This window comes from Modestobacter sp. SSW1-42 (assembly GCF_046635825.1).
GTDB lineage: Bacteria > Actinomycetota > Actinomycetes > Mycobacteriales > Geodermatophilaceae > Modestobacter.
Map to the genome: position 1 here is coordinate 927,574 of NZ_JBISCA010000002.1, position 54,399 is coordinate 981,972.

A 54,399-nucleotide genomic window follows, 5' to 3' on the forward strand; every position below is an offset into this window, starting at 1 on the left:
GGGCCGCGCTGACCGAGCAGGGCGCCTCGGCCGACGCGCTGCCCGCGGTGTTCTCCCGCACCCTGGCGACCGGCTTCGCCGGCGCAGCCCTGGGCAGCTGGTTCCCGTTCCGGGCCGCCTTCGAGTCCTCCGTGGCCCAGGTGACCGGGCTGCCGGCGGCCGCCTGCTCCGCCGTCGCGGACTCGTTCATGGAGCTCTCGCCGCACCCCGACGTCGAGCCCGCGCTGCGCCGGCTCGTGGACGCCGGCGTGCGGGTCGTGACGCTGAGCCACGGGGCGCCCGGCGTCGCCGAGGCCGGCCTGACCCGCGGCGGCGTCGCCGTCCTGGTCGAGCGGATGCTCACGTCGGAGTCGATCCGGGCATGGAAGCCCGCCCCCCAGGCCTACCTGTGGGCCGTCGGCGTCTGCGGGGTCGACCCGGCGCAGACGGCGCTCGTGGCCGCGCACTCCTGGGACGTCGCGGGCGCCCGGCGCGCCGGGCTGACCACGGGCTTCACCTCCGGCCGGTCGGAGAAGGTGTTCGCCGAGGTCCTCGGCGCCCCCGACGTGCAGGGCTCCACGCTGGTCGAGGTCGTCGACGCCCTGCTCGCGCTCCCTCCCCGGTGAGGGAGGTCGCCACCCCGCTCGGCCCCGCGCACGTGCACGACCACGAGCCGGACGGCGCCGTGCGCGGCACCCTGGTGCTCGGCGGTGGCGCGGGCGGTGGGGTGGACGCCGCCGACCTGGTCGCGGTGGCCGGCGCCGGGTGCGCGGCCGGCTGGCGGGTGCTGCGGGTCGACCAGCCCTGGCGGGTGGCCGGGAAGCGGATCGCCCCGGCCCCGGCCCGGCTCGACGAGGGATGGACGGCGGTGCTCACCACCCTGGCCGGCGACGGCGTGCTGACCGGGCCGCTGGTGCTCGGCGGCCGCAGCGCCGGGGCCCGGGTGGCCTGCCGGACGGCGTCGTCCGCGGGGGCCGCCGGGGTGCTGGCGCTGGCGTTCCCGCTGCACCCGCCGGGGCGGCCGGAGAAGAGCCGCGCCGGGGAGCTCGCGCTGGCCGGCGTCCCGCTGCTGGTCGTGCAGGGCGCCACCGACGCGTTCGGCGGTCCGGACGAGGTCGCAGCGGTGCTGCCCGCGGGCGGCCGGGTGCACGCCGTCCCCGGCGACCACGCGTTGAAGAAGGACGTCGCCGCCGTCGCCACCGCCGCCGCGGACTGGCTCGGCAACGAGATAGCTCAACGCCACCGCTGAGGGACGTCAGGTTGCGGAAGTGCTCACCGCGCTCGAGTGGCCAGCCGATACGACCTGTCGCCGCTTGAGCCTGAGTTCGAGCCAATCAACTAGCGCAGTGCCCACGAGCCCGGTCAAGATCGCCCCGTAGGTCGGCAAACTCAAACCTATCTCTCGCGACAGGGGAACCACCAAGTCCGCACGGAAAGCTCCGGTGGGCCAGAAGAGGAGGTACGCGAACAGGGCGGCGACGAAGGTCCCCAAGATGGCCCGCAGCCCCATCACAGGCAGGATCATCACGACGGCCCGAGAGGCAATTGCCAGAGCGACAATTTCAGCCCCCAGAGCATCCTGCTGCTCGGCGACGATCAGTCCCACGACTGCCGATGCGAGTACGACGCCAGCACGACCGCGTCTACCGAACGCCTGCGCCTGGGTTTCCTGCACGGTCAGGTAGCTCTTCATTCGGGTCCAGAGGGTCATACCTCTGTCATCGACCGGTGCCGCGCCAGTTGTACGCGTCGCCGGAAAATTGGCACCAGCGAGCTACTCGCCCAATCAACGGATCGCTCCAGCTGTTCACAGCTACTGGGTGTTACACGATCGCCGGCACGGAACGGTTCATGGCTGGACCGACTGACTGCATCGTTACGGATGACGACGCCTCGGTACCTGTCGGACGCCATGCCCTTCGGAGCGCGAAGGAGCGGCCGCTTCGACGGAGTCCCAGCGCTACAGGAACCGAGCGCTGGGACTCCGTCAGCGGGTCAGCGCCGGCGGCGGTGGACGACCAGGGCGATCAGCAGCGCCAGCAGCCCGGCCCCGGCGGCCGGGGCGGCGAACCGGGACAGCGCCGAGCCGTCGGTGACCTGCAGCCGGTCGATCGGCTTGGGGTCGACCGAGGCCAGCGGCCGGCGCGGGGAGTCGGGCGTGCCCTTGCCCGGGCCGCCACCGGCGGGCCGGTTCGGCGGAGCGGTGGTGCCGGTCGGCGGCTTGCTCGGCGCCTTGCGGGGCGTGACCGGCGCGCTCACCGGCGCGTCGCCGCCCGCGGCCGGGACGGTGACACCGGACGACGGCGCCGTGTCCGCGGCCGCCGGGGCCGTGTCCGCGGCCGCCGGGGCGCTGTCCGCGGGGGTCGTGTCCGCGGGTGCGGGGCTCTCGGCCGGCAGCGTGATGGCCTGGGTCGCCGGGTCGTCGGCCGCGGCGGCCTCGACGGCCGGGGAGTCGGCCGGCGGCACGCTGGCTGCGATCGGCGTCGTGGCCGGGCCGGCCGCCGCCGCCGGGGTCACCGGCTGGGTCCCCGTGCTGGTCGGGGCGGCGGCCGGGCTCTTGCGCGGCGGGGCGAGCGGGTCGGGCAGCGTGCCACCGGCCTTGGCGGGCGCGGCCTTCTTCGCCGGCGCGGCCTTGGCGGGGGCGCTCTTCTTCGCCGGCGCGGCCTTCTTCGCCGGCGTCGCGTTCTGCTCCGCGTCCGCGGCCCGGTCGGCCGCGGCGCCCGCGGCCTTCTTCGCGGCGGCCCCGGCCTTCTTCGCGGCCCCGCCGGCCGGGGTGTCGCCTGCGCTTCCCTCGATGGACATCGCTGCCTCCTCCACCACTCCTGCGGTCGTCGCCGCCGCCTTCGCCACCGCTGCGGTGGCCTTCTCCACGACGGTGGGCTCCGGCGCGGCTGCGGTCTCCACCGTGCCACCGTCGCCGGCGGCCAGCTGGGCGGCGAGCTTGTCGGCGAACTGGGTGAGCATCTTCCCGGCGACGTCGGTCATCACCCCGCGGCCGAACTGCGCCGGGCGGCCGGTGATCGTCAGGTCGCTGGAGACGTCGGCGCGGGTACCGCTGCCCTCGGCGGTCAGCGTCACGGTGACCACGGCGGACGCCGTGCCGTTGCCGCGCTGGTCCTTGCCGCGCGCGTCCAGGACGACGCGGCGCGCGGCCGGGTCGCTCTCGGTGACGCTCACCCGGCCCTGGTAGGTCAGGTTGATCGGGCCGAGCTTGACCTTGATCCGGCCGGTGGCCGCACGGCCCTCGACGGAGTCGACGTCGGCCCCGGGCAGGCACGGCAGGCTGCGCTCGGCGTCGCTCAGCACCCGCCAGGCCTCGTCGACCGGCACCGGCAGGGTGAAGGCGTTCTCGAGCTGCACTGCGGGACCTCCGGGGACGGACGGCGACGGGCCGAACTGCCTGACCCCCTACATCCGACCATGCCCGCGACGGCGGCGCAGGCGCGGGCCCGGCGGCGCGCCGCAGCACCCGGTCCGCCTCCGTGACGGACCGGTCCGGATCGCGCGTCAGCGCGCGGCGAGCGACCGGCGCCGCAGCCGCGCCGAGGCCGCCAGGAAGACCAGCCCCAGGACGGCGAGCCCGACCCCGACCGCGCTCGGCGCCCGGTAGCCCAGCCCGGCGGCGATCACCAGCCCACCGAGCCAGGCGCCCAGGGCGTTGGCGGCGTTGAGCGCCGAGTGGTTCAGCGCGGCGCCCAGCATCTGCGCGTCACCGGCGACCTCCATCAGCCGCAGCTGGAGCAGCACCACCATCGTCGAGGCGGCCGCGGCGACGGCGAACACGGTCGCCGTCAGCGCCACGATCTGCCCGGCGGCGACCACCATCACCCCGAGCAGCAGGCCGACGGCGATCGTGGCGCCCACCAGCGACCGGAAGAGCGCCCGGTCGGCGAGCCGGCCACCCAACGCCGTCCCGAGGACGCCGCCCAGGCCGAAGGCGAGCAGCACCACCGGCACGAACCCCGCCGAGGTGTGCGCCTCGTCGGTGACGGTCGGGGCGATGTAGCTGTACATGGCGAACATGCCGCCGAAGCCGACGGTGGCCACCAGCAGCGTCAGCACGACCTGCGGACGGCGCAGCGCGCCCAGCTCCGAGCGCAGCGTGGCCTCCGACCGCCCGGGGATCGACGGGACGACGGCGAGCACCGCGACCACCGCGAGCGCGCCCACGACCACGACGGCCCAGTACGCCGACCGCCAGCCCAGGTGCTGCCCCAGCCAGGTCGCCGCGGGCACGCCGGCCACGTTGGCCGACGCCAGGCCCAGCATCACCGAGCTCACGGCCCGGCCGCGCTGGTGCGCGGGCACGAGCGCGGCGGCGATCAGCGAGGCGACGCCGAAGTAGGCGCCGTGCGGCAGGCCGGCGACGAAGCGGGCCAGCACCAGGCTGGTGTAGCCGGGGGCCACGGCGCTGAGGGTGTTGCCGGCGATGAAGGCCACCAGCAGGCCGAGGGCCAGCGACCGGCGGGGCAGCCGGGCGCCCAGCGCAGCGATCGTGGGGGCGCCGACGACCACGCCGAGGGCGTAGGCGGAGATGAAGTGCCCGGCCGAGGGGATGCTCGCCTGGACGCCGCCGGCGATGTCGGGCAGCAGGCCCATCGTCACGAACTCGGTGGTGCCGATCGCGAACCCGCCGAGGGCGAGCGCGACGATCGCCAGCACCGCCGTCCGGGTCGAGGGGTGGGTCGGGGCCTGCGTCGTCGCGACGGGAGGGGCTGCACTCACAGCAGGGGCCAAGACGCCCACCGGGAGGGGCATTCCCCCGAACGGGTCACACCGCGGGAGTTCCGGCGTTCGGCGACAGCTCCGGCCCCGACGTGCCGATCATCCCCGGAGGACCAGGGACGGGAGATCTCCATGGCGGCACAGCGGCGCCCGGCACCGAGGACGGGCACGCGCCCGGCAGCAGGCAGGACCGCACGCCCGGCGGCGCGCCGCCGGCCGCGGCGCCGTCCGCACGCCCGGCTGGGCTGGCTGACCCCGGTCCTCCTGGTGGGCGCCCTGGCCGTCGTCGCCGGCGTCCAGGTGGCCCCGGTGGTCGTCGAGCTGACCGCCTCGGGCACCGAGGTGACCAACGGCATCGCCCGGGAGGCCCTGCTGGACACCCCGCTGCCGGACACGGCGGTCGGGATGGCGGGCACCGGGCAGGCCGGGCTGGGCGGGGAGGAGATCACCGCGGTGTCCGCGCAGGGCGCCCGCAGCGGCGGGTTCGCCGTCCCGCAGCCGCCCCGGCCGGTGGGCATCACGCTCCCGGTCGACACCTCCTACGGCGTCGTGCCGGAGTACACGCCGCGGCCGGACCCCTGCGGCAGCTCCACGGCCCCGCGGCGGATCACACCGAACGCGGTGGCGGGCGCGGGGTCGGCGACGGTGACCTGGCTGGCCGACTCCCGCGAGGAGGTGCTGTCCTACCGCGTCTCGGCGGTGAGCCAGGAGCTGGTCCTGGGCGAGCAGGCCGGCCCGGTGCCCGTGGTGGTCGCCAAGCCGGCCACCTGCTCGGAGCTCACCGCGACGGTCACCGGGCTGGTGCCGGGAGCCGCCTACGTGCTCTGGATGGAGGAGGAGGTGCGCTCCCCCTCCACCGGGGTGGCCCGGATGGTGCACGTGGGCACTTCCGACCCGGTCGTCATCGGCTGACGACTGGGCCGGGGAGGTCAGTGCGCGACGGCCGCGGCGTTCTCCGGGTCGGGGTCGTCGAGCTGCCACGGCCGCACGACGACGACCAGGACGGCGATCGCCAGCACCAACGAGCCGACGATCACGGTGCCCATGGCGACCGCGTCGTTGCCGAGCAGGCCGACCAGCGGGGAGACCGCCGCGCCGACACCGAACTGGACCGCGCCGAGCAGCGCGGCCGCGGTGCCGGCCTTCTCGCCGTGCCGGGACAGCGCCAGCGCCGGGGCGTTGGGCAGGGCCAGGCCGACGGCGAACAGCACCGCCCACAGCGGGACGGCGACCCCGAACAGACCGCCGGTGTCGGTGAGGGCGAGCACGAGCAGCGCAGCGCCGGCGAGGGCACCGGCGATCGTGCCGGCGACGAGGATCTTCGCGGTGGAGAACCAGCGCAGCAGCACCGGGTTGAGCTGGGTCGCGGCGATCAGCCAGACCGCGCCGGCACCGAAGAGCAGGCCGAACTGCTGCTCGTCGAGGCCGAACTCGTCCTGGTAGACGAACGAGGAGCCCGACACGTAGGCGAACAGCCCGGCCATGGTCAGGCCGGCGACGACGACCAGGCCGACGTAGGCGCGGTCGCGGAACAGCGAGCCGTAGCTGCGCAGCGTGCCGGCGACCCCGCTGCTGCTGCGGCGCTCGGGCGACAGCGTCTCGCGGACGGCGAAGAAGCCCATCGCGACCAGCAGCACGCCGTAGACGGCCAGCAGCGCGAAGACCCCGCGCCAGGAGGTGAAGCGCAGGATCTCGCCGCCGATGGTGGGCGCGAGGACCGGCGCGACGCCGAGCACGAGGAACAGCCGGGACAGCATGGTGGCCGCGGCCCGGCCGTCGAACAGGTCCCGGACGACGGCGATGGCGATGACCGCACCGGCCGCCGCACCCGCGCCCTGCAGCACGCGCAGCAGGCCCAGGACGGCGACGTTCGGGGCGACGAGCACCAGCAGCGAGGCCAGGACGTGCAGCGTGGTGCCGATCAGCAGCGGGGTGCGGCGGCCGTAGCGGTCCGACAGCGGGCCGAGCACGAGCTGGCCGAGCGCGAGCCCGACCAGGGTGCCGGTGAGCGTGAGCTGGACCGCCGAGGAGGTCGTCTCCAGCTCGTCGGTGATCGTCGGCAGCGCCGGCAGGTACATGTCGATCGTCAGCGGCCCGAGCGCGACGAACGCGCCCAGCGTCAGCGCCGTCCGGGCGGTCTTCGGCTTGTCGGCCTTCGGCGACGGCAGCCCGTCGAGCTCGGCCTTCGTGACCGGCCGGCCGGCTGATCGCGTGCGGTGGTCCTGGGTGGCGGTCATGGGTCCCTCCATCGGCGCGGTGCTCACGCTGGACCGACGTTGGCCACGCTCGCAGTACAGGTCGTCACAAGCGTGCACGAGGCAACGACATTCCCGCACGCCGGCGGGGCGCTTCGGTCAGCGTGTCGCGAGCACCTCGTCGGTGGTCGTCAGCGTGATCAGCGGCGCGTAGAGGGCCATCGCGGCGAGCGCGCGCTCGTGGTCGGCGTCGGTGGCCCCGGCGCAGGCGTCGGTGACCACCTGCACCGACACGCCGGCGTCGGCGGCCGGCAGCGCGGTGGACAGCACGCAGCAGTCGGTGGAGACCCCGGCGAGCACGAGCGGGCCGTCGCCGGCCAGCGCGGCCAGCTCGGGACCCCACTTGCCGAAGGTGGTGGCGTCGAGCACCGGGGCGCCCGCCGGGTCGTCGAGGAGGGCGTACAGCGGCGCGTCGGGCGGCTGGAGGGCGAAGGCGAACTGCGCGTAGTACGGCACCCACGCGCCCGTCGGCTCGGCCGGCGCCACGAAGCGGGTGTGCACGACCCGGCCGGCGAAGGCCGCGGTGAGCCGGCGGATGGCGGGGTGCACGGCGGCGAACCCGGGCGCGCCCCACGGCGAGCCCGGGTCGGCGAAGACGTGCTGGACGTCGATCACCGCCAGCAGCGGCGTCACGCGGCCTCCTGCCGGCGGACCGCACCCCGGCGCAGCAGCAGCGTGCCGAGGAAGCCGACGGCCAGGGCGGCCAGGACGCCGAGGTTGGCGAAGGCCCAGGTGCCGTCCCTGCCGCCGAGCCCCACCGGGCCGAGCAGGTAACCCTGCCAGTCGAGCCAGCCGGCGTAGGTGTTGGTGACCAGCCCCCAGCCCAGCGCCGTGCCGAGCGCCAGCAGCAGCAGCGGCACCGGCTGGGCGGCGCCGTAGCGGCCGCGCGGGTCGTAGAGGTCGGCCTCGGCGTAGTCGCGGCGGCGCAGCAGGAGGTCGGCCAGGAAGATGCCGCACCACGCCGCGATCGGGACGCCGAGGGTGATCAGGAAGCCCTGGAACTGGGTGGAGAAGGTGCCCTCGGCGAGGAAGACCACCCAGACCGCGCCGAGCACCATGAGCACGCCGTCGATGGAGGCCGCGACCGGGCGGGGCACCCGGGCGCCGGCGGCCAGCAGCGCCAGGCCGGAGGAGTAGATGTCCAGCAGCGCGCCGCCGACCAGGCCGAGCACGGCCACCACGGCGAAGGGCACGAGGAACCAGGTGGGCAGCAGGGTGGCCAGCGCGCCGATCGGGTCGGCGGTGATCGCCTCGGAGAGGTCGCCCGACGAGCCGGCCAGCAGCAGGCCGAAGACGAGCAGCAGCACCGGGGCCAGCGCCGAGCCGAACGTCGTCCAGCCCACGACGCCGCGGGTGGACGCCGAGCGCGGCAGGTAGCGGGAGTAGTCGGCGGCGGCGTTGACCCAGCCGAAGCCGTACCCGGTCATCACCAGCACGAGCGCGCCGATGAACAGCTCCGCCGAGCCGCTGGGCAGCGCGGTGACGGCCGCCCAGTCGACGTCGTCGAGCACCAGAGCCAGGTAGACGACGGTGAGCACGCCGGTGACCACGGTGATGACCGCCTGCATGCGCATGATCAGGTCGAAGCCGAGCACGCCGCCGACCACCACGAGCGCGGCGACCACGAGCAGCGCGACCACCTTCGTCGCCGTCCCGCCGCCCCAGCCGAGCTCGGTGAGCACGGTGGCGGTCGCCAGCGTCGCCAGCGACGTCAGCACGGTCTCCCAGCCGACCGTCAGCACCCAGGACAGGACGGCGGGGACGCGGCCACCGGTGACGCCGAAGGCCGCGCGGCTGAGCACCAGGGTGGGCGCCGACCCCCGCTTGCCGGCGATGGCGACCAGGCCGCAGAGGGCGAAGCTGGCCACGATGCCCACGACGCCGGCGACCACGGCCTGCCAGAAGCCGATGCCGAAGCCGAGGGTGAACGCGCCGTAGGACAGGCCCAGCACGCTGACGTTGGCCCCGAACCACGGCCAGAACAGCTGCCGCGGCGTGCCCTTGCGCTCGGCCTCGGCGATCACGTTGATGCCGTTCGTCTCCACCGTCAGCCGCGGTGTCGGCGCCTCGTGGGGCGCGCGCCCACCGCTCACCTGGTGCGCCATCTCGTCTGCTCCGTCCTGACCGGCGGGCCCGGGTCCTCGCGGCACGGTAGCGACCCGCGACCGGGACCGGCTCCCGACACCACCCGCGTGCCGATGCATCGACAGCCGAGGCATCCAGTCGCTAGCATCCCGCCATGGACGCCAGACCGCTCACCGAGGCGACGTTCCTCGTGCTCGCCGCCCTCGCCGACCGGCCGCGGCACGGCTACGGCGTGATCGGTGAGGTGGCCGGGCTCTCGGAGGGCCGGGTGACACTGCGGGTCGGCACGCTCTACGGCGTCCTGGACCGGCTGGTCACCGAGGAGCGGGTCGAGCTCGACCGCGAGGAGGTGCACTCGGGCCGGGTACGGCGCTACTACCGCCTCACCACGGGCGGGCGCCAGGCCCTGGAGGCCGAGCTCGCCCGCCAGGAGGCCAACGCCCGCGCGGTGCGGACCCGGCTCGCGGTGCGGCCGGCATGAGCCCGCTGGAGGAGCGCTACCGGCGGCTGCTGACCTGGCTCCCCGAGCCGGCCCGGTCCCGGTGGGCCGACGACATGACCGACACCTGGCTCGAGGCGACGACGGCCGACGACCCCGAGTACGCCGAGTTCGGGAGCCCGTCGGCCGCCGACCGGCTGGACGTCGCCCGGCTGGCCCTGCGCCTGCGGCTGGGCGCACCGGGGGCCTCGGTGCGCGCGGTGGCCACGGGGCGCACCGTCCGGCTGGTCGCGCTGGCCGGCACGGCGGCGCTGGCCTCGATGGCCCTGGTCGGGCTCGTGTCGACGGCCTGGCTGTACGGCGTGCTCCCGGTGGCCGACGCCCCGGACGTCGGCGGGGTGGTGCACTGGGACCCGGGCGGCGCGCTCTCGACGCTGGTCGGCGTACTGACGGTCGCGCTGGCGGCCTGCACGGCGCGCGGTCTGCCGGCGACCCGTGCGCTGGCGCTCGCCGTCCTCGTCGGCCAGGCCGCCGAGGCGGTGCTGCTGGTCGGCGGCGCACGCTCGCTGCTGACCCAGCTCACGCTCGCCGTCCCGGTGGTGGCGGCCGCCCTGGTCCCGACCGGACGTCCGCTGGGCCGGCCGTGGTGGCCGGTCGTCCTGGGGTCGGTGGTCCTCGGACCCTGGGCGGTGGGCCTGTCGGCGCGGGTGCTGCCCGACGAGCCGACGGGCTGGCTGCTGGCGCTGTTCGACCCCTTCGTCCAGTTTGGCGTCGGGACGGTGGTGGCCGGCGCGGTGCTGCTCGCCCGGCGCCCGTCGGCCCGCGGGTCGGCAGAGCTGGCCGTCGCCGTCCTCTCGGCCGCACTGCTGCCCGCACTGGCGGGCCGCCTGCCGTTCGGCACCCCCACCGGCTACGCCGCGACGGTGCTCACGGTGACCGTCGCCGTGGCCGCCACCGCCGCGGTCACCGGGGCGGTGGGGCTGCGCTCGGTCCGGGCACTGCCGCTGGACCCGGCCGCGGTCTCCCGGCACCCGGACTGAGCGGCACCCCCTCTCATCGGGTGACTGTGCAACTACTTTGCGTGCAACTAGTTGCAGGAAGGCGCACTGTCAGCCCATGAGCTCGTCCGCGCCCTCCCGCTGGCTCCCCCACGCGCCCCGGGCTGCGCTGGTCGTCGTCCCGGCGGCCGCGGTCGCCGCCCTGTCGGCCACCGGCCGGCCGGGGCCCGCCGGACTGGTCCTGGCGGTGCTCTTGCTGGCGGCGACGGGCCTGCTGCTGGGCTGGCGGACCGCCGGCGGGCAGCTCGAGCAGGACATGTGGTCCCGGCTGCTGCTGTCCGGCGGGGTGCTGGCCACCGGTGTCCTGGGCACGGTCTCCTGCGCGCTGGTGCCCGGGTGGGAAGCGCTGGGCGGCCTGCCGCTCGCCGCGGCCACCGCGCTCGCCTTCCCGGGGGTCTACGGCGGCCTGCTCAAGTGGAACCGGTACTCCACCAGCGTCGCCGACCCCAACGACGTGCTCAACGGCTTCTCGGGCGTCCTGGTCGCCGTGGCCATCGGCAACGTGCTGGTGGACGACCTCGGCGGCCCGCTCGCCGCGCTGCCGGACTGGCGCCTGCAGCCGCTGCTGCTGGCCGCCGCCGCTGCCGTGGTGTGCCTCGGGACCGCCTGGGTGATGACGGTCATCGCCGCGCTGCGCAGCGACCCGCGGATCTGGCTGGTGTCCGGGGCCCTGACCGCCGTCTCCGCCGGCGTCGGCGTCGGCCTGGCCACCGCCGACGGGGCGCCGCTGGCCGCTGCCGCCGTCGTCGCGGCCGGTCTCGCACTGCTCGCCGTGGCGGCGGTGCGGCAGCCGCCCCGGTCGACGCCACAGCCGGCCGACCCCGCCGACTCCACGGTCGGGGCGGTCTCGATCATCGGCATCGCGACCCTCACGCTGGCGGTCGCGGCCGTGACCACGGCGTCCTGGCCGGCGATCGTCGGCGCCGGGCTCGCGGCCGTGGGCTCGAGCCTGCGGCTGCTGGTCAACGTCCGGGACCTCTCCGAACTGGCCACCAGCCGGCGCGAGGCGCTGACCGACGAGCTCACCTCGCTGCCCAACCGCCGCGCGGTGCTGCGCCGGATCGAGCACCTCTGCACCACCGGGACGCCGTTCGCGCTGGGCCTGGTCGACCTGGACAAGTTCAAGGAGGTCAACGACGGGCTGGGCCACGCCGCCGGCGACGACCTGCTGCGCATGATCGCCCGCCGCCTGGAGCAGACCGTGCCGGCGGGCGCACTGGTCGGGCGGCTGGGCGGCGACGAGTTCGCCGTGATCGCCCCGCTCACCGGCGGCACCACCGCCGAGGTCACCGGACGGCTGGGCGCCGGGCTGGTCGGCCGGTTCACCGACCCCTTCGAGGTCGCCGGGCTGGAGCTGCACGCCGACCTCAGCGTCGGGTTGACCGCGCACGAGCCCGACGGGCACCTGCTCGGCGCCTGCGCCACCCTGCTGCTGCGCCGCGCCGACGCCGCGCTGTACGACGCCAAGCGCGCCGGCGCCTCGGCCGTCGTCTGGGACTCCGCCCGGCACGTGGACACCAGCGGCCGGCTGGCGTTGGTCGAGGAGCTGCGCACGGGCATGGCCCGCGGCGAGCTGGTGCTGCACTACCAGCCGCAGGTGGCCGTGCGCACCGGCCGCACCGTGGGCGTGGAGGCGCTGGTGCGCTGGCAGCACCCGGCCCGTGGACTGCTGCCGCCGGCGGAGTTCCTGCCCGCCGCGGAGCTGCACGGGCTGATGGGCCAGCTCACCGAGACGGTGCTCGCCCAGTCGGTCGCGCAGGCCGCCGCCTGGCATCGGGAGGGCCGTGACCTGCGCGTGTCGGTGAACCTGTCGGTGAGCAACCTGCTCGACCGCGCGCTGCCCGGACGGGTCGCCGGCCTGCTCGCCGCGCACGGGCTGCCGTCGTCGGCGCTGGTGCTGGAGGTGACCGAGACGGTGCTGATGAGCGATCCGGAGTCCAGCCTCGCCGTCCTCGACGCCATCGCCGCGCTGGGCATCGCCGTCAGCATCGACGACTTCGGCACCGGCTACGCGTCGCTGAGCTACCTGCGCCAGCTGCCGGTCAGCGAGCTCAAGCTGGACCGCTCCTTCACCCAGGACCTGCTCACCGACGGGCGCACCGACGCCATCGTCAGCGGCACGATCGACATGGCCCACCGGCTGGGCCTGCGCGTGGTGGCCGAGGGCGTGGAGCACCTGACCACGCTGCGGCGGCTGGAGGCGCTGGGCTGCGACGAGAGCCAGGGCTACCTGCACTCCCGCCCGGTGCCCGCCACCGCGATCCCGCCGGCCGCCCCGGCACCGCTGCTGCAGCCCGCCTGACAGCACGGCGCCGCCGGGCCCTGTGCAGGGCCCGGCGGCGCCGGGGGGCGGGGGAGGTCAGCCGCGCCGGCGCGCGCCGTAGCGCTGGTTGAACTTCTCGACCCGGCCCGCGGTGTCGAGCACGCGCTGGTTGCCGGTCCAGAACGGGTGCGAGGAGGCGCTGATCTCGACCGGGACCACGGGCAGCGTCTCGCCGTCCAGCTCGATGGTCCGGCTGGTCTGGACCGTCGACCGGGTCCGGAAGGTCTCCCCCGTCGAGGTGTCCTGGAACACGACGGTGCGGTACTCGGGGTGGATGCCGTTGCGCATGGTGACTCCTCGGTTCTGCGCGGGACGTCCGCCCCCGGTGGGGCGGGCTGATCGCGACACCTGGATGAACCGGTTCGTCACCCGCCCTGTTCCCGCCCGGACGACGGGACGCCCGGCGCCGACGGTGACCTCCCCGTGACCTCCGTGTGCTTAGGTGAGCCTCACCTGACCACCTCTGCAAGGAGCACGATGTCGTCCCGCACCGCCCTCCGCGGCACCGCCCTCCGCGGCACCGCCGTCCTGGCCGCCGCCCTCGTCCTCGCCGGCTGCGGCGGCTCCGACGCCGGGGAGAGCAGCACCGCCGAGGGCAGCGCCGCCCCGAGCGGCAGCGCGTCCTCGGCCTTCCCGGTCACCGTGACCACCGCCTTCGGCGACGTCGAGGTACCCGAGGAACCGGTGCGGGTCGTCGCGCTGGGCTGGGGCGACGCGGAGACGGCGCTGGCCCTGGGCGTGCAGCCGGTCGGCGCCAGCGACTGGCTCGCCTTCGGCGGCGAGGGCGTCGGCCCGTGGGCCGCGGGCCAGTACGACCAGGCGCCGGAGATCATCGAGACCCTCGAGCCCAGCTACGAGGCGATCGCCGCCCTGCAGCCCGACCTGATCCTCGACACCAAGTCCCCGGCGACGCCGGAGCGCTACGAGGCGCTCAGCGCGATCGCGCCGACCATCGGCCAGCCCGAGGACGTCGACCCCTACCTCACCACCTACTCCCAGCAGCTGGACCTGATCGGCCAGGCGCTGGGCAAGACGGCCGAGGCCGACGCGGTCGCCGCCGAGGTGGACCAGGCCTTCGCCGACGCGGCCGCCGCCCATCCGGAGTTCGAGGGCGTCGAGGTGGCCGTGGCCGCCTACAGCGCCGACGGGTTCGGCGCCTACGTCCGCGGCGACGGCCGCGTCGACTTCATGGAGCAGCTCGGCTTCACCAACGCGCCGGCCGTCCAGGAGCTCGCCACCGAGAGCTTCTTCGTGCCGGTCAGCGAGGAGCAGCTGCCGCTGCTGGACGCCGGCCTGACCGTGGCGTTCCCGATCTTCGTCGACGCCGCGCAGATCACCGGCAACCCGCTGTGGCAGGCCATCCCGTCGGTGCAGGCCGGCCACAGCGTCGTCCTCGACGACCTGACGCTGGCCAACGCCTTCTCCCTCGCGACCCCGCAGAGCATCCAGTACGCGCTGGAGAACGCCGTCCCGCTGTTCGCCGACGCGCTCTGACGTGCTGCGCCGGGCCGACCCGCGTCGGCCCGGCGCAGCACGTGTCCCCCGTGCGACGAGCGGGCACCGCAGGGCCATGACCACCCCCGACGCACACGAGGTCGCGAAGCTCATCTCCGGTGAGCGGATCGCGATGTTCACCACCACCGCCCCACAGGGCACCCTCACCAGCCGCCCGATGGCGCTGCAGGAGGTCGAGTTCGACGGCGACCTGTGGTTCTTCGCCGAGCGCAGCTCCCGCAAGGTCGGTCACCTCGACGCCCACCCCGAGGTCAACGTGACCGTGGGCTCGGGCAGCACCTGGGTCTCGCTCACCGGCCGGGGCACCGTCGTCGACGACCCGGCGAAGAAGCGCGAGCTGTGGAACGGCGGGGTCGCCGCCTGGTTCCCCGACGGCCCGGACGACGCGGCCATCCTGCTGATCAAGGTCGAGGGTTCCTCGGCCGAGTACTGGAACACCCCCGGTGGCCGGGTCGCCACCGCGCTGAGCTTCGCCAAGGCCAAGGTCACCGGGCAGCCCTACGACGGCGGCGAGAACGAGACCGTCCGGCTCTGACCGACCGCCAGCGGGTTCACAGCTGCGGCAGGGGCGGCGTCCAGGGAGTGCGACGAGGGTGGGGTGACACCCCGACCCGGAGGTCCCCCGATGCTCACCGTCGCCGTCCTGATCGTCTTCCTGCTGCTGCTCACCACGGCCGACCTGCTGCCCGGCCAGGCCGCCGCGCCGGGGCTGGTCGCACCCCGCCCCTGACCCGAGGTGCGCGGCGGCCGCGGTGCCGCGAGGCTGCCTGCATGCCGCCCGAGGTCCGGTCGTCCGCCAACCGCTCGTACGCCGTCGACCCGCAGCTCCGCCACCGGACCGCGGAGGCGACGCTGACCGTCCACGGCCCGGACGGCGCGCCGCTGGCCGACGCCGAGGTGACCGTCGCGCAGCTGCGGCACCGCTTCCTCTTCGGCTGCATCGGCTTCGACCTGGTGCCGCTGGCCAACGGCGAGGCCGACGCCGCGCCGGGCTCGGTGTTCGGCGGCGCGGCCGCCCCCGCCCGGGCCCAGGCGCTGGCCGACCGGTGGCTGGAGGTGTTCAACGCCGCGACGCTCCCCTTCTACTGGAGCGAGTTCGAGCCCGAGCGCGGCCGGCCGGACACCACGCGGTTGCGCCGGGCCGCGGAGTGGTTCGCCGAGCGCGGGGTCGCGGTGAAGGGCCACCCGCTCGCCTGGCACACGCTGGCCCCCGACTGGCTGCTCGACGCCACCACCGCAGAGGTCGCGGACGCGCTGCGCGCCCGGATCCAGCGCGACGTGACGGCGATGGCCGGCGTGGTCGACACCTGGGACGCGATCAACGAGGTCGTGATCATGCCGGTGTTCGACAAGTACGACAACGCGCTCACCCGGCTCTCCCGCGACCTCGGCCGGATCGGCACCATCCGGCTGGCGTTCGAGGAGGCCCGGGCCGCGAACCCCTCGGCCACGCTGCTGCTCAACGACTTCGACATGTCCACCGCCTACGAGTGCCTCATCGAGGGGTGCCTGGAGGCCGGCGTCCAGATCGACGCGCTGGGCCTGCAGAGCCACATGCACCAGGGGTACTGGGGCGAGAAGCGCACGCTCGCGGTGCTCGAGCGCTTCGCCCGCTACGGGCTGCCCATCCACCTCACCGAGAACACGCTGCTGTCCGGCGCCCTGATGCCGCCGGAGGTCGAGGACCTCAACGACTGGCAGGTCGAGCAGTGGCCGTCCACGCCCGAGGGCGAGACGCGGCAGGCCGACGAGGTGGTGCGCCACTACCGCACGCTGCTGTCGCACCCCGCCGTCCAGGGCGCCACCTACTGGGGGATCACCGACGCCGGCGCCTGGCTGGGCGCCCCGGTGGGCCTCCTGCGGGCCGACGGCTCGCCGAAGCCGGCCTACGACGCGCTGCGCGACCTGGTGAAGGGCGAGTGGTGGCTGCCGCCGACCACGCTGCGCACCGACGCCGCGGGGCGCGTGCCGGTGACCGGGTGGCTCGGCGACTACAGCGTCGCGGGTCCGGTCGGGACGGCCACCCTCGCGCTCGACCAGGCCGGACCGGTGGACGTCGAGGTGCGGCTCAGCTGAGCGCCGGGGCGCCCGTCAGCAGGGCGCGGCGCCGCCGCAGCCGCCGCGGCGCCAGCAGCGACAGCGCCACCATGCCGGCCCAGCAGACAGCGGCCAGGGCCCACCACGGCGAGGAGACCAGCGCGGCCACCACGTAGCCGGCGAGCAGGAGCACGCCCACGACGACCGTGAACGCGCGCAGCGGCAGGTAGAGCGCCAACTGGTGGTCGATCATGCGCACGGCGGCGCCGCGCACCGCCGGGTCGCCCGGGACGTCACCACGCCAGCTGGCCCGCGCGGCCGCACGGCGTTCCCGTGGGCTCAGCTCGCCGATGGCGGCCTGCGTGCCGCGCGCCGTCCGGTACGACCACGACCCCATGACCAGACCGAAGAACGTCCCGGCCACCAGGCCGGCGAGGACGGCGGCGGTCCAGGAGTTGCCGTCCTGGACGCCGTGGAAGACGGTCATGAGGCCGCCGAACAGCACCCCGGACACGACACGGTGCACCCACCGGGGCGCGGTCAGGAGCCAGGTGCGCACGGGGTCATGCTCCCGCAGGCCGGGGCCGGGTGACCAGCCTCGTCCAGGGGAGCCCGGGAGCGGGACCGGTGGGCACCGGCCCCGCTCCCGGGACGCCGATCAGAGCGACGAGTTCTTCTCCGCGATGCCGCGGCGCACCTCGGCGGGGCGCTGCTGCTCCCCGGCGTAGGAGCTCACGACCACGAGCGCCCCGGTGATGGCCGGGATCGCCCACTGCAGCTGGTCGAGCTTCGCCTGCGCGGCCGCGACCTCGCCCTTGGCCGCCTTCGAGGCCTTGGTGCCGCGCTTGGACGGCGTCGCACCGTTGTCGGAGACGATCTTGCCCAGCACGCGGCTGTAGGCGGTGACGCCGAGGGCCGCGGCGGTGAGCAGCGTCTTGACCGTGGACATGCCGCCCACGCCCTGCTGCTGCGCGACGCGGTCCTTGTTGCCGGCCAGCTGGCCGATGCTGCCGATCAGGTGCGCGCCGATGGCGGCGGCGTTGACCGGGGTCCAGCGGTCCCAGCCGGCGTTGGCGACGGCGCCGGTGGCCTTGTCGCTGCCGGCCTCGGAGGCGGCGGCGTTCAGCGCGACGGCGTTGGCGAGCGTGCCACCGAACCAGGCGGCCAGGCCGACGTCGTGCAGCGAGCGGGAGAGGGTGTTGGCCATGCGGGTGCTCCTAGAGGCTGGAGGGAGAGGGGGAGGTCAGCGGCCGAGGAGGCCGCCGAGGCCGCCACCGCCGCCACCGGCGAACTTGGCGACCAGGTCCATCGGGTTCAGACCGAACTTCTGCAGGAGCCCCGCGTGCTGGTCGGTGTCGACCTGGTCGGGCAGCTCGGAGTCGGCCTGCGCGGCCTGGTCGTTGTTGCCCTGCGACCGGAGGAGCTCGAGGATCTGGCTCTTGTCGATGTTCATGGGCGTCCGGTACCCGCCGGTTCCCGTTGCACCCCTCCTTTTGCGACGAACTCGCTGGGAGGATGCGCAGGTGACCGCGTACACCCACTCCGCGTCCGTCGTCGTCGCCACCTCACCCGAGGAGCTGTACGACCTGGTGTCCGACGTGACCCGCACCGGGGAGTGGAGTCCGGTCTGCCGGGCCTGCTGGTGGGACGAGGGCGCCTCGGCCACGGCGGGCGCCTGGTTCACCGGCCGCAACGAGGTCCCCGGGCGCACCTGGGAGACCCGCAGCCAGGTCCAGGTGGCCGACCGGGGCCGGGAGTTCGCCTGGCTGGTGAGCGGCCGGCTCGTGCGCTGGGCCTTCACGATGGCCCCGGTCGAGGGCGGCACGCTGCTGACCGAGTCGTGGGAGTTCCTCCCGGCCGGCCTGGTGACCTTCGCCGAGCGCTACGGCGAGGACGCCGGCCGGCAGATCGCGGACCGCACTCACGCGGCGCACGAGGGCATCCCCGCCACCCTCGCCGCGATCAAGGCCATCGCCGAGGCGCGCTGACCCCGCTCAGGCGGTGAACGCGCGCAGGCCCTCCAGCAGGCGGTCGACGTCGGTGTCGTCGTTGTACGGCGCCAGCCCGACGCGCAGGCCGCCGGTGTCGCCGAGCCCCAGGTGGCGGGAGGCCTCGATCGCGTAGAACGAACCGGCCGGGGCGTTGACCCCGCGCTCGGCCAGCGCGCGGTAGGCGTCGGCGGCGCTGCGGCCGGCGAAGGTGAGCAGCAGGGTCGGCGTCCGGTGGCGGGCGCGCGACCACAGCGTCACACCGGGGAGGTCCCGGACGCCGTCCTCGATGCGGTGCCGCAGCCGGTCCTCGTGCTGCTCCAGCGCCGCCATCGCCGCGACCAGCCGGGTGCGGCGGTCGCCGTCGGGGCCGGCCAGCCCGGCGAGCAGGTCGATCGCCGCGGTGGTGCCGGCCAGCAGCTCGTAGGGCAGCGTGCCCAGCTCGAACCGCTCCGGGACGGCGTTGCTCGAGGGCAGCAGCTTGTCCGGGTACAGGGTCTCCAGCAGATCGGGGGCGGCGACCAGGCAGCCGACGTGCGGGCCGAGGAACTTGTACGGCGAGCAGACGAAGAAGTCCGCGCCGAGCGCGGTGACGTCGACCGGGGCGTGCGCGGTCAGGTGCACGCCGTCGACCCAGGTCAGCGCCCCGGCCTCGTGCGCCAGCGCGGTGATCGCGGCGACGTCGGGGCGGGTGCCGATCAGGTTCGACGCCCCGGTGACCGCCACCAGCCGGGTGCGCTCGGACAGCAGCGCGCCCACCACCTCGGGCGCCAGCTCGCCGGTGGCCGGGTCGAAGTCGGCCCACCGCACGGTCGCCCCCGCGGCCTCGGCGGCCTGCACCCACGGGCGGACGTTGGCGTCGTGGTCGAGCCGGGTCACCACCACCTCGTCGCCGGCGCCCCAGCCGGTGCTCAGCACGCGGGCGAGGTCGTAGGTCAGCACCGTGGCGCTGCGGCCGAAGACGACGCCGCCGGGCACCCCGCCGGTGAGGTCGGCGACCGCCTGACGGGCGTCGGTGACGACGGCGTCGGCGTTGCGCTCGGCCTGGGTGACCGTGCCGCGGTTGGACATCGGCCGGGTCATCGTCGCGGCGATCGCGGCGGCCACGACGTCGGGCGTCTGCGACCCGCCCGGCCCGTCGAAGTGGGCGGCCCCGTCGGTGAGGGCCGGGAAGTGCGCGCGGAGCGACGCGACGTCGAAGGGCACGACAGCAGCGGGCACGGTGGCGGTCATGCCCTGATCCTGCGGCATGCCCCCGCGACCCTGCAGGCCCGCACCGACCGGCGACGGCGATCAGCGACTGACCGCGGCCACGATCCGGTCCGGCCGCACCAGCACCGAGCGCCCGGCCAGCCACCGCACCAGCTCCGGCGCCCCGAGCCCGGCGACGTCCACCACCCGCCCCGGCCAGCCGGCGGGCACCGCACCACCGGCGGTGAGCACCGCCCAGTCCGGGCCCAGGACGTCGTCCAGCCGCCTCCCGCCGGCGATCGGTGGCTGCGGCAGCAGGCTGCCGACCGGTGACCCGGGGGCCAGCCGCGCACGACGTACGAGGCGGCCGGGCCGCAGTGGCGGGGTCCGGCTGTCGGCGGCGAACGCGGCCAGTCGCGGCACCCGCCGGACCCCGGCCAGCACGGTCCGCCGCAGGACAACGGCCGCGTCCCCGCCGCCGGTCATCAGCCGGCCGAGCAGCACGGCGAGCCGGATGAGCGCGGTGGCGTGCGGCGCGCGTTCGGCCTGGTGGGTGTCGAGCAGGGCGTCGTCCGCGCCGTCGAGCACGGCGGTGAGCTTCCAGGTCAGCTGGTGCACATCGCGCAGCCCCAGGCCCAGCCCCTGCCCGATGAACGGCGGGGTGAGGTGGGCGGCGTCCCCGCAGAGCAACACCCGGCCGCTGCGCCAGCGGTCGGCCACCCGGGCGGCGAAGGTGTACTCGGCGGCGCGCACCACCGTGCAGCCGGCCGCGCCGAACCCGTCCAGCAGCGCGGGCAGGTCCAGGTCGACGGGGGCCTCCCCCGCGGCCAGCCGGAACTCGGCCCGGTAGCGGTCGCCCGCGACCGGCATGAAGGTCGCCGGCCGCACGGGATCGCACACCTGGTGCACGCCGGGCCACACGTCCAGCGGGGTGTCCGCGACCAGGTCCACCACCAGCCAGCGCTCGGCCGGCCCGAGGTCGCGCATCCACGAGCCGATCAGCCGCCGCACCGTGCTGTTGGCCCCGTCGCAGCCGAGCACCGCCGCGGCGAGCAGCACCTCCTCGTCGCCGGTGCCGCGGTCGCGCACGGTGAGACGGACCGGTCCGGCCTCGTGTTCCACGTGCAACAGCTCGACCCCGCCGCGGAGGACCGCCCGCGGCTCGGCGGCCAGGGCCGTGCGCAGCACCGCCTCCAGATCGGGCTGACTGAACATCGAGGCCTGCGGCCAGCCGTGCTCGCCCGCGCCGCGGCCGAACTCGGCCAGCGTGCGGTGGGCGCCGTCCAGCAGGCGCAGCCCGGCCATCGGCCGGCTGACCGCGGTGAATCCCTCGGCGACGCCGGCCGCCTGCAGCACCCGCAGCGCCTCGTCGTCCAGGTGCACGGCGCGCGGCTCCGGGTAGGCCGCGTGGTGCCGGTCGAGCACCAGGACGTCGACGCCGCGGCGGGCCAGCAGCAGCGCCGCGGTCACCCCGACCGGCCCGGCGCCGACGACCACGACGGTCACGCGTGCCGGCCGGACTTCCAGCGGGCGAAGACGGCGATCAGCTGGTCGTGCTCGAGCGCGGCGCCGGGCAGCTCGGCGCCGGTGGAGGGCCGGAACCCGTCCATGACCAGGGCCAGCACCCGCCGCCAGTGCTCGGGCGCGATGCCGCGGGAGCGGTCCATCACCGCGCCGACCATGATCGGCACGATCGCGACGTCGGCCACCTCGACGTCGGCGCGCACCTGGCCGCGCTCCTTGGCGCGGGCCAGCAGCGCGCCGCCGACCGGGGTGATCGCCTCGTTCGCCCGGCCGGCCAGCGACGCGGCCTGCGGGCCCAGCAGGAACTCCTGGAGCCCGCGGTCGCCGGCCTGCATCTCCAGCGTCGCCTCCAGGAAGACGCAGAGCCCCTGCCACGGGTCGTCGCCGGTGGACGCGGTCTCGGCCAGCTGCACGACCCGCTCGACCTGGTCCTCGAACAGGGCCAGCAGCAGGTCCTCCTTGCGCGGGAACCGGCGGTAGACGGTGCCCACGCCGACCTCCGCGGCCCGCGCGACGTCGTTGTGGCTCACCGCCAGACCGGTCTCGGAGAACAGCCGACGGGCGGCGGTGAGGATCCGTTCGCGGTTGCGCTCGGCGTCCCGGCGCAACCGGCCGGGCCCGTCGACGTCCATCCCCGGATCCTAGGGAGCCGTCAGCGGGAGCCGAGGACCTCGGCGGCCGACGTCCAGTGCCGGACGCCGTACCGGTCGTTGTCCACGGCCTGCAGCGTGCCGTCGCCGCTGAACATGCTGTCGAAGTACTGCATGCCCTGCCAGGCCGGGTAGAGGGCCTCGCGGTCGCGGGAGACGGCCTTGCCGACCCGGGCCATGGTGCGCAGCAGGCCGATGCCGCCGGCGTACTGCGGCTTGTAGGTCTCCCCGGTGAGCTCGGTCATCGTGCGGGCCAGGTCGCGCACCGACACGGTGCTGCCGGCGACCTCCAGCCAGCGCGGCGCGGTCGGGTCGAGCGCGGCCTCGGCGGCGAACGCGGCGGCGTCGTCCTTGGTGGTGAAGTCCAGCGGCTGGTCGGCGTCGCGCCAGTACAGGACCCGGCCGCGACCGAACAGCACCAGCGGCGCCTGGCCGGTGAGCATGTCGCCGAAGGCGCCGACCAGGACCGAGGTGGCCTGCAGCGGGGCGGCGTCCAGGCGGGTCATGAACTCGCGGCGCAGCTCGAGGTTGCGGTTGGTGCCGGCCGGGAGCCGCCGGTAGTCGGCCGACCAGTCCGAGGGGATGAACCGCGGGACGCCGGCGGCGACCGCCGCGGTGAGCAGCTGGGTCTGCGCGTCGATGACCACCGGGCGCAGCCCGCTCAGCGCCGAGACGACGACGTCGGCGCCGGTCGCGGCCGCCTGCAGCGCCGCGGCGTCGGTGTAGTCGGCCGCCACGACCTCCAGCCCCAGCGACTCGAGGTGGGCGGTCTTGGCCACCGACGCCCCGGCGCGGGTGAGCGCGCGCACGGTGGCCCCGCGGGCGACCAGCGCGGTGGCGATGCGCTCGCCGAGGTCGCCGCTGGCGCCGGCCAGCAGGACGGTGGCCATCAGCGGGTCACCCGGCTGCTGGGGCGGGTGACGACACAAGTGGACGAGCTGCTCCGGTTCACCGGGCGAACCTAGCACCAACCGGAGAGGTTGCTCCACTTGTGCCGCGCCGGCGTCAGGCGCCCAGCTGGCCGAGGTCCAGCGCGTCCGCCGGCGGGGTGATCGCGGTGGTCTCGCCGTGCCGGTCGAAGGTCAGCGTGCCGGCGTCGGTGCCGGAGTCGACGATCTGCAGCGGCACCTGCGGGTCTGCCGCAGCGACGTAGAGCGCGCTGCCGTCGGCCTGCGTGACCACCCGCACCTCCGCGCCGTCCAGCTGCTCGGTGGTGACCGCGTCCTCGAGGACGCCGTCGCTGGGGTCGCGCAGCTCGGCGGCCACGCCGGCCAGCGTCAACTGGTCCAGGGCGGCCGCCTGCTCCGGGGGCACGACGACCCACCGGCCGGCGAGCTCACCGGCCTGCTCGGCCGGGGCGCCGAACCCGGCCCAGAAGTCGGCCCCGCCCTGGAACCAGCTCGTCCCGCCCACGGTCAGCAGCTGCACGGTCTGGCCGCCGGCGGTGATCGTCCCGGAGACGTCCGCCCCCTGCAGCTGCAGGTCCAGCGTCTGCTGCTCCGCGCCCGTCCCGGTGGTGCCGGACACGTGCACCGATCCCGCGGCCTCCAGCGCGTCGGCCGCCGCGGCGGCGACCTGGGCGCCGGTGCGCGACTCCGACGTCGGCGCCGCGGACGAGCTGGCCGTCGACGAGCCGGAGGCGGCCGCCACGGGCGCGTCGTCCGCGCTGCTGCAGCCGGCGAGCAGCAGGGCCGCGAGCCCGGCGGCGAGGCCGCCGGGCAGTCGGGTGCCGAGCCGGTGTCCGATGCGCATGGGGTCTCCGTCCGTGGGGCCGGGGACGCGCTGCTCGCGCCCCGGCGCGCCCAGCATGGACACACCGGCCGGGCGCGGGTCCACCCTGCTCACCCGGGCGTGTCAGCGCCCGGCACGCTCGTCGAGCACGCCGGCGGTCAGGCAGACCAGCCCCCAGACCGCCGCGGACGCGCTCACCAGCCCCCGTCGCCGCTGCCCGGCCAGGCCGACGGCGAGCGCCGCGGCGTCGGTGAGGTCGCTGGCCACCCGCCCGGCCACCGCCCGCCGGCGCAGTGGTCCGGCCGGCGCCGTCGCCAGGGCCACCCCGAGGACGACGTCGCGCGCGCAGACCATCCGCACCAGCGCGCGGGTCGAGCGGTCGTCGTCCAGGCCGCTGGGCCGCAGCAGCGCCGCGGGCGCCACCAGGACGGCGGCGGAGAAGGCAGCGGTGGCGGTGCCGGTGAGCGCGGTCAGTGAGGGCACGGGAGCTCCTGCTCGTCGGGGCGGACCCCCATCGGAGCAGGGGCCGCCCGCACCGGCCACTCAGCCGCGGGCGGGGCGGTGCGGTGCGGCCCGGTGGGGTGCCCCGGCCCGGATGGCGTCCAGCGGGACGGCGGACCGCAGCACGGCCGGTCCCAGCCGCAGCACGCCGCCGGTGCGGGGCCGGCAGCGCACGCCACCGCGGCCGCGCATCCCGCGGTGGGCGCCGGGGGCGAGCACCAGGTCCATCCACGCGCACGGGTTGGCCGGGCGCCCGCCGTCCAGCCGCACCTCGCCCGCCCCGCAGTCGAGGCTGAACGGCTGCCCGCGCAGCGCCTCCACCTCGGCGCCACGCAGGACGACGTTGCGCCGGGCCGCGAGCGGGTCCCAGGGCCCGGCCCCGAGCTCGGCGGCGAGCTCGTCCAGCGACTCGGCGGCGAGCACGGTGACCGAGGCGTCCCGGTGGGCGGGCCGGGCGAAGTAGCGGTCACCGACGACGCCCAGGTCGGCGCGGACCTCGATGCTCGGCCGCGACTCCACGGGCAGCCCGGCGGCCGCGGCGTCGGGCCGCCCGTCGTACCGGTGGTCCGGCGCGGCGAGCAGCCCGACGACCTCGACGTCGTAGCGGTGCGGCAGGTCGGCGTCGGTCACCGGTCGGCTCTCGGTCCTGCTCCCCAGGTCCGCGGTCAGTCGGCGGTGGCCATCGCCTCGAGGTAGTCGTCGTAGCTGGCGATGACGTCCTCCAGGTCGATGACCTCGGGGAAGTCGGCGACCTCCTGGTGCCGGCGGAGGAACTGCACCGTGCGCCGGACGACGTCCTCCTCGTCGTCGCTGCCCAGCCGGTCCATCACCTCGGGCGTCACCGTCACGTAGGTGCGGACGTCCTCCAGCTCGCTGGGCTGCACCACCAGCCAGGAGTTCTCACCCTGTGCGTCGATCTCGATGTCGTCGTCGGCCATGCCCCCGCCCTACCCGCACCCACCAGGACAAACGCACGCGGCCGATCGGCCCGGCGCTCAGGCTGCCCGGTAGCCCAGGAGCAGGAGTCCCGACGGCGTGCGGGCCACGTCGACCAGCTCGAGCCGGCGCAGCTCCTCGTCGTCGGCGAAGAGCCGCCGCCCGCGACCGGCGAGGGTGGGGGCGACCACCAGCTGCAGCTCGTCGACCAGCCCGGCCCGCAGCAGGGAGCGGGCCAGGGTGGCACTGCCGTGCACCCCGATGTCGCCGCCGTCCCGCTGCCTCAGGGCGGCCACGTGCTCGGTCACCGGCCCGTCGACCACGGTGCTGTTCGCCCACGGCTGCGACAGCGGGGTGGACGTGACCACGTGCTTGCGGACGCCGTTGACGAAGTCGGCGAACGGCTGCACGTCCGAGCTCGGCCAGTACCCGGCCCAGTGGTCGTAGGTGCGGCGGCCCAGCAGGACGTCGTCCTGGCGCCCGATGACGTGCCCGAGGTGGGCGACGAGCTCGTCGTCGACCTCGAACACCCAGTCGCTCGGCTCCTCGGCGACCCCGTCGAGCGACATCAGCTGGTAGAGCACGACCTGACGCATCGGACTCCCTCTCGACGGCGTGGTGACGGGGGCAGGACCGGGCGCGGTCGCCGAACTCATCGGTGGACGGCGCACCACGGCACGCCGACGGGCGCCGTGCCGTGGTGGTCGGGTCAGGGGGGCGGCGGGTCGTCTGCCGGCGGCGGCTGCGTCGGCGGAGGTCTGTCGATCAGCACACTCGGAGGTGGTGGGCGGAGTCCGGGCGGTCGGGTGGTGCGGGTGACGCCCGAGGGTGTCGTGACGTGCAGGGTGCCGTCGTCGGTGAGCCGGAAGTGCCAGCCGCGGGCGAAGGTCTTGAGTCGGTGGTGGGAGCGGCACAGGCAGCACAGGTTGGTGCAGTCGGTGACCCCGCCGTCGGCGTGGGGGTGCACGTGGTCGAGGTCGGCCCAGCCGGTGCGTTGGCCGCAGTTGGGGAACCGGCAGCGTTGGTCGCGGGTGGTGACGAACGCGCACTGCCGGTCGGTGGGCGCGTAGGCGTCGGTCGGCGGCGGTGGTCCGAGGACCGGGCAGCTGCACGACCCGCGGTCCCGATGCTCACCGCAGGCGCGGCGAGCGAGGCGGATCAGCTCGGCGGGGGTCATGGTGGCCAGCAGCCGGCCGTCGGGGCCGGTGATGGCGTAGGTCAGGGTGCCGCCGTCGGGGGCGGTGAGGCCGAGGGCGCCGACGCGGGCCAGCAGCTCGCGCAGGTGGGCTGCGGTGATGGGCAGGCCGTTGACCTCGCCGGGCGCGGTGCTGGCGCCGGTGAGGCAGTCGAGGCCGGCGGTGATGCGGACGTCGGCGGAGACCTGCGGCAGGCCGTTGTCGGCCGCGCGCCGGATGAGCGCCGAGAGCACATGGGCGCGCAGCTGTCCGATGGGTCGTGCGTCGCCGTCGGCTTCGAGCATGCGGGCCAGCTGGTCGACGAGGTCGTGGCACTCGGCGGCCTCGTCGGTGGGCAGGTCGGCCGCCAGCGTCGCCCGGCCCTCGACCCCGCTGGGGTACACGCGGACGTCGGCGGTGCGTTCGGCGTCCTTGCGGCGCTCCTCTGCGGCAGCGGTGTCCAGCTGCAGCAGCAGCGCGGTGGCCCGGTCACGCAGGCGGTACACCGACAGGTCGCAGGCCCCGGGCAGGAGCGCGTCCTCGACCTGGCCGGCGATGTCGGCGGAGGTGTGGGCGAGCACGTCCGCGAGGGCGTCGGCCCGGCGCTCGTCGATCTCCCCGGCCTTGAGCGCGGCGAAGGTGGCGGGCAGCTTGTACCGCCAGGTCAGCGCCCGCTTCAGCCGGTGCGCGGCCGTCCCACGCCCGAGGTTCAGGACCACCGACAGCTCGGCCACGAAGAACTCGCTGACCCCCGGCTCTCCGTCCGCCGTCCAGCCCGGCCGCCGCGCACCTGGGCCGTCGGGATCGGCGGTCGCAGGACGTTGCGCGGCCAGGCCCAGGATCAGCTCGGCTTCCTCCGCGGCGTCCACGGCCCGACGGCGCTGCAGCACCCGAAGTTCGTCGGCCAGCCACTCCTGCGGCCACACCGACCGGTCAGGCAGCTCCGACCAGTCCTCGACCACCTGCCCACGGGGGCGCGGTAGGTGGGCGGTCGACGTCATGGGTCGAACATGCGTTCGAGGTACGACAGTTCTGGGCTGCCGCGGACGAGCGCCGTCTGCGCGGCGAGCTGACCGACGTCGAGGCCACCTGGCAGGAGGCGTGGGACCTGGCGCTGGCCGAGGCCCAGGGAGAGTTGCCCGAGTCTGCCGGACCGACCGTGGGGACGCCGCCGAACGGCGTCGTCCCCACGGCTGGCGCCCTCAGAGCGTCGCGGTGTCGATGACGAAGCGGTAGCGGACGTCGCTGGCGACGACCCGCTCGTAGGCCTCGTCGATCTGGTCGGCGGAGATGACCTCGACGTCGGCGCCGACGCTGTGCTCCGCGCAGAAGTCGAGCATCTCCTGGGTCTCGCGGATGCCACCGATCATCGAGCCGGCCAGGCTGCGCCGCCCGCCCAGCAGCGGGAAGGCCGGCACCTGCAGCGGCTCCTCGGGCAGGCCGACGTTGACCAGCGCGCCGTCCAGCTTGAGCAGGCCCAGGTAGGCGCCCATGTCGACGTTCGCGGAGATCGTGGAGACGATCAGGTCGAAGGTGTTGGCCTGCGAGGTGAACGTGTCCGGGTCGCTGGTCGCGAAGTAGGCGCTGGCACCCAGGCGCAGCCCGTCCTCCTGCTTCTTCAGCGACTGGCTGAGCACGACGACCTCGGCACCCATGGCGGCGGCGATCTTCACGCCGACGTGGCCGAGCCCGCCGAGGCCCACGATGCCGACCCGCTTGCCGGGGCCGGCGTCCCAGTGGCGCAGCGGCGAGTACAGCGTGATGCCGGCACACAGCAGCGGGGCGGCGACGTCGAGGCCCATGCCGTCGGGGATGTGCAGCGTGTAGGCCTCGTCGACGACGATCTTCTCGGAGTAGCCGCCCTCCGTGGGCCGGCCGTCCTTGCCGATCGCGCCGTAGGTGTCGGTGAAGCCCTTCAGGCAGTACTGCTCCTCACCGGCCAGGCAGTGCTCGCACTCGCGGCAGCTGTCGACCATGCAGCCGACGCCGGCGCGGTCGCCGACGGCGAACCGGGTGACCTCGGAGCCGACGGCGGAGACGGTGCCGGCGATCTCGTGGCCGGGGGTGAGCGGGAACAGGGTCTGCCCCCACTCGCCCCGCGCGGTGTGGATGTCGGAGTGGCAGATGCCGGCGTAGGCGATGTCGATCAGCACGTCGTGCGGGCCCAGGTCGCGGCGCTCGATGGTGGTCGCGGTGAACGGGGCGCCGGAGGAGGCGGTGGAGCGGGCGTTGACGGTCAGCACGTGGTGGGTCTCCTGGCGTGTCACGGGGGCGGGCGGGGCGTCACGGCGGACGGCCACGCTACGAGTGTCCGGGTCCGACCGGCGACCCACCGCACCGGACGCCGTCCCGTTGGGCAGGATGGCCGCATGCCGGAGACCACTGACGCGCTCGCCCTCGGGAACGACCTGCGGGCCTTCGTCGACGCCTCACCGTCGCCGTTCCACGCGGTCGCCGAGCTGGCCCGCCGGCTGCGCGCCGCCGGGTTCACCGAGCTCGCCGAGGCCGACCGGTGGGAGCTCGCAGCGGGCGGGGAGCACTTCGTCGTCCGGCACGGCAGCCTGATCGCCTTCCGGGTGGGCACCGCCCCCCTCGCCGAGGCCGGGCTGCGGCTGGTCGGGGCGCACACCGACTCCCCGACGTTCAAGGTCCGCCCGCACTCCGACGTCCGGCAGGCCGGGTACCGGCTGGTCGGCGTCGAGCCCTACGGCGGCGGGCTGTGGCACACCTGGCTCGACCGCGAGCTCACCGTGGCCGGCCGGGTCGCGCTCCGGGGCGGGGCGACGGCGCTGGTCCGGCTGCCCGGGGCGCCGCTGCGGCTGCCGTCGCTGGCGATCCACCTCGACCGCAGCGTGCGCGACGGCCTGACGCTGGACCCCCAGCGCGAGCTGGTGCCGGTCTGGTCGCGCGACCTCGGCACCGAACCGGGCCTGCGGGACGCCGTGGCGACCGCCGTCGGCGTGGCCACCGAGGACGTCGTCGGGCACGACCTGGTGCTCGCCGACACGCAGCCGGCCGGGGTCGCCGGCGCCGACGGCACGTGGGTCGCCGCGCCCCGGCTCGACGACCTGGCCTGCTGCCACTCCGGGCTCACCGCGCTGCTGGCCGCCCCGTCCGGCGCGCGCACCCAGCTGCTGGTCTGCAACGACCACGAGGAGGTGGGCAGCGGCTCGATGTCCGGCGCGCGCGGCAGCTTCCTCGAGGACGTGGTCGGCCGGCTGGTCGCGGTCACCGACGCCGGCGACGCCCAGGCCCTGCCCCGCGCCATCGCCCGCTCCCGGCTGGTGTCGGCGGACATGGCGCACGCGGTGCACCCGACCCGCTCCGACCGGCACGAGCCCGACCACCGGCCCCAGCTCGGCGGCGGCCCGGTGCTCAAGGTCAACGCCAACCAGGCCTACGCCACCGACGCGGCCTCCAGCGGCTGGTTCGCCGAGCGGGCCGCGGACGCCGGGGTGCCCGTGCAGTGGTTCGTCACCCGCGCCGACCTGCCCTCGGGCAGCACGATCGGCCCGCTGACCGCCACCCGGCTGGGCATCCCGACCGTCGACATCGGCGCCCCGATGCTGGCGATGCACTCCTGCCGCGAGCTGGCCTCGGCCCTCGACGTCCCGCTGATGGTCGGCGCCCTGACGGCCTGCTTCGCCGACTGAGCCGTCAGCCGGCCTGGCAGACGCCGGGCTCGAGGTCGGCCGGCAGCTCGCCGGCGGCGCACACGGCGTCCCGGTCGGCCGGCTGCCACGCGCCGTCGGCGTGGTGGAAGACCTGCACGACCGGCCCGGAGGTCGGCCCGGAGGTGCCGATCACCGCCCAGCTGCCCGAGCACACCGGGTCGGTCAGCCGCACGCCCGGCGCCTGGCTGGGCGACACGGCGGCCAGGACGGCGGCGTCCGGGCAGGTCGGCGCCGCCGCGGCGGCGTCGGCGGAGGGCGTGGCCGACGGGGTCGCGGCCGCTGCGGACGAGCTGGCCCCCGGCGTGGACGGCGCCGGCGCGACCGGCGGCTCCTCGCCCGACGAGCAGCCGCCCAGCAGCACGGCCACCGGCAGGGCCAGCACCAGCGCCGTCCGTCGGGGCAGGCGCGGGTGGGCGGGGGTGGTGGCCATGGCGCCAGTGTCGCCCGCCCGCTCAGCCGGCGGCCAGGACCTCGTCCAGGTGCCCCAGCGGGTCGGGCGTCCCGGCGGTGACCGCGTCGTCGAGCCAGATCCGGAACGCGGCCACCGCCCGGGCGACGAGCAGCCGGGTGCGCCAGTCGGCGGCCGCAGGCGCCGGACGGCGGGCGAGCAGCCGCTCGGTGAGCTCGCGCTCGCGGTCCGACAGCCGCACGAACGGGTTGCTGCGCACGGCCGAGGCCTCCGCGGCGACGGCGAAGTAGCCGGCCAGCCGCTCGCGGTGGGTGATCACGTGTTCGCCGAGGCTGCGCATCGCGGCGCGCAGCACCTCGGCGTCGTCCAGCTCCGGCGGTGCCGCTGCGATGGAGGCGGCGACGTGGGCGGCCATCTCGCGGGCCGGCTCGGCGAGCAGGTCCTCCTTGGTCGGGAAGTAGCGGAAGAAGGTCCGGGGCGCGATCTGCGCGGCCTCGCAGATGTCGGCGACGGTGACCGCGGCGTACCCGCGCGCGGCGAACAGCGCCAGGGCGGCGTCGACCGTGGCCGCCCGGCTGTGCGCGCGCTTCCGTTCCCGCAACCCGTCGATGCCGGCCTCCTCGCTCGACCCCCATCATCGCCGCCGGACGGCACAGCGGGACACCGGACCGAGATGGATGCAGTGAGCAACTACACAGGCGGACGCGGTCCGGGGACGACCCGAGCGACCTAGCGTGCTTAGTGGCACAAACTGCCACTTCTCACCCCGGGCCACTCCCGGGTCCAGCGTCCCCCGGAGGACCCATGTCACGCTCCACCACGGCCACGCCTGCCGCGGCCCGCACCGCCCCGGCCGGCGCGGACGACGGCTGGGACGCCCGGCAGGTCACCGCCGTCGCCATCGTCGCCGTCTGCGGCGTCCTGGTGTCGCTGACCCAGTCGCTGCTGATCCCGGTGCTGCCGGCCATCCAGCTCGACCTGGGCAGCTCGACCGGCGGCACGCAGTGGCTGCTGACCTCGACGCTGCTGGTGGCCGCCGTCGCCGTCCCGGTGTTCGGCCGGCTCGGCGACCTGTACGGCAAGCGGCTGCTGCTCACCGCCGCAGCCTCCGCGCTGACCATCGGCTCGCTCATCTGCGCGTCCAGCGACACCCTGCCCTGGCTGATCGTCGGCCGGGCCGTCACCGGCGCCTCGGCCGCCGCGATCCCGCTGGGCATCAGCCTGATCGGCTCGGTGCTGCCCGCGCACCGCCGCGGCACCGGGATCGCCCTGGTCAGCGCCACGCTGGGCATCGGCGGCGCCCTCGGCCTGCCGCTGGCCGCGCTGGTCGCCGAGCACGCCGACTACCACGCGCTGTTCTGGATCTGCGTCGTCGGCGGGCTCGTCGCCGTCGTGGGCATCCTGCTGGCCGTCAAGGAGCCCGGCCGCGCCGCGACCGGCCGGATGGACCTCCCCGGCGCCGTCCTGCTCGCCGCCGCGCTGGTCTCGCTGCTCCTCCCGCTGGCCCAGGGCAACACATGGGGCTGGGACGACGCGAGGACCATCGGCCTGCTGGCCGCCGCCGCCGTCCTGCTGGTCGTGTTCGTGCTGGTCGAGCGCCGGGTCGTCTCGCCGCTGGTCGACATCCGGGTCAACGCGCGGCCCGCCCTGCTGCTGACCAACATCGCCTCGGTCTGCGTCGGCTTCGCCCTCTTCGCGATGCTCATCGGGACGGCGTCCTACGTGCAGGCCCCGGAGGCCTCCGGCTACGGCTTCGGCTCCTCTGTGCTGGCCAGCGGCCTGGCCATGCTGCCCAGCGGCGTGGCGATGCTGCTGCTGTCGCCGGTGTCCGCGAAGCTCTCCGACCGCTTCGGCCCCAAGGTCACCCTGGCAATCGGCGGCGTGGTCATCGCGCTCGGCTTCACCTCCCGGATCGTGTTCACCGGGTCGTTCTGGCAGATCGTGGTCGGGACGACGATCGCCGGTGCCGGTACCGGGATCGCCTACGCCGCCATGCCCAGCCTGATCATGCGGGCCGCCCCGCAGTCCGAGCTCGCTGCCGCCAACGGCCTCAACGCCCTGGCCCGCAGCGTGGGCAGCTCGCTGGCCAGCGCCATCGGCGGCACCGTGCTGGCGGCCTCGACGATCGCCCTGGGCGCCCACGAGCTGCCCTCGCTCGGCGCCTACCGGCTGCTGTTCGGCCTCTGTGCCGGCGCGGCCCTGCTCGGCGCGCTCATCGCCCTCACCGTGCCGACCGAGCGCGAGCCCGCCGGGGCCTGACCGGCCGGGTCAGGGACGGGCGCGGACGTACGGGACGACGTCGCGCAGCTCCCCGCCGATCTCGTGACCGGCGGGGAGCAGCTCCCCGGCCGCGTAGCCGGCCCGCTCGGCCACCCGGCAGGAGGCGAGGTTCCACGGCTCGACGTGCAGCTCGACCCGCTGCACGCCGGGGCGCGTCCAGGCGAAGGCGGTCAGCGCCCGCAGGGCGTCGGAGGCGCGACCGGCCCCGCGGGCGGCGGGCAGGACGGCGTAGCCCGCCGTGGCCAGCCCGGACGCGGCGTGCCGCAGCCACAAGCCGGCGAACCCGACGCAGTCGTCGGTGTCCCGGTCGCCGACGGCGAAGGAGAACCCGACCCGCTGGGCCGGCCGCCGCCGCTGCGCCACGACCCAGTCCATCGCCTGGGCCGCCGAGGCCTGCGGCGGCAGGGTGCCGATCAGCGGCACATGGGGGTCCAGCGACAGCGCCATGGCGGCGAACACGTCGCCGTCCCGGAACCGGCGCAGCCGGACGCTGCCCGCCGTCGGCGCGACCGCCGGCCAGGCCCACAGCTCCTCGACGGCGGACACGGCACGAGGGTCCCGCCTGGCGGCCCGGAGCGCACGGGGGTTGGCCGCGCCGTCCGGTGGGCAGGTCGGTCTCCTGATCGCGCCTCAGCCACGGGCACCCGGTCCGAGGACGAGGTGGGCGACGTGCAGGTGACCTTCGTGGTGCTCGGCGGCAGCGGTGACCTGACCGGTCGCCTGCTGCTGCCGGGCCTGGCAGAGCTGTTCGAGCACGGGGCGGTCGACGGCGAGGTCGACCTGCTGGCGGTCAGCCAGCAGGACTGGTCCGACGACGACTACCGCGACTGGGCGCGGGCGCGGCTGGCCGAGCACGCCGGGCACGTGCCGGAGGCGACCCGCGACCGCCTCGTCGCCCGGCTGGCCCACCAGCAGGGCGACGTCACCGACCCCGCCGACCTGGCCGAGACGCTGGGCCGGGTGCCGGGCCGGCCGGTCGTCTACCTGGCGCTGCCCAACACCGTCTTCCTCGCCACCCTCGAGGCGCTCACCCGGGTCGACCTCCCGGAGGGGACGACGATCGCGGTGGAGAAGCCGTTCGGCCGGGACGAGGCCGACGCCCGCGCGCTGAACGCCGTGCTGCACCGCCTGGTCCCCGAGCAGCGCACCTTCCGGGTCGACCACTTCCTGGCCATGCAGACCGTGCTCAGCCTGCTCGGGCTGCGCTTCGGCAACCGGCTGTTCGAGCCGATCTGGAACGCCGGCCACGTCGAGCGGGTCGAGATCGTCTTCGACGAGCCGCTGGGCCTGGAGGGCCGCGCCCAGTACTACGACACCGCCGGTGCGCTCCGGGACATGCTGCAGAACCACCTGCTGCAGCAGCTGGCGCTCATCGCCATGGAGCCGCCCACGGCCATCGACGGCGCCGGCCTGTCCGCCCGCAAGGCCGACGTCCTGCGCGCCGTCCGCCCACCGGCCGACATGGCCCGGGACACCGTGCGCGCCCGCTACACCGCCGGCACCATCGACGGCCGCGCGCTGCCCGACTACGCCGGCGAGGACGGCGTCGACCCGGCGCGGGAGACCGAGACCTACGCCGAGTACACGGTCACCATCGACAACTGGCGCTGGGCCGGGGTGCCGTTCCGGCTGCGCACCGGCAAGGCGCTCGGGTCCAGCCGGCAGGAGATCGCCGTCTGGTTCAAGCCGGTGCCGCACCTGGCGTTCGGCAGCGGGACGCCGGAGCCGGACGTCCTGCGGATGAGCTTCGACCCCGACCACATCGCGCTGGAGCTCAACCTCAACGGCGCCGACGACCCGTTCGAGCTGGAGCGCCGCGCGCTGGACATCGGGCTGCCGCCGGCCCGGCTGTCGGCCTACGGGCTGCTGCTGCAGGAGATGCTGACCGGCGAGCGCACGCTGTCGATCAGCGACGCCGAGGCCGAGGAGTCCTGGCGGATCGTCGAGCCGATCCTGGCGGCGTGGGCCGGCGGCGAGGTGCCGTTGCTGGAGTACCCGGCCGGCTCGGCGGGCCCGGTCCGGGCGTGACGGGCCGTGGGGCCCTCGGCTGATCCGCGCGCCCGGACGGCGGTGGCCGGCCGCCCGGGCCCGGGAGCGCGCGCTGCTCGACCGGCGGGGGGCTGAGCGGCCCTTCTCACGAGCCGCGCCCGGGTAACTTCGGCACGTGACCGACGACCAGCAGCATCCCGGGCCGACGGAGCAGAGCCTCGGCGACGTCATGAGCCACGTCGCCCGCGAGCTGCAGGAGGAGCACGGGGACGTCGAGGCGACCCTGCAGCGCATCACCCGCGCCGCCGTCGAGACCGTCCCCGGCGCCGACGAGTGCGGGGTCAGCTACGTCGTCCGCCGCAGGGACGTCGAGCCCCGCGCCTGGACCAGCGGCCTGCCCCGGGCCCTCGACGTCCTGCAGGGCCGGCTGCACCAGGGCCCCTGCCTCGACGCGATCTGGGACGAGCGCGTGGTCACCGTCCCCGACGTGGCCGCCGACGAGCGGTGGCCGGAGTTCGCCCGGCAGGCGACCGAGCTGGGCGTCGGCAGCCTGCTGTGCTTCCAGCTCTTCGTCGAGGGCGACAACCTGGGCGCGCTCAACCTGTACAGCCGCCGGGCCGGGGGGTTCGACGCGGAGTCCCGGGAGGTCGGCCAGCTCTTCGCCGCGCACGCGGCCGTGGCGCTGGCCGGTGCCGAGCACGAGTCGAACCTGCGGGCCGGGATGGACCACCGCGACCTGATCGGCCAGGCCAAGGGCATCCTGATGGAGCGGCACAAGCTGACCGCCGTCCAGGCCTTCGACCTGCTCGTGCGCACGTCGTCGCTGACCAACCGCAAGCTGCGGGACGTCGCCGACGAGCTCACCTCGACCGGCCACCTGACGGCAGCCGGCCAGGGGTGACCTACTCCCGGACCACCCAGACCTCGGCCGGGCCCTGCGGGGTCTGGTGCAGGGTCGGGGGCGTCGACCGCTCGTAGACACCCAGGTACTGCGGCCCGTCGTAGACGAGGACCGAGGAGAAGACCGCCTCCTCGGGGACGTCGTCGACCTGGCCGTGGCGCGGCCCGCCCCAGTGGTAGATCAGCGGCATGGGGGCGACGCTAGTCCGCTTCCCCGCGAACGCCACCACGAGGGCGCCCCCGGCCCTACGATCGGGCACCCACCCGCAGGAGGAGCCGTGCCCGACGCCCCGCACCCCGCCGGCCCGCCGCCCGACGGCCTGCACGTCGAGCGGCACACCACCGGGTCGCTGCGCGCCCGCGGGCTGGTCGTCGGCGGCCAGCCGCACGGGTACTGGGAGTGGTTCCGGCTCGACGGCAGCCTGATGCGGTCGGGCACCTTCGACCACGGCCGCACCGTGGGCACCTGGACGACCTACGACCGCAGCGGCACCCCGTACAAGGTGACCGAGAAGGGCGACCAGCTCCGGTCCTAGTGGTCGTAGATGCCGGTGGCCTGGGCGGCGTCGAGCCGGGCGTCCTCGGTGCGCACGACCGACAGCTGGGTGCTCTCCGGCGGCAGCACGGTCTGCCACAGCCAGTCGGCGGCCACCCGCACCCTGTTGGCCATCGCCGGCAGCGCGTACAGGTGGTAGCCGCGGGTGACGACCTTGGCCAGCGCCCCGCTGAGCGGGACCCCCAGCGGCTTGGCCACCGCGTCCCACCCGCCCAGGTCGGCGACCAGGCCGAGGTCGCGGTGCCGGTAGGGCCGGGCGGTGCCCACCCCCAGGGAGGCGGCGATGTTGCGGCCCAGCGCCGTCCCCTGCCGCTGGGCGTGCTGCGCCGTCGGCGGGGTGTCGGGCAGGCCGTCGTCGCCCGGCCCGGCGGCGAGGTCGGGGACGGCGGCGGCGTCGCCGGCGGCCCACAGCCCGCGGACGCCGGGCACCGACAGCTCGGGGTCGACCACCAGCCGGCCCCGGCGGAGCGGCAGGCCGAGCCCGGCGACGAGCGGGCTGGCCGCCACGCCGGCGCCCCAGACCAGGGTGCGGGTGGGCACCGTCGTCCCGTCGGTGAGGGTGACGGCGCGGTCGGTGGCCGAGGCGACCGAGACCCCGAGCCGGACGTCGATGCCGCGCTCGTGCAGCAGGTCGAGGGCGAGCTTCCCCAGCTTGGGCCCGAGCTCGGGGAGCACCGCCTCGGCGACGTCGACGAGCACCCACCGGACGTCCTCGGCGCGGGTGCGGTCCCAGCGGCCCTCGATGGTGCGCAGCCAGCGCTGGGTCTGGGCGACGAACTCGGTGCCGGTGTAGCCGGCGCCCACGGCGACCACGCTCAGCAGCTCCGCGCGCCGGGCCCGGCCCTCGGGGGTGTCCGGCTCGGCGTCGGCGACGTCGAGGGAGTGCAGCAGGTGGTCGCGCAGGTACACCGCCTCGACCAGCGTCTTGAGCCCGCGCGCCTGCTCGGCCACCCCGGGGATGTCGAACCGGCGGGTGACGGAGCCCGGCACCAGGACCAGCTGGTCGAACCGCTCGGTGCGGGCCTCGTCGCCGGCGTCCTCGAGCGCCGGGCGCACGGTGACCGAGCGCTGGTCCAGGTCGACGGAGGTGACCCGGTCGAGCACCAGCCGCACGCTGGGCAGCGCCCGCCGCAGCGAGACCGCGATGTGCCGGGCCTCGACCACGCCGGTGGCGACCTCGGGCAGCAGCGGGCTGTAGAGCAGGTAGTCGGTGGGGCTGACCAGCACCAGCTCGGCCCGGCCCGGGGGCAGGTGCCGCTGCAGGTACCGCAGGGCGAAGAAGCCGGCGAACCCGCCGCCGACCACCACGATCCGGGTGGGCTGTCCCTCGGTCACGCGCGTCTCCTCGGCTCGGCTGCACCCCGACAGTGCCCGCCGTCGCCGCGGCTACTCCCCCGGCGCCGCCTGGGAGACTGGCCCGGTGGCCCCCCGACGCTGCCCTTGCGGCACCGGCCTGACCTACGCCGCGTGCTGCGGCCGCCTGCACGCCGGGACGGCGACCGCGGGGACGGCCGAGCAGCTGATGCGCTCCCGGTACAGCGCCTTCGCCGTCGGCGACCCGGCGTACCTGCTCGCCACCTGGCACCCCGCGACCCGGCCCGGCCGCCTTGACCTGGACCCGGACGTGCGCTGGACCGGGCTGGAGGTGCTGGGCACCACCGGTGGGTCGCTGCTGGCCGGCGAGGGCACGGTGGCCTTCCGGGCGCACTGGGCCGCCGGCGGGGCGACCGGCGTCCAGGAGGAGGACAGCCGGTTCGTGCGCGAGCACGGCCGCTGGGTCTACCTGGACGGCGACGCCCGGGGCTGACGTTCCACGTGGAACGACCCCGCCGGGGCCGCGCGTGAGCGGACTGCTTGGCTGGGGCGGTCGCGGCGACGCCGTGCCGTCCGCCGAGACCAGGAGGCCCCCATGCCCCACCTGCTGCACCTCGACTCCTCCGCCGACCCGCGGCGCTCGGCGTCCCGGGAGGTCACCGCAGCCTTCCTGCGCGGCTGGCGTGACCGCGGCGCCGACTTCACCGTCACCTCCCGCGACCTGCAGGCCGACCCGCCCCCGCACCTGCCCGACGCCGCGCTGCACTGGGCGCCGCGGCTGCGCACGGCCGCCGAGGTCGTCGACCCGGCCGCCGAGGCCCGGCAGCAGCGCTACCTCGACGAGCTGCTGGCCGCCGACGTCCTGCTGGTCGGTGCCCCCATGTACAACTGGTCGCTGCCCTCGACGCTGAAGGCGTGGCTCGACCACGTGCACGTGCTGGGCACCACGGTCCCCTTCGGCGACTTCGAGGCCCGGCCGCTGGTCGGCCGGGCCGCGGTGGTCGTCTCCAGCCGGGGCGCCAGCTACGACGCCGAGGGCGAGCAGGCCAGCTGGGACCACACCGTGCCCCCGCTGGAGCTGGTGCTGGGCCGGTCGTTCGGGATGACCGTCTCGGTGATCACCCTGCAGCTCACCCTGGCCGACCGGGTGCCCGCGATGGCCGACCTGCGCGGGCGCGCCGCCGCCGAGGCCGACGCCGCGCGCAGCTACGCCGAGGAGCTGGCCGAGCGCATCGGTTAGTGCGGATCGGCTGATGCGGTCCCCCGACCGGGTGACGCCCGCGGGGGGATTCGCCGTCCCGACGGGGGCCCGCCAGGCGGAGGCCACCCCGCGGACACCTCCCCGGCCGAGCCTGGGGAGCGTCCGGGCCTCGTCCAGGGGCTCCCCGACACCCGAGGTGTCGCCGTGACCACTGCCCCGACCCAGGCACGGACGAGGACCCGGCCGGGGGCGCTGCCCGCCCCGCCCTGCACGCCGGCTTGTGCCGCCGACCCCGGCCCCACCGTGGACGCCGCCACCCGCCGCCGCCGCGCGCTGCGCGTGGCCCGCGCCCTGGCCGGCGTGGCCGCCTCCTCGCTGCGCGCGCCACTGTCCGGCCCCCGCGGCCGCCGCCGGCTGCTCACCTGCGGCGCCGCCCGCGTGCTCACCGCCGCCGGCGTCCGGGTCGAGGTCACCTCCTCCCCGGTGGCCTGGCCGCGCACCGGCCCCGGCCGGGCGCCCGGGCTGCTGGTGGTCGGCAACGCCGTCTCCTGGGTCGACGACCTCGCGCTGCTCACCGTCGTCCCGGGGCTGCCCGTGGTCACCGCCGGCCTCGTCCGCCGGCCGGTGCTCGGCGGGCTGCTGCGCCGGGCCGGCGCGGTGCCGGTCGACCCGGCCCGCCCGCGCACCCTGCCGGTCGCGGTCGGCGCGGTCACCGCCGCGCTGCGCGGTGGCACGTCGGTGGGCGTCCGCCCGGAGGGGACGGCGTCGTGCGGCGTGGAGCTGGGCCGGTTCCGCCCGGCCTTCCTGCAGGCCGCCGTGGACGCCGGCGCCCCGGTCTGCCCGGTCGCCGTCCGGTACCGGGTCGAGGGCGGGGCCGGCACCGCCCTCGCCGCGCACCTGCCCGGTGAGCCGTTCCGGCGCAGCGTGTCCCGGGTGCTGGCCGCCCGCGGGCTGGTCGTCGAGGTGCACCTGCTGCCCGCGCTCGACCCGGCCGGCGCCGACCGCCGCGAGCTCGCCGCGCTGGCCGAGTACGCGATCGCCGCCGTCACCGAGGCCCGCCCGCCGGTGATCGCCGCGCACCCGCGCCGTCCCCGCGTGCCGGCGCCGGTGCGGGCCCGACGCCGGGGAGCCGCGAGTGCTGCATGACGGGTCGCTCCCGGCCGGGCTGACCACCGGCCTGCGGGTGGTCGTGGTCGCCGAGACGTTCCTGCCGGCGGTCAACGGCGTGGTCAACTCCGTGCTGCGGCTGGTCGACCACCTCGCCGTCCGCGGGCACGACCCGGTGGTGGTCGCCCCCTCGGGCAGCAGCTACGAGTCCCGCTGCGGCGCGCGGATCGACGTGGTCACCGTGCCGTCGATGCGGCTGCCCCGGTACCGCCAGCTCATCCTCGCCCGCCCGGCCGGCGACCTGACCGAGGTGCTGCGCGGCCTGGCGCCCGACGTCGTCCACCTGGCCTCCCCGGCCGTCCTCGGCCTCGCCGCCGCCCGGGCCGCCCGGGTGCTCGGCGTCCCGTCGGTCGCGGTCTTCCAGACCGACCTGGCCGCGTTCGCGCAGCGCTACCGGCTGCCCGGCGGCCCCGCGGCCGCCTGGCGGTACCTGCGCACCGTGCACCGGACGGCGGACCTCACCCTCGCGCCGTCCTCGGCGACCGCCGCCCTGCTCACCCGCCACGGCATCGGGCCGGTCGCGCTGTGGGCCCGCGGCGTCGACCTCGACCAGTTCGCCCCCTGCCACCGTGACGAGGCGCTGCGCGCGGGACTCGCTCCCGGCGGGGAGCTGCTGGTGGGCGTGGTGGCCCGGCTCGCGGTGGAGAAGCGGCTGGAGCTGCTGGCCCCGCTCAGCGAACTGCCCGGGGTGCGGCTGGTGGTGGTCGGCGACGGACCGCAGCGGCGGGCGCTGGCCCGGGAGATGCCGCGGGCACGGTTCCTCGGCCAGCTCGGCGGGGCGGAGCTGGGCGCGGTCGTCGCCTCGCTCGACCTGTTCGTCCACCCCGGCGCCGACGAGACGTTCTGCCAGGCGGTCCAGGAGGCGCTCGCCGCCGGCGTCCCCGCCGTGGTCGCCGCCTCGGGTGGCCCGCTGGACCTGGTGCAGCACCGCGGGAACGGCTGGCTGTGGGCCGGCAGCGACCCCCAGGTGCTGGCCGCGATGGTCGCCGGGCTCCGCGACGACCGGGAGGCCCTCGCCGCCGCGGCCGCCCGGGCGCGGCCGTCGGTCGCGGGTCGCACCTGGGGCCGGGTCGGCGACGAGCTGATCGGCCACCTGCAGCGGCTGCGCGCCGCCGCCCCCGCCTGAGCGGCCACGGCCGCCCCGGCACGGCGGCCGGGTGGACGAGGCGGAGGCGGCCGCGGCCGCGGCGAGGCAGGATCGCACCCGACAGCCCCTTCACATCGCGCGGAGACCCAGTGACCCAGCACGTGCGCCACAGCGTCCCCGAGGGCACGCCGTCCCCGGTCCTCGACCTGTCGAGGTGGCGGCTCAACGCCCTGCCCGACGAGAACTCCGACGAGGACTGGGACGACGACCGCGAGCTCTTCGACCCCGAGGGCAACCGGGTCGACACCTGGCGCGAGGGCTACCCGTACGGCGAGCGGATGCACCGGCGCGAGTACGAGATCGAGAAGCGCAAGCTGCAGATCGAGCTGCTCAAGCTGCAGGGCTGGGTCAAGGACACCGGCCAGAAGCTGGTGGTGGTGTTCGAGGGCCGCGACGCCGCGGGCAAGGGCGGCACCATCAAGCGCTTCACCGAGCACCTCAACCCGCGTGGCACCCGGACCATCGCCCTGGACAAGCCCAACGAGCGCGAGAAGACCCAGTGGTACTTCCAGCGCTACGTCCAGCACCTGCCGGCCGCCGGCGAGATCGTCATGTTCGACCGCTCCTGGTACAACCGCGCCGGCGTCGAGCGGGTGATGGGCTACTGCACCGCCGACGAGTACCTGCTCTTCATGCGCCAGGCGCCGGAGTTCGAGCGGATGCTCGTCGACAGCGGCATCCAGCTGGTCAAGTTCTGGTTCTCGGTGACCCGCGGCGAGCAGCGCAGCCGGTTCATCGTGCGCCAGATCGACCCGGTGCGGCAGTGGAAGCTCTCCCCCACCGACCTCGCCAGCCTCGACAAGTGGGACGCCTACACCGAGGCCAAGGAGGCGATGTTCGTGCACACCGACACCGAGTTCGCCCCGTGGACGGTGATCAAGAGCAACGACAAGAAGCGCGCCCGGCTGGCGGCGCTGCGGCACGTGCTGGCCCGCTTCGACTACGAGGGCAAGGACCACGACGCCGTCGGCGTCCCCGACCCGCTGATCGTCGGCGCGGCCGCCGACGTGATCGAGGAGGAGGTCGGCACCGTGGCCATGCCGCGGCCCGGCGACGAGCTCCCGGCCGCCCAGGCCTGAGGCCGACCGACCCCGGACAGCACAGCGCCCGCCCCGGACGACCGGGGCGGGCGCTGTCGTGGTGCGGGGTGGGTCAGCGGTTGTCGTTCCGCCCGAGCGCGTCCTTGGCCTTGTCGGCCAGGCTGCGGTCGTCGTTCGTGCGACCGGTGGTCGTGTTGTTCCCGACGATGCCGTCGGTGTCGACCTGCTCCTTGCGCACCGTGTCGGTGACCTGCTGCTGCTCGGTCACCGTCTCGGTGTCCAGGCGCACGCGCTCGACCGGCACGGCCTCCTTGGCGACCACGGGCTGCTCGGCGTGGAGGACGACCTCGTGCTCCTCCTCGGAGATGGCCGGCCCGTCCATGGCGTTGCCCATGTTGGCGTCGGTGATGGGCTCGCGCTGGATGCGGACCTCCTCGTGCGACACGGGGACGGTCTGGCTCACGTTCTCCGTGACGACGTACTTGCGCAGCCGGGCACGGCCGGCCTCGACCCGCTGGGTTCCGACGTTCAGGCGCTCCTCGGACAGCGTCATCGCGTCGTCCGTGGTCGGGCCCGAGGTGTCGTGGCCGACGGTGCCGTGGCGGTTCGTGTCGGTGCCCATGCCCGCGGTGCCGGTGGTGCGGTCGCGGTCGGTGTCGAAGCCCGCCGTGCCCGCGGTGCCAGCGGTGCCGGCGAAGCCGGAGGTGTTCGACGTCGTGGTGTCCGTCGTCGTCGTGGTGGTCGTCGCGTCGCCGAGGTTGTAGTGCCGGTAGAGGGCGCTCTCCTCCTCGGGCGACAGGTGGCCGTCCTGGTCGATCTTCGGCGCGTCCTTGACGGCCTCCTTGCTCACCGGGACGCGCAGACCGTCGCCGGTCAGGTTCGCGTCGCGGATCGGGACGAAGGTCTCCTTCGTGCCGAACAGGCCGGTCTTCACGGTGACCCACTCGGGGTTGCCGGACTGGTCGTCCAGGAACACCTCGGAAGCGGTGCCGATCTTGTCGCCGTCAGCGTCGTAGACGTTCGCGCCGATGACGCGGTCGAGCGTGTCAGTGCCGATCATGGGGGCTGCTCCTCTGCTCGGGGACGTTCGTGCTCGAGGGACTCTGTGCCCGTCAGCGGCCCCCGGAAACAGGCCGTTCACGATCCGCTCGAGGCCGTGCTAGAGCGTGTCGCCCGGGCACTGGCCCCCGTTCCCAGCATCCGCGCTGGTCAGCGAGCCGCCAGCCGTGCGACTCGCCGATCGCCGGCCCGCTCGGACACGCCGTGGAACCGGCCGGGCGGACGCCTCCCGGGCGTGTCGTCCAGATCGGGAGCCGGCCGGCCGTGAGCATGGGGGCGTGCCTCCCCGTTCGCAGTACGACGACCTGGTCCACCCGCGCACCCAGAAGAAGCCGTCCCCGCAGGTCGAGGCGGAGAAGGACCTCGTCGTCGAGGACCCCAGCAGCGGGTTCGTCGGCGCGGTCGTGCGGTGCGAGAAGGACGTCGTCCACCTCGAGGACCGGTTCGGCAAGGTGCGGGCCTACCCGCTCGGGCCCGGCTTCTGGGTGGACGGGCGGCCGGTCGTGCTGGTGCGGCCGAAGGTCAACACCCTCTCCGGACCGCAGCGCAGCGCCTCGGGGTCGACCTACGTCGTCGGCGCCCGCGCCCGGGTGGCCCGCCAGGGCCGCATCTACGTCGAGGGCAAGCACGACGCCGAGCTGGTCGAGAAGGTCTGGGGTCACGACCTGCGGATCGAGGGCGTGGTCGTGGAGCCGCTGCACGGCGTCGACGACCTGCCCGGCATCGTCCGCGACTTCCGGCCGTCGCCGGGGCGCCGGCTGGGCGTGCTCGTCGACCACCTGGTGACCGGCTCCAAGGAGACCCGGATCGCCGAGCAGGTCACCGGCGCGCACGCGCTGGTCGTCGGCCACCCGTTCATCGACATCTGGCAGGCGGTCAAGCCCTCGGTCGTCGGGATCAGGGCGTGGCCGACCGTGCCGAAGGGCGAGGACTGGAAGACCGGCGTCTGCCGGCGGCTGGGCTGGGAGGACGACACCGGCTACGTCTGGGCGCAGCGCGTCCTGGCCCGGGTGACGCAGTGGACCGACCTCGAGCCGGTGCTCATCGGCCGCGTCGAGGAGCTCATCGACTTCGTCACCGAGGACTAGCGCCGCACACGACAGCGGCCGCCGTCCGTGAGGACGACGGCCGCTGTACGGCCCCGCTGCAGGGGCCCGCGCTGAGCTCGCTCAGCGTGGGGGGCAGCGGGGTCCTTTCTCAGCTGGGGATGTAGTTGAACGTGTCCGGGTCGGGGCCGGTGCGCTCGTTGCGGTTGAGCAGCGTGATCTCGCGCATGTCGTCCTCGGTCAGCTCGAAGTCGAAGATCGCGAAGTTCTCCTCGACCCGGCTGCGGGTGACCGACTTCGGGAACACGATGTCGCCGCGCTGGACGTGCCAGCGCAGCGTGACCTGCGAGGCGGTCTTCCCGTGCCGCTCGGCCACCCGCAGGATCGTCGGGTCGTCGAGCACCTTGCCCTGGGCGATGGGCGACCAGGCCTCGGTGGCGATCTCGTGCTCGGCGTCGAAGGCGCGCAGCTCGTCCTGGGTCAGGTACGGGTGGACCTCGATCTGGTTCACCGCCGGGCGGATCTCGGTCTCGCCGAACAGCTTGCGCAGGTGGTGGGCGTTGAAGTTCGAGACGCCGATCGCCTTGGCGCGGCCGGAGCGGTAGATCTCCTCCATCGCCTTCCAGGTCTCGACGTAGTCGACGTCGATGCCCGGCAGCGGCCAGTGGATGAGGAACAGATCGACGTCGTCGAAGCCGAGGGCCTCGATGGTGCCGTCGAACGCCTTCAGCGCGGCGTCGCGGGCGTGGAAGCCGTTGTTGAGCTTGGAGGTGATGAAGACCTCCTCGCGCGGGACGCCGGAGTTGCGGATGCCCTCGCCGACGCCCTTCTCGTTGCCGTACATCTCGGCGGTGTCGATGTGCCGGTAGCCGACCTCGAGAGCGGTCTGCACCGCCTGCGCGGTCTCCTCGGGCTTGACCTGGTACACGCCGAAGCCCAGCTGGGGGATCTCGACACCGTTGTTCAGGGTGATCGTGGGCACGGTGGCCATGGAGCTCTTCTTCCTGTCGACTGCGTCTGGCACGGCGGCGCGCACCACCACGGGGGCGCCGGCCTGCAGTCGGCCTACCCGGGCAGACGCGCCGCTACCCGCGAGCCAGCTCACGCCCGCCGATGGAGTCCCCAGGCGCCAGAACCGCACCCTGGGGACTCCATCAGCCGCCGTCAGAGCTGGGCGGCGACCATCGGCTCGAGGGTCAGCTCCGGGTTGCGCTGCTGCAGCGTGCGCAGGTCCCACTTGTCCATGAACAGCGCCAGCAGCTCGCCGTCCTCACGCTGGAGCACCTCGACGCCGCGGGCGGCGGCGACGGCCGGCGCGGACGCCGCGTCGGTGCGGACGGCGATCGTGTACGGCAGGTGGTCGATGGTGACCGGCGCCCCGAACTCCTGCTCCATCCGGTGGACGGCGACCTCGAACTGCATCGGCCCGACGACGGCGAGCACGGGCGCGGCGTCCCCACGGCGGTCCGACCGGAGCACCTGCGCCACGCCCTCGGAGTTGAGCTGGCCGATGCCGCGGCGGAACTGCTTGAACTTGGCGGTGTCCTTGCCGCGCACGACCGCGAAGTGCTCCGGGGCGAAGGTGGTCAGCGGTGGGTAGGTGACCTTGGCGTCGGCGTAGAGGGTGTCGCCGACGTGCAGCGCGTTGGCGTTGACCAGGCCCACGACGTCACCGGGGTAGGCCACGTCGACGCTCTCCCGGTCGCGGCCGAACACGTGCTGGGCGTACTTGGTGGCGAAGGGCCGGCCGGTGGTGGCGTGGGTGACCACCATGCCGCGCTCGAAGACGCCGGAGGCGATCCGGATGTAGGCCAGCCGGTCGCGGTGCGCGGCGTCCATGCCCGACTGCACCTTGAACACGAACGCGCTGAACGGCGCCTCCACCGGGCGGGCGGCGCCCTCGACGTCCGGCCGCGGGGTGGGCGCGGGCGCCAGGTCGACCAGGATGTCCAGCAGCGCACCGACGCCGAAGTTCGACACCGCCGAGGCGAAGATGACCGGCGTGGTCTCCCCCGCCAGGAAGCGCTCCTGGTCGTGGTCGGCCTCGGTGGCGTCCAGCAGCTCGGACTCCTCGACCGCCTGGGTCCACGCGTCACCCTCGCGGGCCAGCGCCGCCGCGGCGGGGAGCACCTCCTCGGGGGCGATGGTGGCGCCGCCGGCGGTGCGGGTGAAGCGGTGGTAGGTGCCGTCGCGGCGGTCCAGCACGCCGCGGAAGTCGCCGGAGATGCCGACCGGCCAGGTCAGCGGGGTGGGCACCAGGCCGGTGCGCTCGCTGACCTCGTCCATCAGCTCCAGGGCGTCCTTGCCCGGGCGGTCCCACTTGTTGACCACGGTGACGACCGGGATGCCGCGGTGCTTGCAGACCGCGAACAGCTTCATGGTCTGCGCCTCGAGGCCCTTGGCGGCGTCGATGAGCATCACCGCGGCGTCGACCGCGGTCAGCACCCGGTAGGTGTCCTCGGAGAAGTCGGCGTGCCCGGGGGTGTCGAGCAGGTTCACCACGGCGTCGCGGTACTCGAACTGCAGCGCGGCGGAGGTGATCGAGATGCCGCGCGCCTTCTCCATGTCCATCCAGTCGGACACGGTGCCGCGGCGGCCGGCCTTGCCGTGCACGGCGCCCGCCGAGCCGATCACCCGGGCGTGCAGCGCGAGCGCCTCGGTCAGTGTCGACTTGCCGGCGTCCGGGTGGCTGATGACGGCGAACGTGCGCCGCCGCGCGGCCTGCGAGAGCACCTCGGGCGCGACGGTGCTCGGCGATGGGGTGGTGGTCATGCGTCTCCCTCGTCCCGGCTCCCGCCGGGCAGTCCCTGTCGATCGTGCAACGCCGCGGCGCTCCGGCGGATGCCCACGATCAGAAGTAGTCGAGCAGCTGGGCGGCCTGGCCCCCGGCCAGCAGGTCCAGCGCGGCCGGGTCACCCGGCCCGCCGGCCAGCCCGGCCTGCGCCACGGCCCGCCCGGTGGTGCTCCCGCAGTACAGGACGGCGAAGCCCCGCACGTCCAGCACCAGGTCCGGCTCGCGGCGCGCAGGCACCAGTGTGCCCTGCCCACCGTCGATCTCCAGGTCCCAGCTGCCGGTGTTCCACGGCGCGAGGGCGTCGGTGAGGCCGAACGCGACGCGCCCGCGCACGTGCGCCGGCCAGCCGCGGGCGGTGACCGACCGCACCACGTCGACCGGGCGCAGCATCCACGCCGTCGTCCCGGGGTCGGTGACCCGCTCCAGCGGCAGCACGGTCGAGACGGCGTCGCCGGCCAGCAGCGGCACCCGGACGGTGCGGGCGACGGTGCGCCAGCCGGACAGCACGCCCACCAGCGCGCGGGCCGCCGCCGGGGTGACCGCGAGCAGCTGCCGGACGTCGAGCCGGGCGTCGGGCCCGTACCCGCGGCCCCGCTCGAGCACGAGCGCACCGGTCAGGACGCCGTCCTCGTAGGCCAGGCTGACCGCGTCGGGGGCCTGCACCGGCGGCTCGTCGAAGAACCCGCCGCGCCGGGTGAGCAGCCCGTCGCGCTCGCGGGCCAGCCGCTCGTAGAGGTCGGTGACCGCCAGGGCGTCGTCGGCGTCCCCGGGGCGCAGCTCCACGCCCTCGTCGTCCCGCGGGCGGGGCAGCGAGGCGGTGTCCAGGTCGGCCGAGCGGAGCATGCCGCCGACCTCCCAGCCCGCGGACCGGTAGACCGCCGAGACGGTCGGGTACAGCGTGCTCACCGCGGCACCCCGCTCGCGGGCCTGGGTGAGCACCGCGGCCAGCATCGTGCGGGCCAGCCCGCCGCCGCGGCTCTCGGGAGCCACGGCGACGCCGCTCACCCCGGCCGCAGGCACCCGGCGCCCGCCCCACCAGTGCTCGTGCGGCAGCTCGACGATCTTGCCGACCAGCCGGCCGCGCCCGTCGAAGGCGCCCAGCCGGGACACCCCGGGCACCGGGCGCACCGCTGTCGGCGGCGGCTCCGCGGCGCCGCCGAAGGCCAGCCGACCCATCTCCCACGCCGGGACGAGCTCGTCGCGGGTCAGCTCGCGCACCACCGGCGTCACGCCAACACCTCCGCGCGGGCCGGACGGCGCAGGACGAGCCAGGCGGCGACGGCGAGCAGGCCGGTGACCGCGGCGCCCAGCGCGGGCACGGCGAAGGCGGCCTCGGCTCCCCAGTGGTCGACCGCCGCGCCGGCCAGCGAGGAGCCGGCGGTGACCCCGACGGTCAGGCCGGTCGTCGTCCAGGTCAGCGCCTCGGTGAGCGAGGCGCGGGCCACCCGGGACTCGACCACCGACAGCCCGGCGACCAGCACCGGGGCGATGGTGAGGCCGGCGAGGAACGCGATGCCGATCAGCGCCGGCAGCGAACCCACCAGGTGCAGCGCCTGGGCCACGACGGCGAACAGCAGCGCCGTGCCCAGGAACCGGGTGACCAGCGACCCGGGCAGCCTGGCGATGCCGTAGACGAGCCCGGCGACCAGGCTGCCGCCGGCGTAGGCCGAGAGCGCGACGCCGGCCGTGGCCGGGCTGCCCTGCGCCTCGGCGAAGCCCACGACCACGACGTCCACCGCGCCGAACACGATGCCCACGGCCAGGTAGGTGACCGCGATGACGACCAGCCCGGGGCTCAGCACCGCGGGCCGGGACTGACCGGCCACCCGGGGGACGACGGCGGGGGCCGTCGCCTCCAGCCGGGAGAGCACGAGCGCGCCCGCGACCCCCAGGAGCAGCCCGGTGAGGTAGCCCAGCGGAGGGGCGACCAGCGCGGCGAGGAACGTGACCAGCGGCGGGCCGACCACGAAGACGACCTCGTCGGCCACCGACTCGAAGGCGAACGCGGTCTGCCGCTGCGCGGGCTCGGGCAGGGCGTTGGCCCAGCGGCTGCGCACCACCGACCCGACGTTGGCCGAGCAGAGGCCCGCGACGACCGCGAGGACGAACCAGGTCCAGCGCGGCGCGTCGGTGACCACCGCGGCGACGAAGGCCAGGCCGCCGGCCAGCGAGAGCAGGGCCGTGGTGCGCACCACCGCGCTCTGGCCGCGGCGGTCCATCGCCCGCGCCCACTGCGGGCTGCCGACGGCGAAGGCCAGCGTGTTGGTGCCGGCGACCGCGCCGGCGAGGGCGTAGCTGCCGCTCTGCCCCTCGACGAGCAGGACCGTGCCCAGCCCGGCCGTGGCCATCGGCACGCGGGCCAGCAGCCCGGCGGAGGAGAAGGCCCGGGTGCCCGGGACGGCGAAGAGGCGGGCGTACGGGGCGAAGACGGTGCGGGCTGGCAAGTCTGCTTCTCGCGCTTCCTGGCCACGGGCGAGTGCGGGGGTGCCCGCCGGACCCTCGGGTGACCGCCCGAACGTAGCACCGCACCGGTGGCCGCCGAGCTCGACCGGGTGCAGCGCTCCGCGGGTCAGGGCCCTGCCTGCAGGCGGCCGCCACGGACGAGCCGGTCGAGGTGCCCGACACCCTGTCCTGCCCCTGGTCGGCCGGCAGGTGACGGGGTCGCTGGACGTCTACGCCCGGCAGGCCGCCGGCATGCTCGTCGAGCGGGAGGGCCGCACACCCGCCGGCGACACGGCGGGGTGCTGGACATCCTTGAACCTTCATGGATCAATGTGTGAGGCGCTGCACACGCGGCGTGATGTCGATCCAGGAGGCCTGCCCGTGTCCGCTCGCACCCCCCGACGGTTCCTCGCCGCGCTCGCGCTCGGCACCGCCGTCCTGCTCGTCCCCGGCGTCGCCCAGGCCAGGGGCGGCGGGGACGACGGCGGCACGGTCGAGGACGGCGGTGGCGGCGCCGCCGTCAGCGGCGACTTCACCGTCACGGTGAACGGCCGCACCTCCAACCCGGCCGCCGGCCGCGACTTCCGGGTCAGCGGCGTCGCGCCGACCAGCCCGGTCGTCGTCACCGGCCGGAACGTCACCTTCCGGATCGACCCCACCACGCTGGGCGTGTACGACTACACCCTCACCGGTGCGGCGAGCCCGGAGCGGATGGCCACCACCCCGACCGTCGTCTTCGCCTCCAAGGTGCCGGTGCTCACCGCGGCCCAGCGCGCCGGCGTCCGGATCGCCGAGCTCCGGCTGCGCGACGACACCCTGGTCGTCACCTTCTCCACCGCCGCCGGCAAGCTGAAGGTGCAGGCCAAGGACGCCCCGCAGGGCGGCATCTTCCAGATGGAGCAGGAGTTCGGCGCCCCGGTCGAGTTCGTGCACACCCTGGGCGCGGGCCTCTTCTACTTCGTCAACGAGTTCACCGGGAAGGTGAACTTCGGCGACGGCGTGGACGCCGACGCCACGCACCAGATGCTGCTGGGCAAGGACAGCCCCCAGGTGGCCACCAAGCTGGCCCAGACCGCCACCACCACCCGCTGGTCGGTGACCTCGGGCGGCCGCATGGGCGGCGTGCTCGGCGAGGACGCGATCGAGCTGTCGGCCGGGGCGACCAACTGCACCAGCGACTGCCAGGCCCGCAACCGCGTGCAGGGCTCGCTGCCCGTGCCGCCGGACCCGACGAACCCGGTGCCGATCGGCTGACCGCGCGCGGTCCGGCGCCCCGGGGGCTCAGGGGTGCCGGACCGGCCGGTGGCCGTAGCGGTCACCCGCGGCCGCGGGGTCGACCCAGCGGAAGCCCCGGCAGCCGCACCACGTGTCGTCCGGGGCCGGGGTCGAGCAGACGGGTGCGTGGGCCGGGTAGCCGTGGCCGCACCGCAGGCAGACCACGACCTCCGCCCCGGTGGTTCGAGGCACGGGCTCGGCCCCTCTCGCTGGCAGGACCGCTGCCGCCTCCGCTGGCGGGGCAGGCCCGGTGTGTCGGCACAGGATCGGTCTGCGGGGTCCGGTGCGCCACTCCACGAGCCGTCACCCGACCCTGCGCCCGTGGGCGCACTACATTCGGGGCGTGACGACCTCCAGCCCGCTCCCGGACCCGCGGCTGCGCCCGCAGGTCGTCCCCGGCAGCGCGGGCACCGGCGGGCTGGTCGACCGGCACGGCCGGACGGCGACCGACCTGCGGGTCTCCCTCACCGACCGGTGCAACCTGCGCTGCACCTACTGCATGCCCCCCGAGGGGCTCCAGTGGCTGCCCAAGGTCGAGCAGCTCACCGACGAGGAGGTCGTCCGGCTGGTCCGGATCGGCGTCGAGCAGCTGGGCATCCGCGAGGTCCGGTTCACCGGTGGCGAGCCGCTGCTGCGCCCGGGCCTGCCCGGCATCGTGGCCGCCACGACAGCGCTGCTGCCGCGCCCCGAGGTGAGCCTCACCACCAACGCCGTCGGCCTGTCCCGGATGGCGCCGGCGCTGGCCGCCGCGGGGCTGGACCGGATCAACGTCAGCCTGGACACCCTGGACCGCGAGCGGTTCGCGCAGCTCACGCACCGCGACCGGCTGCCCGACGTCCTCGCCGGCCTCAAGGCGGCCAAGGACGCCGGCCTCACCCCGGTGAAGATCAACACGGTGCTGCTGCGCGGGATCAACGAGGACGACGCCGTCCCGCTGCTGGAGTACTGCCTCGAGCACGGCTACGAGCTGCGCTTCATCGAGCAGATGCCGCTGGACGCCCACCACGCCTGGACCCGCGGCGAGATGGTCACCGCCGAGGACATCCTGGCGAAGCTGACCGCCACGCACACCCTGGTGCCCGACGTCGAGGAGCGCGGTGCCGCCCCGGCCGAGCGCTGGCTGGTCGACGGCACCGGCCTGACCGTCGGGATCATCGCCTCGGTGACCCGGTCGTTCTGCGGCGCCTGCGACCGCACCCGGCTCACCGCCGACGGCCAGATCCGCAACTGCCTGTTCGCCCGCGACGAGTCCGACCTGCGGACGGCGCTGCGCGAGGGCGCCACCGACGCCGAGATCGCCGACCGCTGGCGGATCGCCACCCTGACCAAGCTGCCCGGGCACGGCATCGACGACCCGAGCTTCCTGCAGCCGTCCCGTCCGATGTCCGCGATCGGGGGCTGAGCCGTGAGCGTCACCGTCCGGTACTTCGCCGGGGCCCGCGCCGCGGTGGGCGTCGACACCGAGACCCGTGAGGCCGGCTCGCTCGACGAGCTGGTCGGCCAGATCGTCGACGCCCACGGCGAGCGGCTGGAGAAGGTGCTCACCGCCTGCTCCTTCCTCGTCGACGGAACCAGCACCCGCGACCGCGCGTTGGTGCTCTCGCCCGGCTCGGTGGTGGACGTCCTGCCCCCCTTCGCCGGCGGATGAGGAGCCCACGATGAGCGTGTTCGACAAGGCGAAGGCCAAGGCCGAGGAGCTGCTCGGCCGGGCGGAGCAGGTCTACGGGGAGTCCCACGGCGACGCCGCGGCCACCATGGACGGCGAGGCACGCCGGCTCGAGGGCGAGGCCGACGAGGCGCGGGCCGAGGCCGAGGAGCGCGCCCGCCGCAACGGCGACGACGGGCTGGCCGGGGCCCGCTAGGAACGCAGCCGGACGGCGACCAGCGCGACGTCGTCCTCGGGGCGGCCGTCGACCAGCCGGTCGATGAGCTGGTCGCACAACTCGTCCAGCGAGGTGCCGGCCAGCTCGGTGGCGGCCTGGCGCAGCCGTTCCATCCCCTCGTCCAGGTCGCCGTCCCGGCGCTCGACGAGCCCGTCGGTGTAGAGCAGCACCGTCGACCCCGCGGCCAGTGTCATGACCTTCTCGGTGCGCACCACGCCGGGGTCGACCCCCAGCAGCAGCTCGCCGTGCCAGGCGGCGGGGTCGGCCAGCGTGCCGTCGGGGTGGACGACCAGCGGCGGCAGGTGCCCGGCGTTGGTCCACCGCATCCGGGTCACGCCCCGGGCGGCCTCCTCGGTGGTCTGCTCGAACCGGGCCACCGCGGCGGTGGCGTAGGTGCCCAGCGCGAGCTGGGCCATCGAGGCGTCCAGCCCGCGCAGCACCTCGACCGGGCCGGCGTCGCTGTAGGTGGCGATCCCGCGCAGCAGCGCCCGCAGCTGGCCCATCGCGGCCGCGGCGGCGGTGTCGTGGCCGACGACGTCGCCGATGACCAGCATCAGCGCGCCCGAGGGCTGCCGGAAGGCGTCGTACCAGTCGCCGCCGATCCGGGCGGCCTCGGCCGCCGGGGCGTACCGGACGGCGATCTGCGCGCTCTCGTGCTGCGCCGGGCGGGTGAGCAGGCTGCGCTGCAGCTCCTCGGCGAGCTGGCGCTGCTGGCGGAACAGCCGGGCGTTGTCCAGCGCCAGCCCGATGCGGTCGGCGACCTGGCGGGAGACGAGCAGGTCGGCGTCGGCGGTCTCGCGCCCCTGGTCGAAGCAGAGCGTCAGCACGCCCAGCACCCGGTCGCGGCCGCGCAGCGGGATCGTCATGCCGGTGCCGGGGTCGAGCGCGGCCAGCAGGTCGCGGGCCCGGCCCGGCCCGAGCATGCCCCGTACGTCCTCGGCCCGGCAGACGACGGTCTCCCCCAGCAGCGACCGGAGCACCGGGGAGGTCGCGGGCATCGCCGGCAGCCGGACGGCGGCGTAGCGCGCGACGAGGTCCCGGCGGTCGGGGTCGGCGTGCCACCAGCCGACGTCGACCGGGCGGCCGTCGGCGTCGACGACCGTGAGCACGCACCAGTCACCGAGCGCCGGCACCAGCAGCTGCGGCAGGCGGGCCACGGCGCGGCCGTCGTCCATGCTGCTCACCAGCGCCGCGGTGACCCGGGCCAGCAGCGCCAGCCGTTCCTGGGCGGCGCGCCGGTCGGTGACGTCGGTGAAGAACAGCGCGATGCCGGCGCCGTCGGGCACGACCTCCACCCGGAACCACCGGTCGAACGGGTGGGGGTACCAGGCCTCCACCGACTGCGGCTGCCCCGTGCGGGTCACCTCGCGGTACGCCCGGCCGAACGCGTTGCGCTCGTTGTCGGGGTAGGCCTCCCACACCGAGCAGCCGACCAGCTCCGCCCGGGCCTGGCCGAGCACCCGCTCGGCGGCCCCGTTGACGTAGGTGATCCGCCAGTCGCCGTCGATCGCGAGGTACCCGACCGGCAGCGACTCGACGAAGGGCACGGCGCCGTCCTGCTCGTCCACCCGTCCCCCGTCCGCTCGACCGCCGGGCTGTGCGCGGCGGCCCGCCCCGTCAGTCATCCACAGGTGACCAGCCGGAGCAAGCCACGGCGGACGAGACGGCCCTCACGGGCAGGCGACCCACTCCTCCTGGCCGTCGGAGAAGACCTGCCGCTTCCAGATCGGCAGCCGGGCCTTGACCTCGTCGACCAGCTCCGCGCAGGCGGCGAAGGCCTGCCCGCGGTGCGACGCGCTCACCGCGCAGGCCAGCGCCACGTCACCGATGGCCAGCAGCCCGATGCGGTGCGAGACGGCGACCGCGTGCACATCGGGGCGGGCGGCGAACTCGGCGGCGATCTCGGCGATCAGCGCCGGCGCCGTCGGGTGCCCGGTGTACTCGAGCTCGGTGACCGACCGGCCGCCGTCGTGGTCGCGCACGACCCCGGAGAAGGAGACCACCGCGCCGGCGGCCGCGCGCTCGACGGCGGCCTCGTGCTCGGCGACCGACAGCGGTTCCTCGGTGACCCGGGCCAGCAGCGTGTCCACGGCGGCGAAGGTACGCGGTCA

At 75.4% G+C, this 54,399-nt stretch carries 59 protein-coding genes (2 of these 59 cut by a window edge); 25 read left to right on the forward strand and 34 right to left on the reverse strand.

The window, feature by feature from the left end:
- Together ACGBYP_RS09840 and ACGBYP_RS09845 are read left to right on the forward strand one after the other, a co-directional pair.
- On the forward strand, window positions 1-605 hold the 3' portion of the coding sequence (locus ACGBYP_RS09840) for an HAD-IA family hydrolase (protein ID WP_411583497.1). Its footprint begins 76 nt before the window's first position; 605 of the gene's 681 nt are visible here — the last part of the coding sequence; its start codon lies beyond the left edge, outside the window; its stop codon occupies window positions 603-605.
- Window positions 602-1,228, forward strand: coding sequence for an alpha/beta family hydrolase (locus ACGBYP_RS09845; RefSeq protein WP_411583499.1), 627 nt, complete (start codon window positions 602-604; stop codon window positions 1,226-1,228). Before ACGBYP_RS09840 ends, ACGBYP_RS09845 begins: the two co-directional genes overlap by 4 nt.
- Window positions 1,229-1,234: 6 nt before the next feature.
- On the opposite strand, the gene ACGBYP_RS09850 is transcribed toward ACGBYP_RS09845, so the two are convergent.
- The 3 genes from ACGBYP_RS09850 to ACGBYP_RS09860 form a co-directional block, all read right to left on the reverse strand.
- Window positions 1,235-1,672 (reverse strand): hypothetical protein, encoded by a 438-nt coding sequence (locus ACGBYP_RS09850; RefSeq protein ID WP_411583501.1) that lies wholly within the window; start codon window positions 1,670-1,672, stop codon window positions 1,235-1,237.
- Window positions 1,673-1,974: 302 nt separating this feature from the next.
- Window positions 1,975-3,339 carry an SRPBCC domain-containing protein gene (locus ACGBYP_RS09855; RefSeq protein ID WP_411583503.1) on the reverse strand — a complete coding sequence of 455 codons (1,365 nt, stop codon included), beginning with the start codon at window positions 3,337-3,339 and terminating at the stop codon, window positions 1,975-1,977.
- Between the two features lie 147 nt (window positions 3,340-3,486).
- A complete protein-coding gene (locus ACGBYP_RS09860; protein ID WP_411583505.1) occupies window positions 3,487-4,704 on the reverse strand; it encodes an MFS transporter in 1,218 nt (405 codons plus the stop codon).
- Between the two features lie 132 nt (window positions 4,705-4,836).
- Here ACGBYP_RS09860 and ACGBYP_RS09865 point away from each other — a divergent pair, with 132 nt between their 5' ends.
- The gene (locus ACGBYP_RS09865) at window positions 4,837-5,616 is read left to right on the forward strand and encodes a hypothetical protein (RefSeq protein WP_411583507.1); all 780 of its coding nucleotides are present in this window, start codon (window positions 4,837-4,839) and stop codon (window positions 5,614-5,616) included.
- Between the two features lie 17 nt (window positions 5,617-5,633).
- Here ACGBYP_RS09865 and ACGBYP_RS09870 read toward each other — a convergent pair whose 3' ends face one another.
- From ACGBYP_RS09870 to ACGBYP_RS09880, 3 genes are all read right to left on the reverse strand, one after another.
- Window positions 5,634-6,941: a multidrug effflux MFS transporter gene (locus ACGBYP_RS09870; RefSeq protein WP_411583509.1), complete on the reverse strand. Its 1,308-nt coding sequence runs from the start codon at window positions 6,939-6,941 to the stop codon at window positions 5,634-5,636.
- Between the two features lie 117 nt (window positions 6,942-7,058).
- Window positions 7,059-7,592 (reverse strand): cysteine hydrolase family protein, encoded by a 534-nt coding sequence (locus tag ACGBYP_RS09875; protein ID WP_411583511.1) that lies wholly within the window; start codon window positions 7,590-7,592, stop codon window positions 7,059-7,061.
- Entirely contained in the window at window positions 7,589-9,064 is a 1,476-nt protein-coding gene (locus ACGBYP_RS09880) for a purine-cytosine permease family protein (protein ID WP_411583513.1), read from the reverse strand. Before ACGBYP_RS09880 ends, ACGBYP_RS09875 begins: the two co-directional genes overlap by 4 nt.
- 134 nt (window positions 9,065-9,198) lie before the next feature.
- Between ACGBYP_RS09880 and ACGBYP_RS09885 the strand changes: the two genes are divergently transcribed.
- From ACGBYP_RS09885 to ACGBYP_RS09895, 3 genes are all read left to right on the forward strand, one after another.
- Entirely contained in the window at window positions 9,199-9,525 is a 327-nt protein-coding gene (locus ACGBYP_RS09885) for a PadR family transcriptional regulator (RefSeq protein WP_411583515.1), read from the forward strand.
- Window positions 9,522-10,523 (forward strand): hypothetical protein, encoded by a 1,002-nt coding sequence (locus tag ACGBYP_RS09890; RefSeq protein ID WP_411583517.1) that lies wholly within the window; start codon window positions 9,522-9,524, stop codon window positions 10,521-10,523. The genes ACGBYP_RS09885 and ACGBYP_RS09890 overlap by 4 nt, the downstream gene beginning before the upstream one ends.
- Before the next feature lie 76 nt (window positions 10,524-10,599).
- On the forward strand, window positions 10,600-12,843 hold the full coding sequence (locus ACGBYP_RS09895; RefSeq protein ID WP_411583519.1) for a putative bifunctional diguanylate cyclase/phosphodiesterase: 2,244 nt from the start codon (window positions 10,600-10,602) through the stop codon (window positions 12,841-12,843).
- Window positions 12,844-12,900: 57 nt separating this feature from the next.
- On the opposite strand, the gene ACGBYP_RS09900 is transcribed toward ACGBYP_RS09895, so the two are convergent.
- Window positions 12,901-13,152, reverse strand: coding sequence for a type B 50S ribosomal protein L31 (locus ACGBYP_RS09900; protein WP_411583521.1), 252 nt, complete (start codon window positions 13,150-13,152; stop codon window positions 12,901-12,903).
- A 189-nt stretch (window positions 13,153-13,341) separates the two neighbouring features.
- Between ACGBYP_RS09900 and ACGBYP_RS09905 the strand changes: the two genes are divergently transcribed.
- The 3 genes from ACGBYP_RS09905 (at window position 13,342) to ACGBYP_RS09915 (ending at window position 16,455) form a co-directional block, all read left to right on the forward strand.
- The gene (locus ACGBYP_RS09905) at window positions 13,342-14,358 is read left to right on the forward strand and encodes an ABC transporter substrate-binding protein (protein ID WP_411583523.1); all 1,017 of its coding nucleotides are present in this window, start codon (window positions 13,342-13,344) and stop codon (window positions 14,356-14,358) included.
- A gap of 76 nt (window positions 14,359-14,434) precedes the next feature.
- Window positions 14,435-14,914 (forward strand): pyridoxamine 5'-phosphate oxidase family protein, encoded by a 480-nt coding sequence (locus ACGBYP_RS09910; protein WP_411583525.1) that lies wholly within the window; start codon window positions 14,435-14,437, stop codon window positions 14,912-14,914.
- Window positions 14,915-15,150: 236 nt separating this feature from the next.
- Window positions 15,151-16,455: an endo-1,4-beta-xylanase gene (locus tag ACGBYP_RS09915; protein ID WP_411583527.1), complete on the forward strand. Its 1,305-nt coding sequence runs from the start codon at window positions 15,151-15,153 to the stop codon at window positions 16,453-16,455.
- Here the strand turns inward: ACGBYP_RS09915 and ACGBYP_RS09920 are convergent.
- The 3 genes from ACGBYP_RS09920 to ACGBYP_RS09930 all read right to left on the reverse strand — a co-directional run bounded on the left by ACGBYP_RS09920 (window position 16,448) and on the right by ACGBYP_RS09930 (window position 17,869).
- Entirely contained in the window at window positions 16,448-16,975 is a 528-nt protein-coding gene (locus tag ACGBYP_RS09920; RefSeq protein ID WP_411583529.1) for a hypothetical protein, read from the reverse strand. The genes ACGBYP_RS09915 and ACGBYP_RS09920 overlap by 8 nt on opposite strands.
- Window positions 16,976-17,074: 99 nt before the next feature.
- Complete coding sequence (locus tag ACGBYP_RS09925; protein WP_411583531.1) at window positions 17,075-17,623, reverse strand: hypothetical protein; 549 nt, start codon at window positions 17,621-17,623, stop codon at window positions 17,075-17,077.
- A gap of 36 nt (window positions 17,624-17,659) precedes the next feature.
- Window positions 17,660-17,869, reverse strand: coding sequence for a hypothetical protein (locus ACGBYP_RS09930; protein ID WP_411583533.1), 210 nt, complete (start codon window positions 17,867-17,869; stop codon window positions 17,660-17,662).
- Window positions 17,870-17,939: 70 nt separating this feature from the next.
- Between ACGBYP_RS09930 and ACGBYP_RS09935 the strand changes: the two genes are divergently transcribed.
- Window positions 17,940-18,404, forward strand: a complete 465-nt coding sequence (locus ACGBYP_RS09935; protein WP_411583535.1) for an SRPBCC family protein — start codon at window positions 17,940-17,942, stop codon at window positions 18,402-18,404.
- Window positions 18,405-18,410: 6 nt separating this feature from the next.
- On the opposite strand, the gene ACGBYP_RS09940 is transcribed toward ACGBYP_RS09935, so the two are convergent.
- The 11 genes from ACGBYP_RS09940 to ACGBYP_RS09990 all read right to left on the reverse strand — a co-directional run bounded on the left by ACGBYP_RS09940 (window position 18,411) and on the right by ACGBYP_RS09990 (window position 28,412).
- Window positions 18,411-19,637 (reverse strand): cysteine desulfurase-like protein, encoded by a 1,227-nt coding sequence (locus tag ACGBYP_RS09940; RefSeq protein ID WP_411583537.1) that lies wholly within the window; start codon window positions 19,635-19,637, stop codon window positions 18,411-18,413.
- Between the two features lie 60 nt (window positions 19,638-19,697).
- On the reverse strand, window positions 19,698-21,101 hold the full coding sequence (locus ACGBYP_RS09945) for a bifunctional 3-(3-hydroxy-phenyl)propionate/3-hydroxycinnamic acid hydroxylase (RefSeq protein ID WP_411583539.1): 1,404 nt from the start codon (window positions 21,099-21,101) through the stop codon (window positions 19,698-19,700).
- Window positions 21,098-21,751: a TetR/AcrR family transcriptional regulator gene (locus tag ACGBYP_RS09950; protein WP_411583541.1), complete on the reverse strand. Its 654-nt coding sequence runs from the start codon at window positions 21,749-21,751 to the stop codon at window positions 21,098-21,100. Before ACGBYP_RS09950 ends, ACGBYP_RS09945 begins: the two co-directional genes overlap by 4 nt.
- 20 nt (window positions 21,752-21,771) lie before the next feature.
- Window positions 21,772-22,659 carry an NmrA family NAD(P)-binding protein gene (locus ACGBYP_RS09955; protein WP_411583542.1) on the reverse strand — a complete coding sequence of 296 codons (888 nt, stop codon included), beginning with the start codon at window positions 22,657-22,659 and terminating at the stop codon, window positions 21,772-21,774.
- A gap of 115 nt (window positions 22,660-22,774) precedes the next feature.
- Entirely contained in the window at window positions 22,775-23,521 is a 747-nt protein-coding gene (locus tag ACGBYP_RS09960; protein ID WP_411583544.1) for a hypothetical protein, read from the reverse strand.
- Between the two features lie 102 nt (window positions 23,522-23,623).
- Window positions 23,624-23,983, reverse strand: a complete 360-nt coding sequence (locus tag ACGBYP_RS09965; protein ID WP_411583546.1) for a hypothetical protein — start codon at window positions 23,981-23,983, stop codon at window positions 23,624-23,626.
- A 60-nt stretch (window positions 23,984-24,043) separates the two neighbouring features.
- Window positions 24,044-24,631 (reverse strand): MOSC domain-containing protein, encoded by a 588-nt coding sequence (locus tag ACGBYP_RS09970; protein ID WP_411583548.1) that lies wholly within the window; start codon window positions 24,629-24,631, stop codon window positions 24,044-24,046.
- 35 nt (window positions 24,632-24,666) lie between these two features.
- Complete coding sequence (locus ACGBYP_RS09975) at window positions 24,667-24,939, reverse strand: hypothetical protein (protein WP_411583550.1); 273 nt, start codon at window positions 24,937-24,939, stop codon at window positions 24,667-24,669.
- Between the two features lie 57 nt (window positions 24,940-24,996).
- Complete coding sequence (locus tag ACGBYP_RS09980; RefSeq protein ID WP_411583552.1) at window positions 24,997-25,533, reverse strand: dihydrofolate reductase family protein; 537 nt, start codon at window positions 25,531-25,533, stop codon at window positions 24,997-24,999.
- A 113-nt stretch (window positions 25,534-25,646) separates the two neighbouring features.
- The gene (locus tag ACGBYP_RS09985; protein WP_411583554.1) at window positions 25,647-27,113 is read right to left on the reverse strand and encodes a DUF222 domain-containing protein; all 1,467 of its coding nucleotides are present in this window, start codon (window positions 27,111-27,113) and stop codon (window positions 25,647-25,649) included.
- Window positions 27,114-27,314: 201 nt separating this feature from the next.
- The gene (locus tag ACGBYP_RS09990) at window positions 27,315-28,412 is read right to left on the reverse strand and encodes an NAD(P)-dependent alcohol dehydrogenase (protein WP_411583556.1); all 1,098 of its coding nucleotides are present in this window, start codon (window positions 28,410-28,412) and stop codon (window positions 27,315-27,317) included.
- A gap of 69 nt (window positions 28,413-28,481) precedes the next feature.
- On the opposite strand from ACGBYP_RS09990, the gene ACGBYP_RS09995 reads away from it, so the two are divergent.
- The gene (locus ACGBYP_RS09995) at window positions 28,482-29,765 is read left to right on the forward strand and encodes a M18 family aminopeptidase (RefSeq protein WP_411583558.1); all 1,284 of its coding nucleotides are present in this window, start codon (window positions 28,482-28,484) and stop codon (window positions 29,763-29,765) included.
- A 4-nt stretch (window positions 29,766-29,769) separates the two neighbouring features.
- On the opposite strand, the gene ACGBYP_RS10000 is transcribed toward ACGBYP_RS09995, so the two are convergent.
- Together ACGBYP_RS10000 and ACGBYP_RS10005 are read right to left on the reverse strand one after the other, a co-directional pair.
- Window positions 29,770-30,216, reverse strand: a complete 447-nt coding sequence (locus ACGBYP_RS10000; protein ID WP_411583560.1) for a hypothetical protein — start codon at window positions 30,214-30,216, stop codon at window positions 29,770-29,772.
- 22 nt (window positions 30,217-30,238) lie between these two features.
- The gene (locus ACGBYP_RS10005; RefSeq protein ID WP_411583562.1) at window positions 30,239-30,796 is read right to left on the reverse strand and encodes a TetR/AcrR family transcriptional regulator; all 558 of its coding nucleotides are present in this window, start codon (window positions 30,794-30,796) and stop codon (window positions 30,239-30,241) included.
- Window positions 30,797-30,999: 203 nt separating this feature from the next.
- Between ACGBYP_RS10005 and ACGBYP_RS10010 the strand changes: the two genes are divergently transcribed.
- On the forward strand, window positions 31,000-32,454 hold the full coding sequence (locus tag ACGBYP_RS10010) for an MFS transporter (RefSeq protein WP_411583564.1): 1,455 nt from the start codon (window positions 31,000-31,002) through the stop codon (window positions 32,452-32,454).
- A gap of 9 nt (window positions 32,455-32,463) precedes the next feature.
- Here ACGBYP_RS10010 and ACGBYP_RS10015 read toward each other — a convergent pair whose 3' ends face one another.
- Complete coding sequence (locus ACGBYP_RS10015; protein WP_411583566.1) at window positions 32,464-33,021, reverse strand: GNAT family N-acetyltransferase; 558 nt, start codon at window positions 33,019-33,021, stop codon at window positions 32,464-32,466.
- Between the two features lie 123 nt (window positions 33,022-33,144).
- Between ACGBYP_RS10015 and ACGBYP_RS10020 the strand changes: the two genes are divergently transcribed.
- Both ACGBYP_RS10020 and ACGBYP_RS10025 read left to right on the forward strand, forming a co-directional pair.
- On the forward strand, window positions 33,145-34,503 hold the full coding sequence (locus ACGBYP_RS10020) for a glucose-6-phosphate dehydrogenase (protein WP_411583568.1): 1,359 nt from the start codon (window positions 33,145-33,147) through the stop codon (window positions 34,501-34,503).
- Between the two features lie 136 nt (window positions 34,504-34,639).
- The gene (locus ACGBYP_RS10025) at window positions 34,640-35,365 is read left to right on the forward strand and encodes a GAF and ANTAR domain-containing protein (RefSeq protein ID WP_411583570.1); all 726 of its coding nucleotides are present in this window, start codon (window positions 34,640-34,642) and stop codon (window positions 35,363-35,365) included.
- A gap of 1 nt (window position 35,366) precedes the next feature.
- On the opposite strand, the gene ACGBYP_RS10030 is transcribed toward ACGBYP_RS10025, so the two are convergent.
- On the reverse strand, window positions 35,367-35,555 hold the full coding sequence (locus ACGBYP_RS10030) for a hypothetical protein (RefSeq protein WP_411583572.1): 189 nt from the start codon (window positions 35,553-35,555) through the stop codon (window positions 35,367-35,369).
- An 87-nt stretch (window positions 35,556-35,642) separates the two neighbouring features.
- Between ACGBYP_RS10030 and ACGBYP_RS10035 the strand changes: the two genes are divergently transcribed.
- The gene (locus ACGBYP_RS10035; protein WP_411583574.1) at window positions 35,643-35,900 is read left to right on the forward strand and encodes a toxin-antitoxin system YwqK family antitoxin; all 258 of its coding nucleotides are present in this window, start codon (window positions 35,643-35,645) and stop codon (window positions 35,898-35,900) included.
- Here ACGBYP_RS10035 and ACGBYP_RS10040 read toward each other — a convergent pair.
- The gene (locus ACGBYP_RS10040) at window positions 35,897-37,255 is read right to left on the reverse strand and encodes an NAD(P)/FAD-dependent oxidoreductase (protein WP_411583576.1); all 1,359 of its coding nucleotides are present in this window, start codon (window positions 37,253-37,255) and stop codon (window positions 35,897-35,899) included. The genes ACGBYP_RS10035 and ACGBYP_RS10040 overlap by 4 nt on opposite strands.
- Before the next feature lie 85 nt (window positions 37,256-37,340).
- Between ACGBYP_RS10040 and ACGBYP_RS10045 the strand changes: the two genes are divergently transcribed.
- The 5 genes from ACGBYP_RS10045 to ppk2 all read left to right on the forward strand — a co-directional run bounded on the left by ACGBYP_RS10045 (window position 37,341) and on the right by ppk2 (window position 41,828).
- A complete protein-coding gene (locus ACGBYP_RS10045; protein ID WP_411583577.1) occupies window positions 37,341-37,727 on the forward strand; it encodes a YchJ family protein in 387 nt (128 codons plus the stop codon).
- Window positions 37,728-37,829: 102 nt separating this feature from the next.
- A complete protein-coding gene (locus ACGBYP_RS10050) occupies window positions 37,830-38,474 on the forward strand; it encodes an FMN-dependent NADH-azoreductase (RefSeq protein WP_411583579.1) in 645 nt (214 codons plus the stop codon).
- Between the two features lie 165 nt (window positions 38,475-38,639).
- Window positions 38,640-39,581: a lysophospholipid acyltransferase family protein gene (locus ACGBYP_RS10055; RefSeq protein ID WP_411583581.1), complete on the forward strand. Its 942-nt coding sequence runs from the start codon at window positions 38,640-38,642 to the stop codon at window positions 39,579-39,581.
- A complete protein-coding gene (locus ACGBYP_RS10060) occupies window positions 39,571-40,728 on the forward strand; it encodes a glycosyltransferase (RefSeq protein ID WP_411583583.1) in 1,158 nt (385 codons plus the stop codon). The genes ACGBYP_RS10055 and ACGBYP_RS10060 overlap by 11 nt, the downstream gene beginning before the upstream one ends.
- Before the next feature lie 110 nt (window positions 40,729-40,838).
- On the forward strand, window positions 40,839-41,828 hold the full coding sequence (gene ppk2 / locus ACGBYP_RS10065) for a polyphosphate kinase 2 (protein ID WP_411583585.1): 990 nt from the start codon (window positions 40,839-40,841) through the stop codon (window positions 41,826-41,828).
- A 73-nt stretch (window positions 41,829-41,901) separates the two neighbouring features.
- Here ppk2 and ACGBYP_RS10070 read toward each other — a convergent pair whose 3' ends face one another.
- Entirely contained in the window at window positions 41,902-42,849 is a 948-nt protein-coding gene (locus ACGBYP_RS10070; RefSeq protein WP_411583587.1) for a PRC and DUF2382 domain-containing protein, read from the reverse strand.
- A 277-nt stretch (window positions 42,850-43,126) separates the two neighbouring features.
- On the opposite strand from ACGBYP_RS10070, the gene ACGBYP_RS10075 reads away from it, so the two are divergent.
- Entirely contained in the window at window positions 43,127-43,936 is an 810-nt protein-coding gene (locus tag ACGBYP_RS10075; RefSeq protein WP_411583589.1) for a DUF3097 domain-containing protein, read from the forward strand.
- A 109-nt stretch (window positions 43,937-44,045) separates the two neighbouring features.
- On the opposite strand, the gene ACGBYP_RS10080 is transcribed toward ACGBYP_RS10075, so the two are convergent.
- From ACGBYP_RS10080 to ACGBYP_RS10095, 4 genes are all read right to left on the reverse strand, one after another.
- A complete protein-coding gene (locus ACGBYP_RS10080; protein ID WP_411583591.1) occupies window positions 44,046-44,885 on the reverse strand; it encodes an aldo/keto reductase in 840 nt (279 codons plus the stop codon).
- 173 nt (window positions 44,886-45,058) lie between these two features.
- On the reverse strand, window positions 45,059-46,666 hold the full coding sequence (locus ACGBYP_RS10085; protein ID WP_411583593.1) for a peptide chain release factor 3: 1,608 nt from the start codon (window positions 46,664-46,666) through the stop codon (window positions 45,059-45,061).
- 79 nt (window positions 46,667-46,745) lie between these two features.
- Window positions 46,746-47,918 carry an enhanced intracellular survival protein Eis gene (gene eis / locus ACGBYP_RS10090; protein ID WP_411583595.1) on the reverse strand — a complete coding sequence of 391 codons (1,173 nt, stop codon included), beginning with the start codon at window positions 47,916-47,918 and terminating at the stop codon, window positions 46,746-46,748.
- Window positions 47,915-49,132 (reverse strand): MFS transporter, encoded by a 1,218-nt coding sequence (locus tag ACGBYP_RS10095; protein WP_411583597.1) that lies wholly within the window; start codon window positions 49,130-49,132, stop codon window positions 47,915-47,917. Before ACGBYP_RS10095 ends, eis begins: the two co-directional genes overlap by 4 nt.
- 379 nt (window positions 49,133-49,511) lie before the next feature.
- On the opposite strand from ACGBYP_RS10095, the gene ACGBYP_RS10100 reads away from it, so the two are divergent.
- From ACGBYP_RS10100 to ACGBYP_RS10115, 4 genes are all read left to right on the forward strand, one after another.
- Window positions 49,512-50,384 carry a hypothetical protein gene (locus ACGBYP_RS10100; RefSeq protein WP_411583599.1) on the forward strand — a complete coding sequence of 291 codons (873 nt, stop codon included), beginning with the start codon at window positions 49,512-49,514 and terminating at the stop codon, window positions 50,382-50,384.
- 364 nt (window positions 50,385-50,748) lie between these two features.
- A complete protein-coding gene (gene moaA, locus ACGBYP_RS10105; protein WP_411583601.1) occupies window positions 50,749-51,807 on the forward strand; it encodes a GTP 3',8-cyclase MoaA in 1,059 nt (352 codons plus the stop codon).
- 3 nt (window positions 51,808-51,810) lie between these two features.
- The gene (locus ACGBYP_RS10110; protein ID WP_411583602.1) at window positions 51,811-52,053 is read left to right on the forward strand and encodes a MoaD/ThiS family protein; all 243 of its coding nucleotides are present in this window, start codon (window positions 51,811-51,813) and stop codon (window positions 52,051-52,053) included.
- 10 nt (window positions 52,054-52,063) lie between these two features.
- Window positions 52,064-52,267 (forward strand): hypothetical protein, encoded by a 204-nt coding sequence (locus tag ACGBYP_RS10115; RefSeq protein WP_411583604.1) that lies wholly within the window; start codon window positions 52,064-52,066, stop codon window positions 52,265-52,267.
- Here ACGBYP_RS10115 and ACGBYP_RS10120 read toward each other — a convergent pair.
- From ACGBYP_RS10120 to ACGBYP_RS10130, 3 genes are all read right to left on the reverse strand, one after another.
- The gene (locus ACGBYP_RS10120) at window positions 52,264-53,856 is read right to left on the reverse strand and encodes a SpoIIE family protein phosphatase (RefSeq protein WP_411583606.1); all 1,593 of its coding nucleotides are present in this window, start codon (window positions 53,854-53,856) and stop codon (window positions 52,264-52,266) included. The two genes, ACGBYP_RS10115 and ACGBYP_RS10120, sit on opposite strands and share 4 nt — an antisense overlap.
- Before the next feature lie 102 nt (window positions 53,857-53,958).
- The gene (locus ACGBYP_RS10125; RefSeq protein WP_269174332.1) at window positions 53,959-54,378 is read right to left on the reverse strand and encodes a molybdenum cofactor biosynthesis protein MoaE; all 420 of its coding nucleotides are present in this window, start codon (window positions 54,376-54,378) and stop codon (window positions 53,959-53,961) included.
- Between the two features lie 18 nt (window positions 54,379-54,396).
- Window positions 54,397-54,399, reverse strand: the end of a protein-coding gene (locus ACGBYP_RS10130; protein WP_411583608.1) for an NTP transferase domain-containing protein. It continues 570 nt past the right edge of the window; 3 of the gene's 573 nt are visible here — the last part of the coding sequence; its start codon lies beyond the right edge, outside the window; the stop codon is at window positions 54,397-54,399.

Excerpts from the sequence above, each read along its gene's own strand:
- ACGBYP_RS09880 (WP_411583513.1), bottom strand. The coding sequence starts at position 9,064 with ATGGCGCACCAGGTGAGCGGTGGGCGCGCGCCCCACGAGGCGCCGACA.
- ACGBYP_RS09940 (WP_411583537.1), bottom strand. The coding sequence starts at position 19,637 with ATGACCGCCACCGTGCCCGCTGCTGTCGTGCCCTTCGACGTCGCGTCG.
- ACGBYP_RS09890 (WP_411583517.1), top strand. The coding sequence starts at position 9,522 with ATGAGCCCGCTGGAGGAGCGCTACCGGCGGCTGCTGACCTGGCTCCCC.
- ACGBYP_RS09865 (WP_411583507.1), top strand. The coding sequence starts at position 4,837 with ATGGCGGCACAGCGGCGCCCGGCACCGAGGACGGGCACGCGCCCGGCA.
- ACGBYP_RS09950 (WP_411583541.1), bottom strand. The coding sequence starts at position 21,751 with ATGGACGTCGACGGGCCCGGCCGGTTGCGCCGGGACGCCGAGCGCAAC.
- ACGBYP_RS09975 (WP_411583550.1), bottom strand. The coding sequence starts at position 24,939 with ATGGCCGACGACGACATCGAGATCGACGCACAGGGTGAGAACTCCTGG.
- ACGBYP_RS10080 (WP_411583591.1), bottom strand. The coding sequence starts at position 44,885 with ATGGCCACCGTGCCCACGATCACCCTGAACAACGGTGTCGAGATCCCC.
- ACGBYP_RS09910 (WP_411583525.1), top strand. The coding sequence starts at position 14,435 with ATGACCACCCCCGACGCACACGAGGTCGCGAAGCTCATCTCCGGTGAG.
- ACGBYP_RS09895 (WP_411583519.1), top strand. The coding sequence starts at position 10,600 with ATGAGCTCGTCCGCGCCCTCCCGCTGGCTCCCCCACGCGCCCCGGGCT.
- ACGBYP_RS09900 (WP_411583521.1), bottom strand. The coding sequence starts at position 13,152 with ATGCGCAACGGCATCCACCCCGAGTACCGCACCGTCGTGTTCCAGGAC.
- ACGBYP_RS09985 (WP_411583554.1), bottom strand. The coding sequence starts at position 27,113 with ATGACGTCGACCGCCCACCTACCGCGCCCCCGTGGGCAGGTGGTCGAG.
- ACGBYP_RS10030 (WP_411583572.1), bottom strand. The coding sequence starts at position 35,555 with ATGCCGCTGATCTACCACTGGGGCGGGCCGCGCCACGGCCAGGTCGAC.
- ACGBYP_RS09870 (WP_411583509.1), bottom strand. The coding sequence starts at position 6,941 with ATGACCGCCACCCAGGACCACCGCACGCGATCAGCCGGCCGGCCGGTC.
- ACGBYP_RS09955 (WP_411583542.1), bottom strand. The coding sequence starts at position 22,659 with ATGGCCACCGTCCTGCTGGCCGGCGCCAGCGGCGACCTCGGCGAGCGC.
- ACGBYP_RS10085 (WP_411583593.1), bottom strand. The coding sequence starts at position 46,666 with ATGACCACCACCCCATCGCCGAGCACCGTCGCGCCCGAGGTGCTCTCG.
- ACGBYP_RS09930 (WP_411583533.1), bottom strand. The coding sequence starts at position 17,869 with ATGAACATCGACAAGAGCCAGATCCTCGAGCTCCTCCGGTCGCAGGGC.
- ACGBYP_RS09915 (WP_411583527.1), top strand. The coding sequence starts at position 15,151 with ATGCCGCCCGAGGTCCGGTCGTCCGCCAACCGCTCGTACGCCGTCGAC.
- ACGBYP_RS09980 (WP_411583552.1), bottom strand. The coding sequence starts at position 25,533 with ATGCGTCAGGTCGTGCTCTACCAGCTGATGTCGCTCGACGGGGTCGCC.
- ACGBYP_RS10115 (WP_411583604.1), top strand. The coding sequence starts at position 52,064 with ATGAGCGTGTTCGACAAGGCGAAGGCCAAGGCCGAGGAGCTGCTCGGC.
- ACGBYP_RS09905 (WP_411583523.1), top strand. The coding sequence starts at position 13,342 with ATGTCGTCCCGCACCGCCCTCCGCGGCACCGCCCTCCGCGGCACCGCC.
- ACGBYP_RS09850 (WP_411583501.1), bottom strand. The coding sequence starts at position 1,672 with ATGAAGAGCTACCTGACCGTGCAGGAAACCCAGGCGCAGGCGTTCGGT.
- ACGBYP_RS10010 (WP_411583564.1), top strand. The coding sequence starts at position 31,000 with ATGTCACGCTCCACCACGGCCACGCCTGCCGCGGCCCGCACCGCCCCG.
- ACGBYP_RS09885 (WP_411583515.1), top strand. The coding sequence starts at position 9,199 with ATGGACGCCAGACCGCTCACCGAGGCGACGTTCCTCGTGCTCGCCGCC.
- ACGBYP_RS09925 (WP_411583531.1), bottom strand. The coding sequence starts at position 17,623 with ATGGCCAACACCCTCTCCCGCTCGCTGCACGACGTCGGCCTGGCCGCC.
- ACGBYP_RS10050 (WP_411583579.1), top strand. The coding sequence starts at position 37,830 with ATGCCCCACCTGCTGCACCTCGACTCCTCCGCCGACCCGCGGCGCTCG.
- ACGBYP_RS10070 (WP_411583587.1), bottom strand. The coding sequence starts at position 42,849 with ATGATCGGCACTGACACGCTCGACCGCGTCATCGGCGCGAACGTCTAC.
- ACGBYP_RS09960 (WP_411583544.1), bottom strand. The coding sequence starts at position 23,521 with ATGCGCATCGGACACCGGCTCGGCACCCGACTGCCCGGCGGCCTCGCC.
- ACGBYP_RS09995 (WP_411583558.1), top strand. The coding sequence starts at position 28,482 with ATGCCGGAGACCACTGACGCGCTCGCCCTCGGGAACGACCTGCGGGCC.
- ACGBYP_RS10000 (WP_411583560.1), bottom strand. The coding sequence starts at position 30,216 with ATGGCCACCACCCCCGCCCACCCGCGCCTGCCCCGACGGACGGCGCTG.